At 74.2% G+C, this 56774-nt stretch carries 52 protein-coding genes and 1 tRNA gene (1 of these 53 running past the window's edge); 20 read left to right on the top strand and 33 right to left on the bottom strand.

The annotated features are described in order from the left end of the window. Positions 1-205: the 3' portion of a helix-turn-helix transcriptional regulator gene (locus tag ACI792_RS17985; RefSeq protein WP_456603803.1), read on the top strand. The gene continues 89 nt to the left of window position 1, outside the view; 205 of the gene's 294 nt are visible here — the last part of the coding sequence; the start codon falls outside the window, past its left edge; the stop codon is at positions 203-205. 101 nt (positions 206-306) lie between these two features. Here ACI792_RS17985 and ygiD read toward each other — a convergent pair whose 3' ends face one another. Both ygiD and ACI792_RS17975 read right to left on the bottom strand, forming a co-directional pair. Continuing rightward, positions 307-1158, bottom strand: coding sequence for a 4,5-DOPA-extradiol-dioxygenase (gene ygiD, locus ACI792_RS17980; RefSeq protein ID WP_456580214.1), 852 nt, complete (start codon positions 1156-1158; stop codon positions 307-309). Between the two features lie 86 nt (positions 1159-1244). Beyond that, positions 1245-1940 (bottom strand): (2Fe-2S)-binding protein, encoded by a 696-nt coding sequence (locus ACI792_RS17975; RefSeq protein WP_456603802.1) that lies wholly within the window; start codon positions 1938-1940, stop codon positions 1245-1247. 133 nt (positions 1941-2073) lie between these two features. Between ACI792_RS17975 and acs the strand changes: the two genes are divergently transcribed. The 3 genes from acs (at position 2074) to ACI792_RS17960 (ending at position 5605) form a co-directional block, all read left to right on the top strand. Continuing rightward, positions 2074-4023 carry an acetate--CoA ligase gene (gene acs, locus ACI792_RS17970; RefSeq protein WP_456603801.1) on the top strand — a complete coding sequence of 650 codons (1950 nt, stop codon included), beginning with the start codon at positions 2074-2076 and terminating at the stop codon, positions 4021-4023. Between the two features lie 149 nt (positions 4024-4172). Further along, positions 4173-4673, top strand: a complete 501-nt coding sequence (locus ACI792_RS17965; RefSeq protein WP_456603800.1) for a phage holin family protein — start codon at positions 4173-4175, stop codon at positions 4671-4673. Positions 4674-4678: 5 nt separating this feature from the next. Next, on the top strand, positions 4679-5605 hold the full coding sequence (locus tag ACI792_RS17960; RefSeq protein ID WP_456603799.1) for an alpha/beta fold hydrolase: 927 nt from the start codon (positions 4679-4681) through the stop codon (positions 5603-5605). A 115-nt stretch (positions 5606-5720) separates the two neighbouring features. On the opposite strand, the gene ACI792_RS17955 is transcribed toward ACI792_RS17960, so the two are convergent. The 5 genes from ACI792_RS17955 to nth are packed head-to-tail and all read right to left on the bottom strand — an operon-like array spanning position 5721 to position 9511. Continuing rightward, a complete protein-coding gene (locus tag ACI792_RS17955; RefSeq protein ID WP_456603798.1) occupies positions 5721-6902 on the bottom strand; it encodes a MarP family serine protease in 1182 nt (393 codons plus the stop codon). Positions 6903-6904: 2 nt separating this feature from the next. After that, positions 6905-7393 carry a plastocyanin/azurin family copper-binding protein gene (locus ACI792_RS17950; protein WP_456603797.1) on the bottom strand — a complete coding sequence of 163 codons (489 nt, stop codon included), beginning with the start codon at positions 7391-7393 and terminating at the stop codon, positions 6905-6907. Beyond that, positions 7390-8142 (bottom strand): NUDIX hydrolase, encoded by a 753-nt coding sequence (locus ACI792_RS17945; protein WP_456603796.1) that lies wholly within the window; start codon positions 8140-8142, stop codon positions 7390-7392. Before ACI792_RS17945 ends, ACI792_RS17950 begins: the two co-directional genes overlap by 4 nt. Further along, positions 8139-8711, bottom strand: coding sequence for a TlpA family protein disulfide reductase (locus ACI792_RS17940; protein WP_456603795.1), 573 nt, complete (start codon positions 8709-8711; stop codon positions 8139-8141). Before ACI792_RS17940 ends, ACI792_RS17945 begins: the two co-directional genes overlap by 4 nt. Then, on the bottom strand, positions 8711-9511 hold the full coding sequence (gene nth, locus ACI792_RS17935; RefSeq protein WP_456603794.1) for an endonuclease III: 801 nt from the start codon (positions 9509-9511) through the stop codon (positions 8711-8713). Before nth ends, ACI792_RS17940 begins: the two co-directional genes overlap by 1 nt. 99 nt (positions 9512-9610) lie before the next feature. Between nth and ACI792_RS17930 the strand changes: the two genes are divergently transcribed. Both ACI792_RS17930 and ACI792_RS17925 read left to right on the top strand, forming a co-directional pair. After that, positions 9611-9850, top strand: a complete 240-nt coding sequence (locus ACI792_RS17930; protein WP_456580204.1) for a hypothetical protein — start codon at positions 9611-9613, stop codon at positions 9848-9850. 140 nt (positions 9851-9990) lie between these two features. After that, a complete protein-coding gene (locus tag ACI792_RS17925; RefSeq protein ID WP_456580203.1) occupies positions 9991-10665 on the top strand; it encodes a Crp/Fnr family transcriptional regulator in 675 nt (224 codons plus the stop codon). Positions 10666-10777: 112 nt separating this feature from the next. On the opposite strand, the gene ACI792_RS17920 is transcribed toward ACI792_RS17925, so the two are convergent. From ACI792_RS17920 to ACI792_RS17910, 3 genes are read right to left on the bottom strand one after another with little or no spacing between them, the layout of a single operon-like run. Beyond that, the gene (locus ACI792_RS17920) at positions 10778-11569 is read right to left on the bottom strand and encodes an NUDIX hydrolase (RefSeq protein ID WP_456603793.1); all 792 of its coding nucleotides are present in this window, start codon (positions 11567-11569) and stop codon (positions 10778-10780) included. Further along, complete coding sequence (locus ACI792_RS17915; RefSeq protein WP_456603792.1) at positions 11566-12045, bottom strand: RidA family protein; 480 nt, start codon at positions 12043-12045, stop codon at positions 11566-11568. The genes ACI792_RS17920 and ACI792_RS17915 overlap by 4 nt, the downstream gene beginning before the upstream one ends. After that, a complete protein-coding gene (locus ACI792_RS17910; protein ID WP_091929285.1) occupies positions 12042-12212 on the bottom strand; it encodes a hypothetical protein in 171 nt (56 codons plus the stop codon). Before ACI792_RS17910 ends, ACI792_RS17915 begins: the two co-directional genes overlap by 4 nt. Positions 12213-12321: 109 nt before the next feature. On the opposite strand from ACI792_RS17910, the gene ACI792_RS17905 reads away from it, so the two are divergent. From ACI792_RS17905 to ACI792_RS17895, 3 genes are read left to right on the top strand one after another with little or no spacing between them, the layout of a single operon-like run. After that, positions 12322-13314, top strand: coding sequence for an ArsA-related P-loop ATPase (locus tag ACI792_RS17905; protein WP_456603791.1), 993 nt, complete (start codon positions 12322-12324; stop codon positions 13312-13314). Next, on the top strand, positions 13314-14540 hold the full coding sequence (locus tag ACI792_RS17900; RefSeq protein ID WP_456580199.1) for an ArsA family ATPase: 1227 nt from the start codon (positions 13314-13316) through the stop codon (positions 14538-14540). Before ACI792_RS17905 ends, ACI792_RS17900 begins: the two co-directional genes overlap by 1 nt. Positions 14541-14580: 40 nt before the next feature. Further along, positions 14581-16887, top strand: a complete 2307-nt coding sequence (locus ACI792_RS17895) for a transglycosylase domain-containing protein (RefSeq protein WP_456603790.1) — start codon at positions 14581-14583, stop codon at positions 16885-16887. Positions 16888-16950: 63 nt separating this feature from the next. On the opposite strand, the gene ACI792_RS17890 is transcribed toward ACI792_RS17895, so the two are convergent. Beyond that, positions 16951-17403, bottom strand: coding sequence for a GatB/YqeY domain-containing protein (locus ACI792_RS17890; RefSeq protein ID WP_456603789.1), 453 nt, complete (start codon positions 17401-17403; stop codon positions 16951-16953). 51 nt (positions 17404-17454) lie between these two features. Here ACI792_RS17890 and ACI792_RS17885 point away from each other — a divergent pair, with 51 nt between their 5' ends. The 3 genes from ACI792_RS17885 to ACI792_RS17875 all read left to right on the top strand — a co-directional run bounded on the left by ACI792_RS17885 (position 17455) and on the right by ACI792_RS17875 (position 20364). Further along, positions 17455-18366: a metallophosphoesterase gene (locus ACI792_RS17885; RefSeq protein WP_456603788.1), complete on the top strand. Its 912-nt coding sequence runs from the start codon at positions 17455-17457 to the stop codon at positions 18364-18366. Between the two features lie 60 nt (positions 18367-18426). Next, a tRNA-Pro gene (locus ACI792_RS17880) sits at positions 18427-18500 on the top strand. Positions 18501-18567: 67 nt separating this feature from the next. After that, positions 18568-20364, top strand: a complete 1797-nt coding sequence (locus tag ACI792_RS17875; protein WP_456603787.1) for a prolyl oligopeptidase family serine peptidase — start codon at positions 18568-18570, stop codon at positions 20362-20364. 65 nt (positions 20365-20429) lie between these two features. On the opposite strand, the gene ACI792_RS17870 is transcribed toward ACI792_RS17875, so the two are convergent. Both ACI792_RS17870 and ACI792_RS17865 read right to left on the bottom strand, forming a co-directional pair. Next, a complete protein-coding gene (locus tag ACI792_RS17870) occupies positions 20430-21479 on the bottom strand; it encodes an aspartate-semialdehyde dehydrogenase (protein WP_456603786.1) in 1050 nt (349 codons plus the stop codon). After that, positions 21476-22744, bottom strand: a complete 1269-nt coding sequence (locus ACI792_RS17865) for an aspartate kinase (RefSeq protein WP_456580193.1) — start codon at positions 22742-22744, stop codon at positions 21476-21478. The genes ACI792_RS17870 and ACI792_RS17865 overlap by 4 nt, the downstream gene beginning before the upstream one ends. 74 nt (positions 22745-22818) lie before the next feature. Between ACI792_RS17865 and ACI792_RS17860 the strand changes: the two genes are divergently transcribed. Continuing rightward, positions 22819-24414: a phospholipase D-like domain-containing protein gene (locus ACI792_RS17860; RefSeq protein ID WP_456603785.1), complete on the top strand. Its 1596-nt coding sequence runs from the start codon at positions 22819-22821 to the stop codon at positions 24412-24414. A gap of 56 nt (positions 24415-24470) precedes the next feature. Here the strand turns inward: ACI792_RS17860 and fdhA are convergent, their stop codons facing one another. Then, positions 24471-25685 carry a formaldehyde dehydrogenase, glutathione-independent gene (gene fdhA, locus ACI792_RS17855; RefSeq protein ID WP_456603784.1) on the bottom strand — a complete coding sequence of 405 codons (1215 nt, stop codon included), beginning with the start codon at positions 25683-25685 and terminating at the stop codon, positions 24471-24473. Between the two features lie 781 nt (positions 25686-26466). Here fdhA and leuA point away from each other — a divergent pair. Next, positions 26467-28200 (top strand): 2-isopropylmalate synthase, encoded by a 1734-nt coding sequence (gene leuA, locus ACI792_RS17850; RefSeq protein ID WP_456603783.1) that lies wholly within the window; start codon positions 26467-26469, stop codon positions 28198-28200. A 24-nt stretch (positions 28201-28224) separates the two neighbouring features. Here leuA and mnhG read toward each other — a convergent pair whose 3' ends face one another. The 9 genes from mnhG to ACI792_RS17805 all read right to left on the bottom strand — a co-directional run bounded on the left by mnhG (position 28225) and on the right by ACI792_RS17805 (position 38843). Continuing rightward, on the bottom strand, positions 28225-28674 hold the full coding sequence (gene mnhG, locus ACI792_RS17845; protein ID WP_456603782.1) for a monovalent cation/H(+) antiporter subunit G: 450 nt from the start codon (positions 28672-28674) through the stop codon (positions 28225-28227). After that, a complete protein-coding gene (locus tag ACI792_RS17840) occupies positions 28671-28997 on the bottom strand; it encodes a monovalent cation/H+ antiporter complex subunit F (protein ID WP_456603781.1) in 327 nt (108 codons plus the stop codon). Before ACI792_RS17840 ends, mnhG begins: the two co-directional genes overlap by 4 nt. Then, positions 28994-29596, bottom strand: coding sequence for a Na+/H+ antiporter subunit E (locus ACI792_RS17835; protein WP_456603780.1), 603 nt, complete (start codon positions 29594-29596; stop codon positions 28994-28996). The genes ACI792_RS17840 and ACI792_RS17835 overlap by 4 nt, the downstream gene beginning before the upstream one ends. Further along, positions 29593-31389, bottom strand: a complete 1797-nt coding sequence (locus ACI792_RS17830) for a Na+/H+ antiporter subunit D (protein ID WP_456603779.1) — start codon at positions 31387-31389, stop codon at positions 29593-29595. Before ACI792_RS17830 ends, ACI792_RS17835 begins: the two co-directional genes overlap by 4 nt. Then, complete coding sequence (locus ACI792_RS17825; RefSeq protein WP_456580185.1) at positions 31386-31916, bottom strand: Na(+)/H(+) antiporter subunit C; 531 nt, start codon at positions 31914-31916, stop codon at positions 31386-31388. The genes ACI792_RS17830 and ACI792_RS17825 overlap by 4 nt, the downstream gene beginning before the upstream one ends. Continuing rightward, a complete protein-coding gene (locus ACI792_RS17820) occupies positions 31913-34798 on the bottom strand; it encodes a Na+/H+ antiporter subunit A (protein WP_456603778.1) in 2886 nt (961 codons plus the stop codon). Before ACI792_RS17820 ends, ACI792_RS17825 begins: the two co-directional genes overlap by 4 nt. Positions 34799-35104: 306 nt before the next feature. Continuing rightward, positions 35105-36925: an ABC-F family ATP-binding cassette domain-containing protein gene (locus ACI792_RS17815; protein ID WP_456603777.1), complete on the bottom strand. Its 1821-nt coding sequence runs from the start codon at positions 36923-36925 to the stop codon at positions 35105-35107. Between the two features lie 29 nt (positions 36926-36954). Further along, complete coding sequence (locus ACI792_RS17810; protein ID WP_456603776.1) at positions 36955-38247, bottom strand: MFS transporter; 1293 nt, start codon at positions 38245-38247, stop codon at positions 36955-36957. After that, the gene (locus tag ACI792_RS17805) at positions 38244-38843 is read right to left on the bottom strand and encodes a helix-turn-helix domain-containing protein (RefSeq protein WP_456603775.1); all 600 of its coding nucleotides are present in this window, start codon (positions 38841-38843) and stop codon (positions 38244-38246) included. The genes ACI792_RS17810 and ACI792_RS17805 overlap by 4 nt, the downstream gene beginning before the upstream one ends. 194 nt (positions 38844-39037) lie before the next feature. Here ACI792_RS17805 and ACI792_RS17800 point away from each other — a divergent pair, with 194 nt between their 5' ends. From ACI792_RS17800 to ACI792_RS17790, 3 genes are read left to right on the top strand one after another with little or no spacing between them, the layout of a single operon-like run. Then, positions 39038-40051, top strand: coding sequence for a pirin family protein (locus ACI792_RS17800; protein WP_456603774.1), 1014 nt, complete (start codon positions 39038-39040; stop codon positions 40049-40051). A gap of 10 nt (positions 40052-40061) precedes the next feature. Beyond that, a complete protein-coding gene (locus tag ACI792_RS17795) occupies positions 40062-41030 on the top strand; it encodes a pirin family protein (RefSeq protein WP_456603773.1) in 969 nt (322 codons plus the stop codon). Then, on the top strand, positions 41030-41452 hold the full coding sequence (locus ACI792_RS17790; protein WP_456603772.1) for a PPOX class F420-dependent oxidoreductase: 423 nt from the start codon (positions 41030-41032) through the stop codon (positions 41450-41452). The genes ACI792_RS17795 and ACI792_RS17790 overlap by 1 nt, the downstream gene beginning before the upstream one ends. A 48-nt stretch (positions 41453-41500) precedes the next feature. Here the strand turns inward: ACI792_RS17790 and ACI792_RS17785 are convergent, their stop codons facing one another. Both ACI792_RS17785 and ACI792_RS17780 read right to left on the bottom strand, forming a co-directional pair. After that, the gene (locus tag ACI792_RS17785) at positions 41501-42259 is read right to left on the bottom strand and encodes a VOC family protein (RefSeq protein WP_456603771.1); all 759 of its coding nucleotides are present in this window, start codon (positions 42257-42259) and stop codon (positions 41501-41503) included. Positions 42260-42321: 62 nt separating this feature from the next. Further along, complete coding sequence (locus ACI792_RS17780) at positions 42322-44385, bottom strand: TPM domain-containing protein (RefSeq protein ID WP_456603770.1); 2064 nt, start codon at positions 44383-44385, stop codon at positions 42322-42324. Between the two features lie 120 nt (positions 44386-44505). On the opposite strand from ACI792_RS17780, the gene ACI792_RS17775 reads away from it, so the two are divergent. Further along, positions 44506-44868 (top strand): Rieske (2Fe-2S) protein, encoded by a 363-nt coding sequence (locus ACI792_RS17775; RefSeq protein ID WP_456603769.1) that lies wholly within the window; start codon positions 44506-44508, stop codon positions 44866-44868. Positions 44869-44946: 78 nt separating this feature from the next. Here ACI792_RS17775 and ACI792_RS17770 read toward each other — a convergent pair whose 3' ends face one another. The 8 genes from ACI792_RS17770 to ACI792_RS17735 all read right to left on the bottom strand — a co-directional run bounded on the left by ACI792_RS17770 (position 44947) and on the right by ACI792_RS17735 (position 54764). Further along, positions 44947-46119, bottom strand: a complete 1173-nt coding sequence (locus tag ACI792_RS17770; RefSeq protein ID WP_456603768.1) for an ABC transporter ATP-binding protein — start codon at positions 46117-46119, stop codon at positions 44947-44949. Next, positions 46116-47156: an ABC transporter ATP-binding protein gene (locus tag ACI792_RS17765; protein ID WP_456603767.1), complete on the bottom strand. Its 1041-nt coding sequence runs from the start codon at positions 47154-47156 to the stop codon at positions 46116-46118. Before ACI792_RS17765 ends, ACI792_RS17770 begins: the two co-directional genes overlap by 4 nt. Then, on the bottom strand, positions 47153-48094 hold the full coding sequence (locus ACI792_RS17760) for an ABC transporter permease (protein WP_456603766.1): 942 nt from the start codon (positions 48092-48094) through the stop codon (positions 47153-47155). The genes ACI792_RS17765 and ACI792_RS17760 overlap by 4 nt, the downstream gene beginning before the upstream one ends. Positions 48095-48125: 31 nt before the next feature. Beyond that, the gene (locus ACI792_RS17755) at positions 48126-49130 is read right to left on the bottom strand and encodes an ABC transporter permease (protein WP_456603765.1); all 1005 of its coding nucleotides are present in this window, start codon (positions 49128-49130) and stop codon (positions 48126-48128) included. 103 nt (positions 49131-49233) lie between these two features. Next, a complete protein-coding gene (locus ACI792_RS17750) occupies positions 49234-50943 on the bottom strand; it encodes an ABC transporter substrate-binding protein (protein WP_456603764.1) in 1710 nt (569 codons plus the stop codon). Positions 50944-51256: 313 nt separating this feature from the next. After that, entirely contained in the window at positions 51257-51856 is a 600-nt protein-coding gene (gene recR, locus ACI792_RS17745; RefSeq protein WP_456603763.1) for a recombination mediator RecR, read from the bottom strand. 44 nt (positions 51857-51900) lie between these two features. Further along, positions 51901-52239, bottom strand: a complete 339-nt coding sequence (locus ACI792_RS17740) for a YbaB/EbfC family nucleoid-associated protein (RefSeq protein ID WP_166533398.1) — start codon at positions 52237-52239, stop codon at positions 51901-51903. A 134-nt stretch (positions 52240-52373) separates the two neighbouring features. Continuing rightward, a complete protein-coding gene (locus tag ACI792_RS17735) occupies positions 52374-54764 on the bottom strand; it encodes a DNA polymerase III subunit gamma and tau (RefSeq protein WP_456603762.1) in 2391 nt (796 codons plus the stop codon). A 193-nt stretch (positions 54765-54957) separates the two neighbouring features. Between ACI792_RS17735 and ACI792_RS17730 the strand changes: the two genes are divergently transcribed. Both ACI792_RS17730 and ACI792_RS17725 read left to right on the top strand, forming a co-directional pair. Next, positions 54958-55485: a SigE family RNA polymerase sigma factor gene (locus ACI792_RS17730; protein WP_456603761.1), complete on the top strand. Its 528-nt coding sequence runs from the start codon at positions 54958-54960 to the stop codon at positions 55483-55485. Continuing rightward, entirely contained in the window at positions 55482-56639 is a 1158-nt protein-coding gene (locus tag ACI792_RS17725; protein ID WP_456603760.1) for a hypothetical protein, read from the top strand. Before ACI792_RS17730 ends, ACI792_RS17725 begins: the two co-directional genes overlap by 4 nt. Positions 56640-56774: the final 135 nt, after the last annotated feature.

The following is a 56774-nucleotide window of genomic DNA, read 5'->3' as shown; positions in this document are numbered from 1 at the left end:
GCGGGAGCTCGCCGACGCGCTCGGCGTCCACTACCAGACCGTCGGCTACCTGGAGCGCGGCGAGTACAACCCGAGCCTGCACCTGGCGCTGCGCATCGCCGAGTTCTTCGGCGTGCCGGTCGAAGCGGTGTTCTCGACCCGGCCCTTCCCCCGGATCACCGACCTCCACCGCGCCCCCGCCGAGGAGGGCCCCCGCACCGCCTGAGCCTCACCCGCGGGAATTGACCCCGGTGACGTGCTGGAACGGCCCCCTCGCAGGGACCCGCCCTGAGCCTGCGGAGGGTGGGGGGGCGACGGGGTCCTTCCTCAGATGTTGGCCCCGTCCGGGGGCGGACCCTCGGGCAGCGCCGCGGCGACGCCCGACCCCGACACCTCGGGGGCGTCCATGCCCACGCTGTAGGCGGTCATCGACAGCGAGCCGTAGGCGTACCCGTCGACGAGCACGTCGACCGGCGCGGAGGTGGCACCGGCGACGCCTGCGACGTAGAGCAGCGGGAGGAAGTGGTCCGGCGTCGGGACGGCGAGGTCGAAGTCGCGGTGCCCGTCCAGCCGGCCGAGGTCGGCGGGGTCGGTGAGCATGCGCTCCTTGGCGGCCTCGTCGAACCGCTGCGCCCAGTCGAAGCCGGCATCGGGCAGCGCCCGGCTGACGCCGCCGAGGTTGTGCACGACGTTGCCGCTGCCGATCACCAGCACGCCGTCCTCGCGCAGCGGCGCCAGCGCCGCCCCCAGCTGGAGGTGGTAGTCGAAGGGCTTCAGCGCGTTGATCGACAGCTGCACCACGGGGATGTCGGCGTCGGGGAAGGCGTGCATCAGCACCGACCACGTGCCGTGGTCGATGCCCCAGCTGTCGTGGTCGGCGCCGACCCACGTCGGGTGCACGATGTCGGCCACCTCCTCGTACAGCTCGGGCAGCCCCGGTGGCTCGTACCGCACGTCGAAGAGCTCCCGCGGGAAGCCGAAGAAGTCGTGGATGGTCCGCGGCCTGGGCATCGCCGTGACCGCGGTCGCCTGCACGTACCAGTGCGCGGAGACGACCAGGATGGCCCGGGGCCGGGGCACGGATCGGCCGAAGGCCCGCCAGGCCTCCGTGTAGCGGTTGCTCTCCAGGGCGTTCATCGGATTGCCGTGACCGAAGAACGCGGCAGGCATCACGGGCATCGCTGACCTCCGCTCTCGTGGCGTCGGCCGATCATCTCCCGCGGTGCCTCCCGGTGCGACGTCGCGGCCGCACCCGGAACGACCGCTCAGCGGGGCAGCCGGCGGGCCGCGTCCTCGAGCAGGATCCGCCGCTCGGCCGGCGGGCGGCGGGGGCAGGACAGGCAGGTCGCGCCGTGCGGGAGGCGGTCGACCAGGCAGCAGGACGCCCGCGAGGTGAACAGCACGCCGTCGACGTCGACGTAGCGGGGCGCCGGCAGCGGCGGACCGACCGCCCCTGCCAGCGGGACGGCGAGGGCGGTGACGGCGGCGACGTCCCCGAGGGCCCGCCCGAGGGTCAGCAGCCCGTTGGCCAGCGAGTCGGTGGCGATGGCCCACAGCGGCCGGGGCCGCATCGCCCCGGCCTCGGCCAGCGCGGGGATCACCGCCGACAGCGTCTCGCGGAGCCCGGTGGCCGGGTCCTTCCCGATCGCGGACGACAGCGCGGCCACCGGGAGCCCGCCCGGGCCGAGGAAGACCGTGACGTCCCCGGGCCGCCCCGACAGCGGCCGGCCGGCGGCCAGCCCGGCCAGCACGGGCGCCATGAGCACCGCCGACGCCGAGTACCACCACACCGTGGCCCGCACCCGCAGCTCGCCGGCGCCCCGGGCCGTGAGCAGGCGCCCCAGCAGCACCGGGTCGGCCAACCGCTCCACGGGGACGGCGACCGCCCCCGGCGGGGGGACCAGGCCGAGGGCCGCGGCGCCGGGGATGCGGGCTGCGACCTGCGCCTGCGGACCGCTCACCGGGCCAGTGTGGCCGGTCGTCGCTCCGCGCGTCTCGTGGGGCAGACGACCGGGCGCTACGGCCATACGGTGTGTCGTGGAACACGCTGCACCGCCGCGGGTGGCACGCGGCGCCGGACTCGGGAGGGACCCCATGAGCGAGACGACCCAGGTGGACGGCCGGACCTTCGCGCCGCCGGAGGCACTCGCGGCCCAGGCGAACGTCGGCCCCGACGTCTACGACGAGGCCGCCCGCGACCGGCTGGCGTTCTGGGAGTCCGCGGCGCGCCGGCTGACCTGGGACCGGGAGTGGGATGAGGTGCTCGACTGGAGCAACCCGCCCTTCGCCAAGTGGTTCGTCGGCGGCAAGCTCAACGTGGCCTACAACTGCGTCGACCGGCACGTCGAGGCCGGGCACGGCGAGCAGGTGGCCTACCACTGGGAGGGCGAGCCGGGCGACACCCGCACGATCACCTACGCCCAGCTCAAGGACGAGGTGAGCAAGGCCGCGAACGCGCTCACCGAGCTCGGCGTGAACGCCGGTGACCGGGTGGCGATCTACCTGCCGATGATCCCCGAGGCGATCATCTCGATGCTGGCCTGCGCGCGCATCGGCGCGGTGCACATGGTCGTCTTCGGCGGCTTCTCCGCCGACGCCCTGGCGAGCCGGCTCGACGACGCCGGCGCCGTCCTGGTCATCACCGCCGACGGCGGCTACCGCCGCGGTGCGCCAAGCGCCCTCAAGCCCGCCGTCGACGACGCGGTGGGCCGCAGCCCCGGCGTCCGCAACGTCCTGGTGGTGAAGCGGACCGAGCAGGACGTGGAGTGGACCGAGGGCCGCGACCTGTGGTGGGACGACGTCGTCGGCCGGCAGTCCACCGAGCACGCGTGCGAGTTCTTCGACGCCGAGCACCCGCTCTACATCATGTACACCTCGGGCACGACGGCGAAGCCGAAGGGCATCCTGCACACGTCCGGCGGCTACCTGACCCAGGTCGCCTACACGCACTGGGCGACGTTCGACCTCAAGCCCGACACCGACATCTTCTGGACGGCGGCCGACGTCGGCTGGGTGACCGGCCACAGCTACATCGTCTACGGGCCGCTGGCCAACCGGGCCACCTCGGTCATGTACGAGGGGACGCCGGAGACGCCGCACCGCGGCCGCTGGTTCGAGCTGATCCAGAAGTACGGCGTGACGATCCTCTACACCGCGCCCACGGTGATCCGCACGTTCATGAAGTGGGGCGAGGACGTCCCCGCCGGCTTCGACCTCAGCTCGCTGCGGCTGCTCGGCTCGGTCGGCGAGCCCATCAACCCCGAGGCGTGGCTCTGGTACCACGAGCACATCGGCGGCGGCCGCTGCCCGATCATGGACACCTGGTGGCAGACCGAGACCGGGGCGCACATGCTCACCCCGCTGCCCGGCGTCACCACCCTGACGCCCGGCTCGGCCCAGCACCCCTTCCCCGGCATCTCCGCGAAGGTCGTCGACGACGAGGGCAACGAGCTCACCGACGACTCCACCGGGCTGCTGGTGCTCACCGAGCCCTGGCCGGCGATGCTGCGCACCATCTGGGGCGACGACGACCGCTACGTGGACACCTACTGGTCGCGGTTCGGCACGAACGTCTACTTCGCCGGGGACGGCGCCAAGAAGGACGCCGAGGGCAACATCTGGCTGCTCGGCCGGGTGGACGACGTGATGAACGTGTCCGGCCACCGCATCTCCACGACCGAGGTGGAGTCCTCGCTGGTCGGCCACCCGACGGTCGCGGAGGCCGCCGTCGTCGGCGCCAGCGACCCGACCACGGGCCAGGGGATCGTCGCCTTCGTCATCCTCCGCGGGAACGCCGAGGACTCCGGCGACGAACTGGTGCAGACGCTGCGCAACCACGTGGCCCGCGACATCGGCCCGATCGCCAAGCCCCGCCAGATCATGGTCGTGCAGGAGCTGCCCAAGACCCGCTCCGGGAAGATCATGCGCCGGCTGCTGCGCGACATCGCCGAGAACCGGGAGCTGGGCGACGTCACCACGCTGACCGACTCGTCGGTGATGAACATGATCAAGGAGAAGCTCCCCGCGGCCCCCGCGGAGGGCTGACCCCACGGGCATAGGAAGCTCTCCCTGCGTCTCGACCCACGGGACCGCAGGGAAAGCTTCCTCTGCCTCGCCGAGATCAGGACGCGGTCCCGGTGATCATGGGGCACGATCGTCCTGACCAGCACCGCCCGACCGGAGGAGAGCCACCCGTGGCCCACAGTGTGTCGACCACCCGCACCGACGGCAGCAGTGCGGCGGCCGAGCCCTCCATCGGCACGCTGGTGCAGAGCGCGATGGCCGACGTCTCGACGCTGGTGCGCAACGAGATCGAGCTCGCCAAGGCGGAGATCGGTGCCTCGGCGAAGAAGGGCGGCATCGGGGCCGCCTCGTTCGCCGCGGCCGGCGTGCTCGCCGCCTTCGCCGGCATCTTCTTCTTCATCGCCCTGGCCGAGTTCCTCACCTGGCTCGGCCTCGCGCGGTGGATCTCCTACGCCATCGTCTTCCTCCTGCTGATCACGCTGGCCGGCATCGCGGCCCTCGTCGGGAAGAAGATGATCAAGAAGGTGGAGAAGCCGGAGCGCACGATCGAGTCCCTGCGCGAGCTCCCCGAGGTCATGCACCGCGAGGCCCCCGGCGCCCGGCACCGCGAGGTCCCCGTCGTGAGCGGCGGCAAGGTGGAGCTGCGCGGCAACGGGCCCTACCGGGTCTGAGGCCGATGACCGTCCCGCCGGACGGCCGTCCCGACGCCATCAGCGTCCTGCTCCCGGGTCCGTGGACCCACCGCGACATCTCCGCCAACGGCGTGCGGCTGCACGCGGCGGAGGCCGGGGACGGGCCGCTGGTCCTGCTGCTCCACGGCTTCCCGCAGTTCTGGTGGACCTGGCGCGCCCAGCTCACCGGGCTGGCCGAGGCCGGGTTCCGGGTGGTGGCGCCGGACCTGCGGGGCTACGGGGCGAGCGACAAGCCGCCCCGCGGGTACGACCTGCCCACCCTCTCCTCGGACGTCGCGGCGCTGGTGCGGGCGCTCGGTGAGCGCGACGCCGTCGTCGTGGGGCACGACTGGGGTGGCCTGCTGGGCTGGACGGCGGCCGCGCTGCACCCGCGGGTGGTCCGCCGGCTGGTGGTCGTCTCGACGGCGCACCCCCGGCTGCTGCGGGCCGGCATGACCGACCGCCGGCAGCGCCGGGCGCTGCGGCACACGCTCGGCTTCCAGCTGCCGCGGCTGCCCGAACGGCGGATGACCCGGATCGACGACGACCCCGTCGCCGACCTGATGCAGCGCTGGGCCGGCCAGGAGTGGGCCCGCACGGCCGACTTCGCCGCGGCGGTGGAGCGCTACCGCGCCGCGGCGCGCATCCCGCAGGCCGCCTACGGGGCGATGGAGTACTACCGCTGGGCCGGCCGGTCGCAGCTGCGCCCCGACGGGCTGCGCTACGCCCGCCGGATGGCCGCCCCCATCACCGCTCCGACCCTGCAGCTGCACGGCGCGGACGACCCCTACATCCTCCCGGGGACGGCGCGCGGCTCGGGCCGCTACGTCGCAGGCGCCTACGAGTGGCGCGAGCTCCCCGGCATCGGCCACTTCCCGCAGGAGGAGTCCCCCGGCGAGATCACCCGGGCCATCGCCGCCTGGGCCGCGTAGCGCAGCGGAGCGGCCCGCGGTGAGCGGATGGAACGGCCCCTGGTGAGCGGCTGGAACGGCCCCTTCGCAGGGCCCCGGCCTGAGCTTGCGAAGGCTGGGGGGCGAAGGGGTCCTTCTACTCGCAGGGCCCCGTCGGGACCTCGGTGCGGGCGACGTTGCCCGCCTCGGCGGCCCCGGCGACCTGGGGGCCGGTGAGCGCGTAGCCGGTCTGCGGGTCGTCGATCGCCGAGGCGAAGACCACGCCGAGCACGCTGCCGTCGGGGGCGAACAGCGGCCCGCCGGAGTTGCCGGCGCGCACCTGGCCGAACAGGGCGTAGACGTCGCGGACGACGGTCTGCGTGTTGCGGAAGTCGGGGCCGCTGATCTCGCCGCGGTCCCGGACGCGGGCGGGCCCGACGTACAGCGGCCCGCCGCCGGGGAAGCCCATGATGATCGCGTCGTCGCCGGAGTCGGCCGTGCCGGCGCTGAACCGCAGCGGCACCTGCGGCAGCCCGGGCACGGCGAGCACCGCGACGTCGATCTCCTCGTCGACCACGACCGGCACTGCGTCGTACTCCCGGCCCTCGGCGACCACGACCGGGTCGCTGACGCCGGCGAGCACGTGGGCGTTGGTCATGACGCGTTCCGGCGCGTAGACGAAGCCGGAGCCGTCGATCTGCCGCGAGCAGGACGGCGCCACGCCGCGGATCCGCACCACCGAGCCCTGGACGGACTCGACCACGGTGCTGTTCTGCAGCTCGGGGTCGGGGGCCGGGACCTCGCGCGCCTGCGTGGGGGTCAGCGGGTCGAGGACGTCGGGCAGCCCGCGCCGGTCGATGGCCTCGCGCAGGTCCTCGTAGACGGTGCGCACCTCGTCGGGGACGACCTCGTCCACGGCCTGCACCAGCGCCGACTGACGCACCTGCCCGGCCACCTGGGGGAACGGCGAGCTGGCCAGCGGGGAGGCGACCATCCACGCGACGAGCAGCACCGCGGCCGCCGACACCACCGCTCCGGCGACGGAGTCGACCATCTTGGCCGGCTCCCAGGTGACCCGGGAGCGCAGCGCCCGGCCCGCCGCCCCCGCCAGGATCTGGCCGAGTAGCGCTCCGGCGAGCACGACCACCAGCGCGGCGAAGACCCTGCTCACGCTGGAGCCGTCGATGCGGTCGGCGACCGGCCCGGCCAGCTGCGCGCCGAGGACGGCCCCGCCGAGGAAGCCGAGGATCGAGGTGGCCGAGACGAGCAGGCCCTGCCGGAACCCGGAGAGGGCGAACACGAGGGCGAGCGTGATGAGCAGCAGGTCGACCAGGGACACCGCTACCCGCTGACCGTCATCGTGCCCACCTGCCCGAGCTGGAGGTGGAAGGTGCAGGCGAAGGGGTACTCGCCCGGCGTCGTCACCTCGAACTCGATCGTCTCCTCCTCGCCGGCGGCGAGCAGGGAGATCCCGGCGTCGACGGGCTCGGGCAGCTCGGCGTCGGTGAACTCGAGGTTGTGCGGCATGCCCTCGGCGACGTTCACCAGGGTCAGCCGCACCGTCCCCGGCTCGACGGTGAAGGTGGCGGGGGTGAAGACGTAGTCGTCCTGGGTCTGGAGGGTGACCTCCTGGACGCCGTCCTCGGCGATCGTGACCTCACCGAGCCCCTCGGCGGCCGGCGCCGCGGTCGTCTCCGCCGCCGCGCCGCCACCGCCGCCGCCGCACCCCGTGAGCAGGGCCAGCGCGACCGCGACCGCCAGGGCCTTCTCGCGCGGGCCCGCCGCGAGCCGGCCAGCGGTGGTGGGCAGGGCGGTCCTCCTCGCGCTCATCGGGGCCGAACCGTACGCGCCGCGGCGCCGTCGGGCGCGGGATCGGCCACCGTCGGCGCGGCGGTGTCGCTCGACGGGTCGTCGTCCCCGGAGCCGGGCAGCGTGTACGGGCGGAGCCGCACCGGGTCGATCGGCCGGACGTCGGCGGCGTTCCACGGCCGGGCCAGCCCCGCGGCCTCGAGGATCGCGTCCAGCAACCCGGCGGTGAAGCCCCACACCTCCATGTCGGCGACGCAGAACGCCGGCCCGATGAAGCCGGCCGGGTGCCGCACGCGGTAGCGGTTGGCCGGGTCGACGAGGTCGGCCAGCGGCACCCGCGCCACGCGGGCCACCTCGTCCGGGTCGCCCACCGTGACGTCGCGCGGGTCGTCCCACCAGCCCACGACGGGGACGACCAGCCGGTTCGACGGCGGCACGAAGAGCTCCTGGAGCGTGGCCACGACCCGCACCCCGTCGGGGTCGACGCCCGCCTCCTCGTGCGCCTCGCGCAGCGCGGTGCCCACCGGGAAGTCGTCCCCCGGGTCGACCCCGCCCCCGGGGAACGCGGGCTGACCCGCGTGGCTGCGCAGGTGCGCGGACTTCTCGATCAGCAGCAGGTCGGGCCCGGCCGGCCCCTCGCCGAACAGGATGAGGACGGCGGAGCGGCGCGCGGTCGCGGTGGCCTGCGGCATGCGGTGGCGCAGCGGGAGGTCGTCGGCCCGCTCGACCAGCCGCTGCAGGTACGCGGGCAGCCCGTCGGTGGCGGTCACAGCTGCACCCCCAGGTGCTCGGCGACCAGCCCGCGGAGCTCCTCCACCGAGCTGACCGGACCGGCTTCGGTGTGCACCAGCCCGCCCTCGGCGTCGAGGAAGTAGGTGAACGGCAAGGCGTTCAGGCCCAGCTCCGCCATGAGCTGCCCCTCGCCGTCGTACGCGCTGGGGAAGGTGACGCCCGCGTCCTGCGCGAACGAGGCGGCCTGCGGCAACCCGTCCTTGCTGATCACGCCGACCATCCGGACGCGGTCACCGGCGAGCTCGGAGAACCCCTGGAGCAGCGGCATCTCCTCCCGGCACGGCGGGCACCAGCTGCCCCAGAGGTTGACCACGGTGGGGACGCCGGGGGCGCGGGCCAGGTCGAGGGACCCGCCGCCGGGGCAGTCGAAGGACAGCGGGGGCAGGAGCTCGGCTCCGGCGGCCGCGGCGCCGGGCTGCTCGGGGCAGGCCGTCAGCGCCTCGGCCGGCGGGGACGACGACGGCGCAGCGGCCGCTCCCCCGCCGTCGTCCGAGGTGCAGCCGGCGAGGGCGAGCAGCCCGACCGCGGTGAGGGCGAGGCGGCGCATCACTCGGTGTCCGAAGCGCTCGGGGTCTTCACGAGCGCGAGCGCCAGCTCCGGGTCGACCGGGCCGATGCCGAACGAGGGGCACCACCGGGCCAGGCCGCAGGCGCCGCAGGCGGCCTTCTTCGCGTGGCACACGCGGCGGCCGTGGAAGATCACCCGGTGGCTGAAGTCCGTCCACTCCTTCTTGGGCACCAGCTGCGCGATCTCCGCCTCGACCTTGACCGGGTCCTCCTCCGCCGTCCAGCCGAACCGGCGGACCAGGCGGCCGAAGTGGGTGTCCACGGTCAGCCCCGGGACGCCGAACGCGTTGCCCAGCACGACGTTCGCCGTCTTGCGCCCCACGCCGGGCAGCGTCACCAGGTCGGCCATCCGGGCGGGCACCTCGCCGTCGAAGCGCTCGACGAGGGCCTGGCTCAGCCCCAGCACCGAGTTCGCCTTGGCCCGGAAGAAGCCGGTGGGCTTGAGGATGGTCTCCAGCTCCTCCCGGTCGGCGCCGGCGAGGGCGACCGCGTCGGGGTAGCGGGCGAAGAGCGTCGGCGTCACCTTGTTGACCATCTTGTCGGTGGTCTGCGCCGACAGCACCGTGGCGACCAGCAGCTCGAAGGCGTTGGTGAAGTCGAGCTCGCAGTGCGCGTCGGGGTGGATGACGGCCAGCTCGCGGGCCATGCGGCGGGCCCGGCGGGTGCGGGCCAGCGGGGTCTCCCCCGGGTCGTACGGCGACGCCCCGGTCAGTGCGGCTGGGGTGGGGCGCCGGACCCGGGTGGGGCGCGCGTAGGCCGGTGAGGACGCGGGGGCGGACACGCGGTCGAGGGTATGCGGCCCGGCTGACCGTCTCCCGGCGTGCCATGATCGAGGACGGTCCGCTTCCCCCGTCCCGCCGACGAAGCAGAGGAGATCGGGATGGTCGCCCTCAGTGTCATCCTCTTCCCGCCGCTGCTGATCGCCTTCCTGCTGGTGATGGAGCGGGTCGAGGAACCCCTCCGCCGCCCGGCGTCGCCGCGCGAGGTCAGCGAGTTCCTGGACACGGCCACGCCCGGCGAGGTCGACACCCTGGCCACCTCGGGCATCCGGCGGGCGCTGTTCCGCTGGCGGCGTCGCCGGCACCGCAGCCGGCGTTCCGAGAACCCGCCCCTGGTCTGAGCGGCCCGGCTGTGGCGCCGGTCATCTCGCTCCGAGGAGGGACGACCGGACCACCGAACGGGTGACCGACCGCACAGCCACCTAGACTCACGTCGGGCGCGGGCACCCCTGCGCCCGCAGACAGTGCGAGAGGACGTGCAGTGGACGAGGTGCTGGCCCAGTCGGGGCTCTTCCAGGGGCTCTCCGAGGATGCGGTGGACCCCGTCATCAGCCGTCTCGAGACGATCACCCTCCCCCGGGGTCGGGTGATCTTCAACGAGGGCGAGCCCGGCGACAGCCTCTACATCGTCATGACCGGCAAGATCAAGCTGTCCCGCCGGTCGCCCGACGGCCGGGAGAACGTGCTCGCGGTCATGGGCCCCTCCGACCAGTTCGGCGAGCTGTCGGTCTTCGACCCGGGGCCGCGCACGGCGACGGCCACCGCCGTCACCGACGTCAAGCTGGCCCGGATGCCGCAGTCGGTGCTGCTGCCCTGGATCGAGGCGCACCCGGAGATCGGCGAGCAGCTGCTGCGCGTGCTGGCCCGGCGCCTCCGCCGCACCAACGACTCGGTCGCCGACCTGATCTTCACCGACGTCCCCGGCCGCGTGGCCAAGGCGCTGCTGCAGATGGCCGACCGGTTCGGCAGCCGGGACAACGACGGGCTGCGGGTCAAGCACGACCTGACCCAGGAGGAGCTGGCCCAGCTGGTCGGCGCCTCCCGCGAGACGGTCAACAAGGCGCTCGCCGACTTCGTGCACCGCGGCTGGATCCAGCTCCAGGGCAAGTCCGTCGTCGTCCTCGACGAGGAGCGCCTGCGCCGCCGCGCGCGATGACGGCATCCCACCGCTGAACGCCAGAGGCCCAGAACCGCGACGGTTCTGGGCCTCTCGCGTTCAGTGCTGCGGGCAGGGGTGACGGCACCTGGCCGCGGTGCGACGCGGAGCGTCACGAGGGAAGCGGCACGGCCAGCCGGATGCGGGTGCCGTCGGGCAGCACCGCCCAGCGGCCGTCGGGGGTCTCCTCGAACCGCGGGCTGATCGGGTGCATCGGCTCCGGCGGGGAGCCGGCCAGCGCGGCGGCCACGTCCGGGAACCCTGCGAGCTGGCCCAGCGTGTGGGACGTCGGCGGCAGCATCGGGCGGGTGCCGCCGTGCAGCTCGGCCAGCGCGGCGGCCGGGCTCAGCCAGGCGGCCTCGTCGGCCTCCCCGGAGACGTCCCGCGCCTCCTGGCCGACCGGCAGGGCGGCGGCGAAGAACTTGGTGTCGTAGCGGCGGGGCTCGACGGGCGGGGTGATCCAGTGCGCGAAGGGGCGCAGCAGGTCCGACCGCAGCACCAGCCCCCGGTCGGCGAGCAGCTCGGAGAGCGACAGCTCGCGGCTGAGCAGCCCCTGGCGCTGCCGCTCCCAGTCGTCGCCGGAGACGTCGGGCACGACGCCACCGTCCGGCAGCCCCGCCAGCAGGACCCCGGCCTCCTCGAAGGTCTCGCGCACCGCGGCGCAGACCAGCTCGCGCGCCGTGCGCTCGTCGCAGCCGAAGGCGGTGGCCCACTGCGCCGGGGTGGGGCCGGCCCAGCCGATCTCCGTGTCGCCGTCGCGGGGGTCGACGCCCCCGCCGGGGTAGGCGGTCATCCCGCCGGCGAAGGGCATGCCCTTGGTGCGCCGCAGGAGGTACACCTCCAGCCCCGGCTCGCCGTCGCGCAGCAGCAGGACGGTCGCCGCCTGCTTCGGCTCGGCGCTCACCTCAGCTCGACGGTGAGCTCGACCTCCACGGGCGCGCCCAGCGGCAGCTCGGCCACGCCGACGGCGCTGCGGGCGTGCTGCCCGGCCTCGCCGAAGATGCGGCCCAGCAGCTCGCTGGCGCCGTTGACGACCCGCGGCTGCCCGGTGAAGCCTTCGACGCTCGCGACGTAGCCCACCACGCGCACGATCCGGGCCACGGAGTCCAGCCCCACCAGGTCGTCGACGGCCGCCAGCGCGTTCAGCGCGCACACCTTGGCGTCGGCCGCGGCGGCCTCGACGTCGACCGACCCGCCGACCTTGCCGGTGCGACGCAGCCCGCCGTCGACGAACGGCAGCTGGCCCGAGGTGAACACCAGCGACCCGGCCCGCACGGCCGGCACGTAGGCGGCGACGGGCGCCGCCACCGCCGGCAGCCGGATGCCCAGCTCGGCGAGCCGGGCGTGCCAGCCCTGCGCCGGCGCACCGGGCGCGGTCACACCGGCCGCTTGAGGTAGGCGACCAGCTGCTCGGCGCCACCAGGGCCGGGGAGCACGGTCACCAGCTCCCACCCGTCGACGCCCCAGGAGTCGAGGATCGCCTTGGTGTTGTGGATCAGCAGCGGGATGGTCGCGTACTCCCACTTCTGGCGGGCAGTTTCGCTCATGACCCCGACGCTAGCGCAGCCGGTGACCTGACCGGGCGGCCCCGTGCAGGGCCCCGCTCCGAACCTGCGAGGAGTGGGGGGCACGGGGTCCTTCTCCTAGGCTGGGGCGGTGCCCCCCGAACTGACACCCGCGCGCCTGCACGTGGTCACCGGCAAGGGCGGGACGGGCAAGACCACCGTCGCCGCAGCGCTGGCCCTGGCACTGGCCGCCGACGGGCGCTCGGTGCTCCTCGTGGAGACCGAGGGCCGGCAGGGCATCGCCCAGCTGTTCGACACCCCGCCGCTGCCCTACGAGGAGCGGCGGGTGGCCGTCGCCCGCGGCGGGGGCGAGGTGAAGGCGCTGGCCATCGACGTCGAGGAGGCGCTGCTGGACTACCTCGACATGTTCTACAACCTGCGGCGGGCGGGCCGGGCGCTGCGGAAGATGGGCGCCATCGACTTCGCCACCGCCATCGCCCCGGGGCTCCGCGACGTCCTGATCACCGGGAAGATCAAGGAGGCGGTCACCCGCCGCAAGGACGGCCGGCACGTCTACGACTTCGTCGTCGTCGACGCGCCGCCCACCGGGCGGATCACGCGCTTCCTCGGGGTCACCGGGGAGATGTCGCAGCTGGCACGGTCCGGCCCGATCAAGACCCAGAGCGACGGCGTCATGGCGGTGCTGCGCTCCCCCGAGACGGCGGTGCACGTGGTGACGCTCCTGGAGGACATGCCCGTGCAGGAGACCGCGGACGCCATCACCGAGCTGCAGGCCGCCGGGCTGCCCCTGGGCTCGGTGGTGGTCAACATGGCCGCGGAGCCGGTGCTGCCGCCGGAGGCCCTGTCCCGCGCGGTCGCCGGCGAGCTGACCGCAGCGGAGCTCGCCCCCGCGCTGGGCGCCGCGCACCTGCCCGGCGCCGAGCAGCTGGCCGAGGCACTGGTCTCCCAGGTGGTGGAGCACGCCCGCCGCTGGGCGTCGCAGGACGCGCTGCGCGCCCAGGTCGAGGGGCTCGGCCGCCCGATCGTCGAGATACCGCTGCTGCCGGGCCCGATGGACCTCGGCTGCCTCTTCGAGCTCGCCGGCCGGCTCGAGGACCACCTGGCCGCGGCGGTGACCCGCTGATGGCCGCGGACACGACGGCGGCCCGGGCGGCCGCCGGGTCCCGTGCGCCCCGCGAGGCGCCGGCGATGGACCTGGCCGCGCTGATCGAGGACCGGCAGACCCGCATCGTCGTCTGCTGCGGCGCCGGCGGCGTGGGCAAGACGACGACGTCCGCGGCCCTCGCGCTCGCCGCCGCGGAGGCAGGGCGCACCGTCGTCGTCCTGACGATCGACCCGGCCCGCCGGCTGGCCCAGTCCCTGGGGCTGACCGAGCTGGACAACGAGCCGCGGCAGGTCGACGTCCCCGGGGCGCCGGGCGAGCTGCACGCGATGATGCTGGACATGAAGCGGACGTTCGACGACATCGTCACCGCTCACTCCACGCCCGAGCGCGCCCAGCTGATCCTGGACAACCCCTTCTACCAGGCGCTCTCCTCCTCCTTCGCCGGGACGCAGGAGTACATGGCGATGGAGAAGCTGGGCCAGCTGCGGGCCAGCGACCAGTGGGACCTGATCATCGTGGACACCCCGCCGTCGCGGTCGGCGCTGGACTTCCTCGACGCCCCGAACCGGATGGGCCGCTTCCTCGACGGCACGATGATCCGGCTGCTGATGGCGCCCAGCCGGGCCGGGTTCAAGTTCGCCAGCGCCGGTTTCCTGCTGTTCAGCCGGATCGTCAGCAAGATCCTCGGCGGCCAGCTGCTGCGGGACATCTCCGCGTTCGTCTCCGCGCTGGACACCATGTTCGGCGGGTTCCGGGAGCGCGCCACCGCGACGTTCGAGCTGCTGCGCCGCCCCGGCACGTGGTTCGTCGTCGTCGCCGCCCCCGAGCCGGACGCCCTGCGCGAGGCCTCCTACTTCGTCGACCGCCTCTCCGCCGAGGGGATGCCGCTCGCCGGGCTCGTCGTCAACCGCACCCACCCCCCGGCCACCACGGCACTGTCGGCGACGCGGGCCGAGGGCGCCGCCGAGGAGGTCGCCGAGAGCGGCGACGACGGCGCCGCGCTGGCCGCCGCCGCGCTGCGGGTGCACGCCGAGCGCATGCAGCAGGCCATCCGCGAGCAGCACCTGGCCGACCGCTTCACCAGCGCCCACCCCGACGTCGCGCTGCGGACGGTGCCGGCCGCCGCCGGCGACGTGCACGACCTCGAGGGGCTGCGGGTGATGGCCGAGGCGCTGACCGGGCCGGACGACGACACGCCGACCGGCACGCCCCGCACGCGCGTCCTCCCCGCGCGCCGCGCCTGAGCACGGCTCTCACCCGTCCGGGCGACGTACCCTGACCGCGATGTCGGAGAACGCGCGCGCCACGACCCGTCTGCTCGCCAAGCTCGCCGCGACGATCGTCGTCGCCGGTGCGCTGCTGGCCGGACTCATGCTGCCCTGGATCGGAGGCACCGGCCTGGCGGCACGCAACTCCGTGTCCCTGCTGGACGCCCTGCCGGTGGAGCTCACCGACAAGACCCCTGCGGGCGTCACCCGGGTGCTGGCCTCCGACGGCTCGCTGATCACGAACTTCTACGAGCACAACCGCACCCCGGTGACCTCCGACCAGATCGCCGACGTCATGAAGCAGGCCCTCGTCGACATCGAGGACTCCCGCTTCTACGACCACAACGGCCTCGACGTGCAGGGCACCATGCGCGCGCTGGTGCGCAACGTCGCCGCCGGTTCGGTCCAGGAGGGTGGCTCCACCCTCACCCAGCAGCTGGTGAAGCAGACCCTGCTGCAGACGGCGACGACGGAGGAGGACCGGGAGGCCGCCGACGCCGAGACAGTCGGGCGCAAGCTGCGGGAGGCGCGGCTCGCCCTGGCCCTGGAGGACACCTACTCCAAGGACGAGATCCTCACCCGCTACCTGAACATCGTCTACTTCGGGCAGGGCGCCTACGGCATCCAGGCCGCCGCCCAGCGCTACTTCAGCGTGAACGCCGCGGACCTCACCCTGCCCCAGGCGGCGATGCTCGCCGGGCTGGTGCAGAGCCCGTTCTACGACGAGCCGATCAACAACCCGGAGAACGCCCAGATCCGGCGCAACCAGGTGCTGCAGCGCATGCACGACCTGGGTCACGTCACCGAGCAGGAGCTCGCGGAGATCACCCCGCAGCCGGTGCAGGTGGCGCCGGGCCAGGCACCGCCGAACGGCTGCATCGACGCGACCATCGGCGGCTTCTTCTGCGACTTCACCCGGCAGCACCTGATCCAGGACCTGGGGCTGACCAAGGCGCAGCTGGAGAAGGGCGGGCTGACGATCACCACGACGCTTCGCCCGGACATGCAGATCGCCGGCGACCAGGCCGTGCTGGACACCGTGGCCATGGGGGCGGGGACCGTCGCCGTCTACGACGTGATCGAGCCCGGCACCGGCAAGGTGCTCGCGATGAGCGTCAACCGCCGCTTCGGCTGCGACGCCCCGGACTGCGAGTCGGTCAACTTCGCGACCATCCCGACGAAGGGTTCGGGGTCCACCTTCAAGACCTTCGTCGCGGCCGCCGCGCTGGAGCAGGGGCTGCCGGCCAGCCACACCATCACCACGAACGAGCCCTACCGCTCCACGGTCTACGAGAGCTACAACCCCGAGACCCGGCGGATCGAGCCGTACTCGGTCGGCAACGTGGGCAACAGCTACCCGCGCACGCTGACCATGACCCAGGCGCTGTACATGTCCTCCAACACCTACTTCCTGGCGCTGGAGGACGCGCTCGGCCGCATCGAGCCGGCCGTCCGCATGGCCGAGCGCCTGGGCATGACCTTCGACTACTCGGTCACCCAGACCCCGGCGCAGCAGATCATCGACGAGAACCGGCCCTCCTTCGCCTTCGGTACCGACGGCGTGAGCCCGCTCGACCTGGCCAACGCCTACGCGACGATCGCCGCCGGCGGGGTCAAGTGCACCCCGACCCCGGTGCTGTCGATCACCACGCCGAACGGCGAGCCGCTCCTCGGCGAGGACGGGCAGCCCGTGGTCGGGGAGAACGCCTGCGAGCAGGTGATCGAGCCCGGCCTCGCGAACACGCTGAACCAGATGATGATCAAGGACGTCCAGCCGGGGAACCCGCTGCAGACCGGTGCCCGCGCGCACATCCCCGGCCACCAGATCGCAGGCAAGACGGGAACGGTGAACGAGCGGGATTCCGTGGCCTTCGTGGGGACGACGCCCCGGTTCGCCGCCAGCGTCATGCTGTTCCGCCCGCGGGACACCAACGACGTCGGCAGCTACGGCGGTGGGCTGCCGGCCGGCATCTGGCGCCAGGCGATGGCGCCGATCCTGACCAGCCAGGAGCCTGTGCCGTTCCCGCCGGCCGACCCGCGGTACGCCGGTCGCGGCGTCGACGCCCCGCCGGAGGTCAGCAGCCCGTTCCGGCCCGACGACAACGCGTCCAGCCGTTCGGGCAACCGGTCCGGGAACACCGGCGGCAGCACCACCCCACCGCCGGCGCCTGAGGCACCGCCGCAGCCGGAGCAGCCGGCCGGGACGGAGCAGCCGGCCGAGCCCGCGACGGAGCAGCCGGCGGCCGAGGCCGCGACGGAGCAGCCGGCGGCCGAGGCCGGGATCCCGGCACCGGACACGGACGAGGTCACCGTCACGGACTGACCTGGCCCACGACGAGGGGCCGGACCCACGGGTCCGGCCCCTCGCGCGTCCTCCGGGCGGTGGTCAGCCGAGCTGGCGGCGGACCTCCGCGGCGACCCGGGAGCCCTCGGCGCGGCCGGCCACGACGCCGTTGGCGGCGCCCATGACCTTGCCCATGTCCTTCATGCCGGAGGCGCCGGTGCGGGTGATGACGTCGGCGACGATCGCGGCGAGGTCGGCGTCCTCGAGCTGTGCGGGCAGGTAGCCGGCCAGCACCTCGCCCTCGGCCTGCTCGCGGGCGGCCTGCTCGGTGCGCCCGGCGGAGCCGAAGGCCTCCGCGGCCTCGCGGCGCTTCTTCGCCTCGCGGCGGAGCACGGCCTGCACCTCGTCGTCGCTGAGCTCGCGCGACTCCTTGCCCGACACCTCCTCGGCGCTGACGGCGGCCAGCACCATGCGGAGCGTGGCGGTGCGCAGCTCGTCGCGGGCCTTCATGGCGGTGGTCAGGTCGGTGCGCAGCTGTTCCTTGAGGTCGGACACGGCTCCAGCCTGACACGACGCCGTCCCCGGGTGCGCCCGTAGGCTCGGCGGGTGCGCTGGTACACCGCCCTCCCCACCGCCGCCGTCGCCTCGGGCGCGGCCGTGACCGCCTACGCGAGCCTCTACGAGCGCACCCGCTGGACCCTGCGCCGCTTCGACGTCCCGGTGCTCGCCCCCGGGTCGGCCCCGCTGACGATCCTGCAGCTCTCCGACCTGCACATGACGGCCGGGCAGCGCAGCAAGCAGGAGTGGGTCGCGGGGCTGGCCGCGCTCGAGCCGGATCTGGTGATCAACACCGGCGACAACCTCGCGGGCTTCGACGCCGTGGCGCCCACCCTGAGCGCGATGGACCCCCTCATGGACCGGCCCGGGGCCTTCGTCCTCGCCAGCAACGACTACTTCGCCCCGCGGCCGAAGAACCCGTTGAAGTACTTCAAGCGCGACCACAAGCGCGTGCACGGCGAGGAGCTGCCCTGGCAGGACCTGCGCGACGGCATGCGCGGGCGCGGCTGGCTGGACCTCACCAACGCCGCGGGCGAGCTCACCGTCGGCGGACGGCGGATCGTCTTCGCCGGCGTCGACGACTCGCACCTGCGGCGGGACCGCTACGACCTGGTCGCCGGCCCCGCTGACCCTGCGGCCGACGTCCGGATCGGCCTGGCGCACTCTCCCGAGCCGCGGGTGCTCGACCGGTTCGCCGCCGACGGCTACGACCTGCTGCTGTGCGGCCACACCCACGGCGGCCAGCTGCGGGTGCCGTTCTACGGCGCGCTGGTCACCAACTGCGGCATCGACCGCGACCGCGTGCGCTGGCTGCACCGCTGGGCGGAGCCGACGCCGGAGCACCCGGCCGGCACCTGGCTGCACGTGTCGGCGGGGCTGGGCACCAGCCCCTATGCACCCGTGCGCTTCGCCTGCCCGCCCGAGGCGACGCTGCTGACGCTCACGGCGCGGCCCTCCTGAACCGCCGGTCCCCCGCCGCCGAGCCGCCCCGCGCCTAGCGCTAGACTCGTCGACGCACCTCGGGGTGTGGCGCAGCTTGGTAGCGCGCGTCGTTCGGGACGACGAGGCCGCAGGTTCAAATCCTGTCACCCCGACCCTCAGCTCAGGGGCCGCCGCGAGGCGGCCCCTGAGTCGTTCCCGGGCCGCTGCGAGGATGGACGCGTGACCGCTGAGCAGACCGCATCCGCCGCCCTCCCCCCCGAGGTCACCGCCCGCTGGCAGGCCCGCTTCCGCGCTCCCCGGGTGTCGCTGCCCGACTGGGCCGAGGACGCGCCCCACCGGAACCTGTACAGCTCCGACGTCAGCGGCGTCGTCGAGCAGTACGCCTGGGACCGCGAGACCGGCACCCACCGCCAGGTCACCGACCGGCCCAACGGCACGCTGATCGCGACGCTGGACCGCGACGGGTCGACCATCTGGTGGTTCGCCGACACCGACGGCGACGAGTTCGGCGTCTGGACGACCCAGCCCTTCGAGGGCGGCGAGGACACCGTCGCCGTCCCCGAGGTCGGTCCGGCCTACCCGGCAGGGCTGGAGCTGGGCCGGGAGCTGGTCGCGATCGGCCGCAGCACCGACGACGGCAGCGAGCTGTGGGTGGCGCCCACCGGCGGGACGCCCCGCGTGGTCTACCGGCACCCCGACCCGGCCTCGGTCGACGCGCTGACCCGCGACGACGAGCTGCTGGTCGTCTCGCACTCCGAGCACGGCGACCCGCGCTACCCGGCGCTGCGCGTGCTGCGGACCTCCGACGACGCCGTCGTGGCCGAGAAGTGGGACGGCGAGGGCCGCGGGCTGCACGCCCTGGAGTTCGCGCCGCTGCCCGGTGACCGCCGGCTGCTGGTCGGGCACGAGCGCCGGGGCCGCGAGGAGCTGCTGGTCTGGGACGTCGCCGCCGACTCCGAGACCGAGATCGTGCTCGACCTGCCCGGCGACGTGACCGCCGGCTGGTACCCCGACGGCTCGGCGCTGCTGGTGGGCCACGACCACGCGGCCCGCAGCGAGCTCTACCGCTACGACCTCGCCACCGGTGCGCTGGAGAAGCTGGACACCCCGCCGGGCGTCGTCCGCGGCGCCACCGCCCGCCCCGACGGCACCGTGGAGCTGGCCTGGTCGAACTCCGAGCGCCCGCCGGTCATCCGCCGCGCCGACGGTCCCGTGGTGCTCTCGGTCTCCGACCAGGAGCCGCCCGCGGCCTACCCGGTCGAGGACCGGTGGGTCCCCGGCCCGGGCGGCGAGGTGCACGCGCTGCTGGTGCGCCCGGCGGGCGACGGGCCGCACGCGACGGCGTTCCTGGTGCACGGCGGCCCGGAGGCGGCCGACGACGACTCCTACCGCGCCCGACGGGCGGCCTACGTGGACGCCGGCTACGCGGTCGTGCACGTCAACTACCGGGGCTCGACGGGCTACGGCTCGGCCTGGCGCGACGCGCTGACCGGGCGCCCAGGGCTCACCGAGCTCGAGGACGTCGGCGCGGTCTACGACGCGCTGGTGGCCGAGGGCGTGGTCGACCCGCAGCGGGCGCTCCTCAGCGGCGGCTCGTGGGGCGGGTTCCTCACCCTGCTGGGCCTGGGCACGCAGCCCGAGCGCTGGGCGGCCGGGATCGCCGAGGTCCCGGTGGCCGACTACCTGGCCGCCTACGAGGACGAGATGGAGGGCCTGCGGGCCTACGACCGGGCGCTGTTCGGCGGCTCCCCGGAGGAGGTGCGCGACGTCTACGTGCGCTCCTCCCCCATCACCTACGTCGACGCCGTCGCCGCGCCGGTGCTGGTCGTCGCCGGCGCCAACGACCCGCGCTGCCCGATCCGGCAGATCGACAACTACCTGGGCGAGCTGGAGCGGCTGGGCAAGCCGCACGAGGTCTACCGCTTCGACGCCGGTCACGGCTCGCTGGTGATCGAGGAGACGATCCGCCAGGTCGAGGTGGCGCTCTCCTTCGCGCTACGACACGTGAAGCCATAGATCCCGCGGTGATCATCGTCATCCGGCTGCGCCCACCGGCGTGGCGGGCAGCCGGATGACGATGATCAACGACGGGAGGCGGCGATCAACTCGGCGATCTGGACGGTGTTGAGGGCCGCGCCCTTGCGCAGGTTGTCGTTGCTCACGAAGAGCACGAGCCCGCGGCCGTCGTCCACGCTCTGGTCCTGCCGGATGCGGCCCACGTAGCTGGGGTCGCGACCGGCGGCCTGCAGCGGGTTCGGCACGTCGGAGAGCTCGACCCCGGGCGCCGCCCGCAGCAGCTCGGTGGCCCGCTCGACCGAGAGGGGCCGGGCGAACTCGACGTTCAGCGACAGCGAGTGCCCGGTGAACACCGGCACGCGCACGCAGGTGCCCGCGACCCGGAGGTCGGGGATGCCGAGGATCTTGCGGCTCTCGTTGCGGAGCTTCTGCTCCTCGTCGGTCTCGAAGGAGCCGTCGTCGACGACGGAGCCCGCCATCGGGAGGACGTTGAACGCGATCGGGGCGACGTACTTCACCGGGTCGGGGAAGGCCACGGCCGACCCGTCGTGGGCGAGCGCGTCGGCCTTCTCCACCACGGCCTTCGCCTGGCCGTGCAGCTCCTCGACGCCGGCCACCCCGCTGCCCGAGACCGCCTGGTAGGTGCTGGCGACGATCCGGGTCAGCTGCGCCTCGTCGTGCAGCGGCTTGAGCACCGGCATCGCGGCCATGGTGGTGCAGTTCGGGTTGGCGATGATGCCCTTGCGGATCTCGCCCAGCGCCTGCGGGTTGACCTCGCTGACGACCAGCGGGACGTCGGGGTCGCGCCGGAACGCCGAGCTGTTGTCGATCACGGTCACGCCCGCCTCGGCGAACCGCGGCGCCTGCGCCCGCGAGGTGGTGGCCCCCGCGGAGAAGATCGCGATGTCCAGCCCCGCCGGCTCGGCGGTGGCGGCGTCCTCCACGGTGATCTCGCCGCCGGCCCAGGGCAGGGTGCTGCCGGCCGAGCGGGCGGAGGCGAAGAAGCGCAGCTCGTCGAGGGGGAAGGCGCGCTCCGCGAGGAGGTCGCGCACCACCCGCCCGACCTGCCCGGTCGCGCCGACGATGCCGACGCGCAGCCCACCGTTCGTGCTCATCGTCCGGTCCCTCCGTAGACCACGGCCTGGGCCTCGTCGGTGCCCAGGTCGAAGGCGTCGTGCACCGCGCGGACGGCGATGTCGACGTCGGTGTCGCGGCACACCACGGAGATGCGGATCTCCGAGGTGCTGATCAGCTCCAGGTTGACACCCGCGTCGGCCAGCGCGCCGAAGAACTTCGCCGAGACGCCCGGGTGGGAGCGCATGCCCGCACCCACCAGGCTCACCTTCCCGATGTGCTGGTCGAAGCTGACGTCGGTGTAGCCGACGGTGTGCTTGACCTTCTCGAGGGCGGCCAGCGCGGCGGGGCCGTCGCTCTTGGGCAGCGTGAAGGAGATGTCGGCGAGCTTGGAGGCCTCGGCCGACACGTTCTGCACGATCATGTCGATGTTGACCTCGGCGTCGGCGAGGACGCGGAAGATCTGCGCCGCCTCGCCCGGCCGGTCGGGCACCCCGAACACGGTGATCTTGCCCTCGGAGCGGTCGTGCGCGACGCCGGAGATGATCGCCTGTTCCACGGTGAGGTCCTCCATCGAGCCGGTCACGGTCGTGCCGGGGAGCTGGGAGTAGGAGCTGCGGACGTGCACGGGGATGCCGTAGCGGCGGGCGTACTCGACGCAGCGGAGCATGAGCACCTTGGCCCCCGAGGCGGCGAGCTCCAGCATCTCCTCGTAGGTGATGGTGTCGAGCCGCCGGGCGTTCGGGACGATCCGCGGATCGGCCGTGAAGACACCGTCGACGTCGGTGTAGATCTCGCAGACGTCGGCGTTCAACGCCGCCGCGACGGCGACGGCGGTGGTGTCCGAGCCGCCGCGCCCCAGCGTGGTGATGTCCTTGGTGTCCTGGCTGACGCCCTGGAACCCGGCGACGATGACGACCGACCCCTCGTCGAGCGCCGACTTGAGGCGGCCCGGGGTGACGTCGATGATCCGCGCCTTGCCGTGGCTGGACGTGGTGATGACGCCGGCCTGCGACCCGGTGAAGGAGCGGGCCTCGTAGCCGTGCTCGGAGATCGCGATCGCGAGCAGCGCCATCGAGATCCGCTCGCCGGCGGTGAGCAGCATGTCCAGCTCGCGACCGGGCGGGTCGTCGGTGATCTGGCTCGCCAGGTCCAGCAGCTCGTCGGTGGTGTCGCCCATGGCGGAGACCACGACGACCACGTCGTCGCCGTTGTTCTTGGCCGCGACGATCCGCTCCGCGACGCGCTTCATGTGCTCTGCGGAGGCGACGGACGAGCCGCCGTACTTCTGGACGACGAGGGCCACGGGACATGAGGCTACCGAGGTCGTCCACGGCACGAGCGCTTGCATCCGGCGGGCCCGACCGTTGTGATCATCGCGTGGACGATCCGAGTCGCTGGCTGCTCACCGCGGAGGAGCGCGGCAACCCGGGCACCCCCCTCCCCGCCTGGACCGACGGCAACCTGGTCCGTCCGCTCGTCCACGGTTCGGCGTACTTCCAGCGGCTCGTCGAGGTGGTCGAGCAGCTGGGCGAGGGCGACCGCCTCTGGTTCACCGACTGGCGCGGCGACCCCGACCAGCGACTCCGCCCGGAGGGGCCGACCGTGGACGAGCTGTTCAGCGCGGCCTCGCGCCGCGGCGTCGACGTGCGCGGTCTGGTGTGGCGCTCGCACACCGACGCCCTCTCCTACAGCAAGGAGCAGAACCGGTCGCTGGACCGGGAGATCGAGGAGGACGGCGGGAAGGTCGTGCTCGACCAGCGCGTGCGCCGGGTCGGCAGCCACCACCAGAAGATCGTGGTCATCCGCTGCCCCGCCGACCCCTCGCTCGACGTCGCCTTCGCCGGCGGGATCGACCTGTGCCACAGCCGCCGCGACGACGCCGTGCACGAGGGCGACCCGCAGGCGGTCGACATGGCCTCCGGGTACGGGCCCACCCCGCCGTGGCACGACGTGCAGGCCGAGATCCGGGGGCCGGCGGTGGCCGTCCTGGACACCGCGTTCCGCGAGCGCTGGGACGACCCGACCAGCCCCGTGCAGGGGAACCCGATCGCGTACGTCGTCGACCGGTTCCGCCACGCCCGGCTGGACCACTCCCCGCTGCCCCCCGAACTGCCGCCGCCGCCGCCGTGCGGTCCGCACCTCGTGCAGACCCTGCGCACCTACCCGAAGATCCGCCCGCGCTACGACTTCGCCCCCGAGGGCGAGCGTTCCATCGCCCGGGGGTACACCAAAGCGGTCAAGGAGGCCCGGCGGCTGATCTACCTGGAGGACCAGTACCTCTGGTCCTCGGAGGTCGCGCAGCTGTTCGCCGACGCCCTGACCGACAACCCCGGGCTGCACCTGGTCGTCGTCGTCCCCCGGATCCCCGACCAGGAGGGCGCGTTCAACGCGACGCCGCAGTACGTCGGCCGCCGGCAGGCGATCGACCTGTGCATCCGGGCGGGCGGGGTGGACCGGGTCCACGCCTTCGACGTCGAGAACCACGCCGGGACGCCGGTCTACGTGCACTCCAAGGTCTGCGTGGTGGACGACGTGTGGGCCAGCATCGGCAGCGACAACTTCAACCGCCGTTCGTGGACCCACGACAGCGAGCTCTCCACCGCGGTCCTCGACACCACCCGCGATCCCCGCGAGCCGTTGGACCCGGCCGGGACGGGCGACGGCGCACGCACCTTCGCCCGGGACCTGCGGCTGGAGTTGGCCCGCGAGCACCTCGACCTGGCGGCGGACGGCAGCGAGGACGAGCTGCTGATCGACCCGGAACGCTTCGTCGCGACGCTCGAGCAGCGGGCCGGTGCACTCCAGGAGTGGCACGACGGCGGACGACGGGGAGCCCGGCCACCCGGACGGCTGCGACCGCACCGGCCGGAGAAGCTCGGCCGGCTGACCAGGCTCTGGGCCACGCCGGTCTACCGGATGCTGGTGGACCCCGACGGCCGACCGCTGCGCCTGCGGCTGCGCAAGCAGTTCTGACCGGCTGACGGGGCGACGGCCGGAGGCGCGCCGCCCCGCCAGCGGTCAGGCTCTCGTCAGGCCACCATGCCGTGCGGATCCAGCACGTACTTCTTCGCCGCGCCGCTGTCGAAGTCGGCGTACCCCTGCGGCGCCTGGTCGAGGGGGATGACCGTGGCGTTCACAGCCTTCGCGATCTGCACCTTGTCGTGCAGGATCGCCATCATCAGCTGGCGGTTGTACCGCATGACGGGGCACTGGCCGGTGGTGAAGGACAGGGACTTGGCCCAGCCGGTGCCGAGGCTCAGCGACAGGGAACCGACCTTGGCCGCCTCGTCGATGCCGCCGGGGTCTCCGGTGACGTAGAGGCCCGGGATGCCGATGGCCCCACCGGCGGCCGTCAGCTCCATGAGGGAGTTGAGGACCGTGGCCGGCGCCTCGGTCGCAGCGCCCTCACCGTGCCCGCGGGCCTCGAAGCCCACGGCGTCGACCGCGCAGTCCACCTCGGGGACGCCGAGGATCTGCTCGATCTGGTCCTTGGGATCGCCCTTGGAGATGTCCACCGTCTCGCAGCCGAAGCTGCGCGCCTGCGCGAGCCGTGCCTCCACCAGGTCGGCGACGACGACGACGGCCGCCCCGAGCAGCTGCGCGCCGACGGCGGCGGCCAGGCCGACCGGCCCCGCACCGGCGATGTACACCGTGGAGCCGGGCTTCACCCCGGCCGTGACGCAGCCGTGGAACCCGGTCGGGAAGATGTCCGAGAGCATCGTGAGGTCGCGGATCTTCTCCATCGCCTGGTCCCGGTCGGGGAACTTCAGCAGGTTCCAGTCCGCGTAGGGAACCATCACGTACTCGGCCTGACCGCCGACCCAGCCGCCCATGTCCACGTAGCCGTAGGCGGCGCCGGGGCGGGCGGGGTTGACGTTGAGGCAGATCCCGGTCTTGCCCTCCTTGCAGTTGCGGCACCGGCCGCAGGCGATGTTGAACGGCACCGAGACGAGGTCGCCGACCTCGATGAACTCGACGTCGCGGCCCCGCTCGATCACCTCGCCGGTGATCTCGTGCCCCAGCACGAGGTTCTCGGGAGCGGTGGTGCGGCCCCGCACCATGTGCTGGTCACTGCCGCAGATGTTGCTGGTGACGACCTTGAGGATGACCCCGTGCTCGGTCTTGCGGCCGACGTTCGCGGGATTCACCCCCGGGCCGTCCTGCAGTTCCAGCTTCGGATAGGGGATGTCCTGCACCTCGACCTTGCCGGGGCCGGTGTAGGCGACGCCTCTGTTGCCTGCCATGTGTCCGTTTCCCTCCATGAGCCTGGATGCGCGGCGGGCCGGGCCCGATCCGCGCCGTGCTGCGACGCTCCTGACCGCACTGCCGGGTGCGGTCGCCGACTCACCTCCTCCGGTCGCGCCGGTCCACGTCGTGCGGTCGGCCTGCTGACGGTCGGTCGCGGCAACCGGTGACCCCGCACCGGCGCGCCGACGAGCCGGGCCACCCGGGAGTGCCCACGTCGGTGCAGGGGAGGCGGCGGGCCCCGGTGAGGACGACGGTCACCGAGGGGTCGATGTGCGCCTCGGACGTGGTCCCGGACGGACGGGTGACCAGCGCGTTCACCCGGGGCCTACGTGGTCGGGCTCTCCGCCGCCGACGGTCCGAGCCGCCACGCCGGGCCCCGGACGGGGCACCACCAGCAGTGCCGTCCCGACCAGGTCCGCGGCACGACGCCGGTCGATCGAGCCCGACATGACGCCCCCCTCTGGACGCTCATCCCGCACATGTGTCGCACGTCACACTCTGGCCCCTGGTGACCTGGCGCGCAACGCACGCGGCCCCCGGCGCGACGAGCGCGCGTGCTGCCGATCCCCGCCGTGGACCGCCCGTGCGCTGCGATCAGGGCCGATCCGCTGCTACCGTGGCGCCGTGCGCGGCAGCCTCCTGCTTACCCGCCGCGGCGAGGCCCTCTCCTAGGTCGGCTTCCTCGCCGCGGGGTTCCGGCGTCCCCGGCGTCCGCTGACCGTCCCCGGAGCCGTGCGCACTCCGCGCACGGCAGCCCGTACCAGGAGCCCTCCCCCCATGAGCGAGACCCACCCGCACGCCCGGCACCCCCAGCAGCCGTCCGGCATGCCGATCCACCGCTACGCGCCCTTCGCCCCGGTGGCGCTGCACGACCGCACCTGGCCCGACGTCGTGACGACGCAGGCCCCGCGCTGGTGCGCCGTCGACCTGCGCGACGGCAACCAGGCGCTGATCGACCCGATGACGCCCGACCGCAAGCGGCGGATGTTCGAACTGCTCGTCCGCATGGGCTACAAGGAGATCGAGGTCGGCTTCCCGGCGGCGAGCCAGACCGACTACGACTTCGTCCGCCAGCTGATCGAGGACGACCTGGTCCCGGACGACGTGACGATCCAGGTGCTCACCCAGGCCCGTGACGAGCTGATCGAGCGCACCTTCGAGTCCCTGCGCGGGGCGAACCAGGCGATCGTCCACCTCTACAACTCCACCTCCACGCTGCAGCGGCGGGTCGTCTTCGGCTCCGACCGCGCCGGCATCGTCGACATCGCCGTCCACGGCGCGCAGGTCGTGCGCAAGCTCGCCGAGCAGATGGGCGACACCGACATCCGGTTCGAGTACTCCCCCGAGTCGTTCACCGGCACCGAGCTCGACTTCGCCGTCGAGATCTGCGACGCCGTCACCGACGTCTGGGAGCCCACCCCCGACCGGCCGACGATCCTCAACCTGCCGGCCACGGTCGAGATGGCCGAGCCGACGGTCTACGCCGACCAGGTCGAGTGGATGCACCGCCACCTGGGCCGGCGCGACTCGGTGATCCTGAGCCTGCACCCGCACAACGACCGCGGCACCGCCGTCGCCGCGGCCGAGCTCGGCTACCGGGCCGGCGCCGACCGCATCGAGGGCTGCCTGTTCGGCAACGGCGAGCGCACCGGCAACGTCGACCTGGTCACCCTGGGCCTGAACCTGTTCAGCCAGGGCATCGACCCGCAGATCGACTTCTCCGACATCGACGAGATCCGCCGCACCGTCGAGTACTGCAACCAGCTCGGCGTCCACGAGCGGCACCCCTACGGCGGCGACCTCGTCTACACCGCCTTCTCCGGCTCCCACCAGGACGCCATCAACAAGGGCTTCAAGGCGCTGCAGGCCGACGCGACCGCGGCCGGGGTCCCGGTCGAGCAGCAGACGTGGGCCGTGCCGTACCTGCCGATCGACCCCAAGGACGTCGGTCGCAGCTACGAGGCCGTGATCCGGGTGAACAGCCAGTCCGGCAAGGGCGGCGTCGCCTACATCATGAAGACCGAGAACCACCTGGACCTGCCGCGCCGGCTGCAGATCGAGTTCAGCGCCGTCGTCCAGCGGCACACCGAGGACGAGGGCGGCGAGGTGACCGCCGAGCAGATGTGGACGGCGTTCTCCAACGAGTACCTGCCCGACGCCGACGCCCCGTGGGGGCGCTTCTCGCTCAGCGGCCACCGGCACACCGCGCACGCCGACCAGCTCGACGAGGTGGTCGTGGAGCTCGTCGACTCGGGCGTACCGGTGACGGTGGAGGGCCGCGGCAACGGCCCGATCGCCGCGTTCGTGGACGCGCTGAAGACCGTCGACGTCGACGTCCGCGTGCTGGACTACGCCGAGCACGCCATGTCCGCCGGCGGCGACGCCCGCGCGGCGGCCTACGTCGAGTGCGCCGTCGGCGACCGGGTGCTGTGGGGCGTGGGCATCGACCCGAACATCCTCACCGCCTCCCTGCGCGCCATCGTCTCCGCGGTCAACCGCGCTGAGCGCTGATCCGGCCGGGACGGGGCGCGCCGCTCAGCGCGCCCCGTCCTCCCGCTCCTCGCGGCGGCTCTCCGCCAGCGCCCGCCCCGGGTCCTCCGGCGGGGCGTCGGCCGGCTCGTCCCCGCGGTAGACCCGGTCGGGCCGGCGTTCGGTGTGCAGCTCGTCGACCAGCAGCAGGTCGCGGCGCACGTGCCGGCGCCGGTAGGCGACCCGGCTGATCATGTGCGCGCTCACGGGTGCGGTGAGCATCTGGAAGACCGCGACCAGCAGCAGCATCCACGTCGCCGACCAGCCCTGCAGTCGGATCGCTCCCCCCACCATGATCAGCAGGACCCCGAGCACCTGCGGCTTCGTGCCCGCGTGCATCCGGGCGAGCACGTCGGGGAAGCGGAGCAGCCCCAGCCCCGCGGTGAGGCACAGCACCGAACCCAGCAGCACCAGCGCGACGGCGATCCCGTCGCCCACGGTCTCGACGTCGTTCACCGCGACACCTCCCCGTCGGCCGGCCGGTCGTCGACGTCGATCCCCTGCGTGCCCAGGTTCGAGTGGATGAGCATGCCGCCGATGTAGCGGGCCACCGACACCGAGCCGACGAACGCCAGCAGCGACACCACGACGAGCACGGGCACCACCGTGGGATCCCGCTCCAGCGTCGCGTGGACGGCCAGCCCGGCCGCGATGATCACCAGCAGCGTGTCGGTCGCGACCACCCGGTCGAGCAACGAGGGGCCCAGCGCCAGCCGCACCAGCGCGAGCAGCGCCCCGGTGCCCAGCAGGAGGTAGGCCGCCCAGTAGACGACGGTCACGGTGTCCTCCGCCCCTCGCCGACGGAGTCGGTCGGGGCGCCGGCGCTGACGGCCGCCACCTCGTCGGGCGAGCCGAACGCCCGGACCACGCGCTCCTCCATGGTCAGCACCGACTCCCGCTGGCGCTCCACGTCGCGCGCGTCGGTCACGTGCAGGACGTGCACCGCCAGCCGCCGCTGCTCCCGGTCCATGTCGATGACCATCGACCCGGGCACCAGCGTCAGGGCCTCGGTGATGATCGTCAGCAGCAGGTCGGAGTCCGTGCGCAGCTGGACCATGATGATCGCGCTGCGGCTGATGCCGCTCGGGCGCACCGTCTGCCACGCCACCTGGGCCCCGGAGGTCACCAGGTCCGCCAGGAAGGTGCCGACGAACGCCAGCAGCCGGACCGGGCGCACGGTGACGCCGCCGACCACCGGCGGCAGCGGCAGCAGCAGCGTCACGGCCAGCGCGACCACCGCACCGGACAGCAGGTTGGCCCACGACCACGTGCCCCAGAGCAGGTTCCACACCAGCACCAGCCAGACCAGCAGGGGCAGCTGGTGGCGCAACTGGTGGGCCATGCCGCTGCCTGCGCTCTCGCGCGGCACCCCGCTCACGGGGCGTTCTCCGCGTCGACGACCGCCGTCACGTACGGACGGCGGTCGAGCAGGTCGCCCGCCGCGCGGTCGGCCACCGCGTACAGCGGCCCGGCCAGGACGGTGAGCGACACGGTCACGGTGACCATCGCGGCGGTGGCGGCGAGCATGACCCGCGGCAGCGGCCGGTCCGGCCGGACCTGCTCCGGGTCCTCGCCGAAGCCGTCCGTGGCCGGCGTCGTCGCCGTCGCCACCGCCGTGTGCCGCTCCCAGGCCGCCCGCCGCGCCGCCGAACGGCCGGGACCGGCGGCGTTCGCGGCACCCGGGGCCGTGGCATCCACCGGTACCGGCTCCCTGTCGTCCGTGGGCCCGGGGCCGTCGGCCTGCGGCTCACCGGGCTCGGGCGTGGGCGGCTGGGGCAGCGGCTCGGGGTGGAGCTCGGGCCCCGCGTCCGCCGCCGCTGCCGCGTCGGTGTCCCCGGCCGGCGCATCGGCCGGTGGCCGCCAGAACGCCCGGGTCCACACCCGCGAGACCGCGAGCAGGGTGAGCAGGCTGGTGACCGCGCCACCGGCCACGAGGACCAGGGGCAGCCACCCGCCGTCGGCCACGCCAGCCTCGAGCAGCCCCAGCTTCCCGATGAACCCGGAGAACGGGGGGATGCCGGCCAGGTTCATGGCGGGGACGAAGAAGAGGACGGCGAGCAGCGGCGAGGCCTTGGCCAGGCCGCCCAGCCGGTCGACCGCCGTCGCCCCGCCCTGCCGCTCGACCAGACCCGCGACGAGGAAGAGCGTGGTCTGGATGGCGATGTGGTGGACGACGTAGAAGACGGCGCCGGCCAGCCCCGCCCGGGAGGCGAGCGCGATGCCGAACACCATGTACCCGATGTGGCTGACCAGGGTGAACGACAGGATCCGCCGGATGTCGGCCTGCGCCACGGCGCCGAGGATGCCGATCAGCATGGTGGCCAGGGCTGCCCACATGAGCACCGTGTCCAGCCCGCCACCGGGGAAGAGCAGCGTCTGCGTGCGGATGATCGCGTACACGCCCACCTTGGTCAGCAGCCCGGCGAACACCGCGGTGACCGGAGCGGGTGCGGTCGGGTAGCTGTCGGGCAGCCAGGCCGACAGCGGGAAGACCGCCGCCTTGATCGAGAAGGCGATCAGCAGCAGCGCGTGGATGAGCAGCTGCGTGCCCTCGGGCAGCTCCCCCAGCCGCCCGGCCAGCTGGGCCATGTTGACCGTGCCGGTCGAGGCGTAGACCAGGGCGATCGCGGCGAGGAACAGCAGCGAGCTGAGCAGGCTGACGATGATGTAGGTGACGCCCGCGCGGATCCGGGGTGCCGAGCCGCCGAGGGTCAGCAGCACGTAGCTGGCGGTCAGCAGGATCTCGAAGCCGACGTAGAGGTTGAACAGGTCGCCGGCGAGGAAGGCGTTGGCCACGCCCGCCATGAGCACCAGGAACGTCGGGTGGAAGATCGACACCGGCGCCTCCTCGTCGCCGTCGGCCGCACCCTGGCCAACCGCGAAGACGAGCACGCCCAGGCCCACGGTGAAGGCGACCACGAGCATCAGCGCCGACAGCCGGTCGACGACCAGCACGATGCCCAGCGGCACCTCCCAGCCGCCCAGCGACACCGCCACCGCCCCCTGGGCGTCGGCGAGGAAGAGCAGCGCCACCGACACACCGAGGACCGTGGTCAGCACCAGGATGCTCAGCGTGCGCTGCACCCGCGGGTGCCGGCCACCGACCAGCAGGGCGGCCGCCGCGCCCAGCAGCGGCAGCAGCACCGGGAGCGGGCTGAGGATGCCGGTCACGAGCGCCTCCGCCGGGTGGGCGGCAGGTCGACGTCGTCGGACGGGACGCCGGCGTAGTGCCGCCGCAGCAGCTCCTCGACGTCGTCCCCCTCGCCGTGCAGGCTGTCGGCGTGCCCGGCCGGCCGGTCCTCGGGGGCGAGGTCGTCGGGGTCGATCTCGTCGGCATCGGTGCCCGAGCGGGCAGCCACCCGCCGGTCCTCCTCGTCGATCCCGACGACCTCCTGGCGGACGAGCCGCCAGGAGCGGTAGATCAGGGCCAGCAGGAACGACGCGATGCCGAAGGTGATGACGATCGCCGTGAGGACGAGCGCCTGCGGCAGCGGGTCGCTCATCTCCTCGGGCTCGGCGAAGCCCACGATGGGCGCAAGCCCCGTCGGCCCCCCGGCGGAGAGCAGCAGCAGGTTGGTCGCGTTGCCCAGCAGCAGGAAGCCGAGCAGGACGCGGGTGAGGCTGCGGTCCATGAGCAGGTACACGCCGGCGGCGTAGAGGCCCGCGACGATGACCGGCAGGACGACGGTCGGGGTCATCGGAGCACCACCTCGTCCGCGCCGACCTCGATCGGGTCATTCTCGTCGGCCTGGCGGTCGAGCTCCGCCCCGAGGCTGCGGAGCACGTCGAGGACCAGGCCGATCACGATGAGGTAGACCCCTGCGTCGAAGAAGAGCGAGGTGACGAGCTTGACGTCGCCCAGCACCGGCAGCGTCGTCTCGAGGATCGCCGTCTCCAGCACCTCGGCGCCGAGCACCAGTCCCATGGCGCCGGTCCCGCCGGCGAACAGCAGCCCCGCGCCCAGCAGCAGACCCGGGTCGACCGGCGCCGCCTCGCCGAGCTCGTAGCGGCCGCCGGCCAGGTAGCGGAGCACGAGCGCCAGCCCCGCGACGAGCCCGCCGGCGAAGCCTCCGCCCGGCTGGTTGTGCCCGCTGAACAGCAGGTAGACGGAGAACACGACGATGGTGTGGAACAGGATGCGGGTGATCACCTCGAGCACCACCGAGCGCCGCTCGGGCGAGAGCGCCGCCGTCGCCGAGAGCCACTGCCGCCGGGGCGCCCGGCGCGACCGGCGGGCGGCGCGGGCCGCCCGCACCGGGTCCAGCCGCTCCACCACGCCGGTGCGCCGCCGGAGGAAGACCAGGCTGGCCACGCCCGTGGCCGCGACGACCAGCAGGGAGATCTCACCGAGCGTGTCCCACGCCCGGAGGTCGACCAGCGTCACGTTGACGACGTTGCTGCCACCGCCGATCTCGTACGCCGCCTCGGGGAAGTCGACCGACACCGGCGTCGCCTCGCGGGCGCTGAGTGTCACCGCGCCGACCGCCCCCATGAACAGCCCCACGCCCGCGGCGATCACCCCGCGGACCGCCCGCTCGCCGGGCCGGTGCCGCTCGGAGATGTCCTTGGGCAGCTTGCGCAGGACGAGCACGAAGACGACCAGGGTGAGGGTCTCGACGAGGAACTGGGTGAGCGCGAGGTCGGGGGCGCCCTGCAGGGCGAAGAGGACGGCGAGGCCGTAACCGGTGACGCCGACGACCAGCACCGCCGACAGCCGCTGGCGGATCCGCAGCGCCATGACGGCGGCGAGCAGCACCACCGCCCCGACCAGCGCCTGGATCGGGGTGTCCCACGCCCGCCACTCCCCCGGCCACGGCGCCCGGAACAGCAGGATCGACCCGGGCAGGGCCAGGACGACGACGAGGATGGTGCCCAGGTAGGCCGGCAGCGAGCCGCGCTGGGTGGTGCCGGTGACCAGCACCGCGAGCCGGTCGAGAGCCTGCATGGTGTTCCAGTAGCCCTCGTCGGCCGAGGCGCCGACGGCCCGCCGCTGCTGGAAGCGGAACACCGCCGAGCGCGCGGCGAAGAGCGCCGCGCCGCCGAGCAGGGTGAGCGCCGACAGCGCCAGGGCCGGCTGCCAGCCGTGCCACAGCGCCAGCTTCTCGGCCTCCTCGGCCACGAGCGGCAGCCCGTCGGCGTACCCGGCGACCAGCGGCTCGAGCACCGGGCTGAACGGTCCGGCGAGCAGCCCGGTCAGCGCCAGCGCCGCGGGGGCGGCGAGGAACAGCGCGTGCGGCGGGTGGAGCAGCTCGGCGGGCTCCTCCGGTTCCAGGCCCGGCTTGCGGGCGAAGGCGCCCCACAGGAAGCGCAGCGTGTAGGCGGCGGTGAGCACCGAGCCGAGCACCAGCCCGACGAGGACGACGACGGCCGCCGTCCGGTCGGGCAGCCCGCCGTCCCACAGCGCGGTGAACGCCGCCTCCTTGCCGACGAACCCGAGCAGCGGGGGGACACCGGCCATGCTGAGCGCGGCGAGCGTCCCGATCGCCGCCACCACGGGCAGCCGCCGGCCCAGCCCGGACAGCCGGCGCAGGTCGCGGGTGCCGGTGGCGTGGTCGACGACCCCGACGGTGAGGAAGAGCGTGGACTTGAACAGCCCGTGCGCCAGCGTCATGGCCAGCCCGGCGGCGGCCAGCTCCCGGCTCCCCCCGCCGACGAGCACCATGAGGAAGCCCAGCTGGCTGACCGTGCCGAAGGCCAGCAGCAGCTTGAGGTCGTTCTGGCGCAGCGCGCGGTAGCCGCCGACCAGCATCGTGGCCAGGCCCAGACCGAGCACGACCGGCCGCCAGCCGGGCACGTCGGCGAACCCGGGGGCCAGCCGCGCCACCAGGTAGATGCCGGCCTTCACCATGGCGGCGGCGTGCAGGTAGGCGCTGACCGGGGTGGGCGCCTCCATGGCGGCGGGCAGCCAGAAGTGGAACGGGATCATCGCGGACTTGGTGACCGCGCCGACGACGACCAGCATCGTCCCGGCCACCAGGAGCGGACCGCTGCCCGGGTCGGCGACCACCTCCGACAGCAGGTAGCTGCCGCTGGTCTCGCCGAGCATGATCAGCCCGACGAGCATGGCCAGCCCGCCCGCGGTGGTCAGGATGAGCGCCTGGCTGGCCGCCCGCCGGGCCGCCAGCTTCGCCCCCGAGCCGCCGATGAGCAGGAACGAGAAGACGGTCGTGAGCTCCCAGAAGACGTAGAGCATCAGCAGGTCGTCGGCCAGGACCAGGCCCAGCATGGAGCCGGCGAACGCGGTGAGGTTGCCGGCGAACCGCGGCGTCCCCTCGTCGCCGGGCTCGAAGTAGCGCGCGCAGTAGACCATCACCAGCGCGCCGACCCCGGTGACCAGCAGAGCGAAGGTGAGCGACAGGGCGTCCAGCCGGAGGGCCACCTCGAGGCCGAGGGCCGGCACCCAGGGGACGGTCTCGGTGACCTCGCCGCCGCCGGTCACCGTGGCCAGCCGGGTCAGCACCCACGCGAAGCCCACCGCCGGCACCAGCGCCAGCGCCAGGAAGGCGTTCCGGCCCCACCAGCGCACGAGCAGCGGTGCCACCAGCGCGGCCAGCAGGTGCAGCAGCAGGACAGCGAGCACGGGTCTCCGGGAGTCTCGGTGGGCTCGGGGACGACCACAGACGTCCGGGGACGGCCGGCGGTGGCCTCAGATTACGGCCGGACCCCGACGTCCGCCCGACGTGACCAGCCCGCTCGCGCAGGCGAAGGCCACCGCGCCCGACGCGCCCCGCCGCCCCGCCGCCCCGCCGCCCCGCCGCCCCGCCGCCCCGGCGATGATCAGGTTGCCTGATCATCGAGCGTCCTCCCTCACCGTGCGCCGTGAGGGAGGACGCGCCGCCGTGAGGGAGGACGGCGGCCGGGCCACGCGAGGGAAGACGACGAGCGCTCAGCCCTCGGCGGTCTCCGCCGCGGCCAGCCACTCCTCCTCCACCTGCTCCTTCTCCGCCTGCAGCTCCTTCAGCCGGGCGTCGAGCTCGGCGGCCTTCGCGTAGTCGGTGGCCGCCGCCGCGAGCTGCTCGTGCAGCTTCTTCTCGTCGGCGTCCAGCTTGAGCATCCGCCGCTCCAGCTTGGCGGCCTCCTTCTTCGCCGCCCGCGCCTCGGCCGCCGACACCGCGGGGGCCGACGTCGAGGGCGCGCCCACCGGACGCGGACCGTCGCTCCCGTCCGCCGTGGTCAGCGGGGCGCCGCCGGCCGCTCGGCGCCGCAGGTACTCCTCCACCCCGCCGGGGAGCTCGGCCAGCGTGCCATCGCCGAGCAGCGCGACCACCTTGTCGCACACGCGGTCGACGAAGTACCGGTCGTGGCTGACCACCAGCACCGTGCCGGGGAAGCTGTCGAGCAGGTCCTCCAGCGCCGTGAGGGTGTCGATGTCCAGGTCGTTGGTCGGCTCGTCGAGGATCAGCACGTTGGGCTCGGCCATGAGCAGGCGCAGCAGCTGCAGCCGCCGCCGCTCGCCGCCGGAGAGGTCGCCGACCGGCGTCCACTGCCGGTTGGCGAGGAAGCCGAAGCGCTCGGCCAGCGACGAGGCGGAGATCTCCTGGTTGCCGATGCGGGCGATGCGCGCGACCTCCTGCACCGCCTCCACCACCCGGAGCGCGCGCGGCAGCTCGGTGACGTGCTGCGACAGGTACGCCGGAGACACCGTCTGCCCGACGACGACGGATCCCGAGTCGGGCTGCGTCTCGCCCACGAGCAGCTTGAGCAGCGACGTCTTGCCCGCGCCGTTGACCCCGACGATGCCGATCCGGTCACCGGGGCCGACGTGCCACGTGAGGTCGCGGAACAGCGTCCGGGGGCCCTCGTCGGTGGGCACGGCGTAGTCGACGTCCTCCACGTCGTAGACGGTCCGGCCCAGGCGCCGGGCGGCGAAGCCCTTGAGCGCCATCGAGTCGCGGGCCGGCGGCTCGTCGGCGATCAGCGCCTGCGCGGCCTCGATGCGGAACCGGGGCTTGCTGGTGCGGGCCGGCGGGCCGCGGCGCAGCCAGGCCAGCTCCTTGCGCACCAGGTTCAGCCGCCGCTCCTCGGTGACCGAGGCGATCCGGGCGCGCTCGGCCCGGGCCAGCGTGTACGCCGAGTAACCGCCGTCGTAGGAGTGGACGTCGCCGTCAGCGACCTCCCACGTGGTGGTGCAGACCTCGTCGAGGAACCACCGGTCGTGGGTGACGACGACGAGGCCGCCGCTGCGCTGCTTCACGTACTCGGCGAGCCACGCCACCCCCTCGACGTCGAGGTGGTTGGTGGGCTCGTCGAGCACCAGCAGGTCCAGCGGCCGGATGAGCTGGGCGGCCAGCGCGACGCGGCGACGCTCGCCCCCGGACATCGGCGCCACCGGCGCGTCCAGCCCCAGCCGGTCGAGCTCCAGGCCGGTCAGGACCGAGCGGACGGCGGGGTCGCCGGCCCACTCGTGCTCGGCGGCGAACATCGACGGGGGCAGGACGACGTCGCGCACCGTCGTCCCGGGCGGGAGGGTGCCGGACTGGTCGAGCACGCCCATCGCGAGGTCGCCGCGGCGGGTCACACGGCCCGAGTCCGGGTCGTCGGTGCCGGTGATCAGCGACAGGAGCGTGCTCTTGCCGCCGCCGTTGCGGCCGACGATCCCGATCCGCTCGCCGGCTGCGACGCCGAGCGAGACGTCCTCGAGCACGACGGTCGTGCCGTGGGCCTTGTGCACCCGCTCGAGGTTGACCAGGTTGAGGGGCGCGCTCATCGGCTGCTGCGGGGAGGAGTCATGGGCCCTCAGTATCCGACGGACGCCCCGTCCCGGACCACGGCGGCCCCGGCCGCGGTCGACCGGGGCAGCCGCAGGCAGCCCAGGGCGCCGAGCGCGACGACGCCGGCGACGACGAGGAACCCGGTCCCCGTGCTGGCGGCCGCGGCGAGCGGGGGCACGGTGAGGTTGCCGACGATCCCGCCGACGGCCAGCGACAGGGACATCGCCGAGACCGCTGTCGCCCGGTGCACGGCGTCGACACGGGTGTGCAGGACGGCGCTCAGCAACGGCCAGACCGCGCCGTGCGACAGGTAGTACAGGGCGAAGCCGGTCGCGGCCGGCGCGAGCGCGTCGGGCCCGGCGACCAGGGCGAGCGCCGAGCCCCCGAGGACGAAGAGAACGACGCCGGCCGCCGCGGTGGAGCCGCGCAGCAACCGCCGCAGGTGCGGAGCGAGCACCGCCCCCACCGCCGCCCCGCCGAAGGAGATCGCCAGGACGACGCCGTACACCGCGGCGCCGTCGTCCCGGCCGCCGGTCAGCTCGGCGAACCGCACGGGGCCGAGCAGCTCGCACACGACCAGCCCGACGCCGCCGACGGCGGTCAGCAGCAGGACCAGCCGCATCGGCCCGTCGGTCACCGACAGCCGCACCGCGCCGGCCAGCGTGCGCGGCAGCGCCCGGGCCCCGGCCGCGAGAGCGCCCCCCAGGCTCCCCTCGCGTGTGGCACGGTGCTCGGTCAGCAGTCGCAGCACCGCGGCGACGTACACGACGTCCAGCACCGCCGCGCCGAGGTAGGGCAGCGCGAGCCCCTCGGCCCCGGAGCTCCCGAGCAGCGAGGGCAGGAAGCCGCCGACGACCGCGCCGACCGCGAGGCTGGCGCCGTCGGCGGCCGAGTGCTTCGCCAGGCCCGGGGCGACGTCCGCCTTCGGCTCCAGCCGGTGCACCGTGTCGACGTACCACGCCTCGAGCGGGCCGGAGTCCAGCACGCGCCCCAGCCCGAGCGCGAGGACGCCGACCAGGAAGCCGGTGAACGTCGTCGCCGTCGCGATCAGCAGGCAGGAGGCCAGGTGCAGCAGGGCGCCGGCGACCACGACGGGGCGGCGGCCGAAGACGTCGGCCAGCCCACCGGTGGGGAGCTCCAGTGCGACGACCACCACCCCGTGGACGGTGAACAGCAGGCCGATCTCGGCGAGCGTGAGGCCGCGCGCCTGGGCGAGCAGCACGGTGATCGGCGTGGTCAGCCCGACCGGCAGCCAGCGCAGCGCCGTCAGCCCGACCAGCCGCCGGGTCGCGGAGCGGACGGTGGCCGGGCCGGTCACGACGGCCACTCGGGGACCGGGAGCACGTCGAGCAGGACGCAGACCTGCTCACCGCCCTCGGCGGGCGCGCCGGCCGGGTGGGCCTCGACCCAGCGGGCCAGCGTGGCGGCCAGCTCCTCGCTGAGCGCGCGGGCCTGCTCGGGCGTGAGCCGCAGGGCGTAGTCGTTCAGCGAGGCGGCGTCGGCCCAGGCAGGGTCGAGCCGCTCCCGCTGCGCGTACCAGGCGTCGACCACCGCCGCCTGCCGGTCCACCTGCAGCCGGGTCATCTCCTCCTGCACCTCCGCACCCCCCTCCTGGGCGAGGAGGTCGGCGGCGCGCCAGCTGGTCATCCGGTGACGGGCCCGCCACCAGCGCTCGCGGCCTGTCCCCTGGTCCTCGACCTCCTCGACGAACCCGTGGGCGGCGAGCTGCCGCAGGTGGTAGCTGGTCGACCCACTGCTCTCCCCCACCGCTCGCGCCAGCCCGCTGGCCGTCGCGGGGCCCTGCAGGCGCAGCAGGCCGAGCAGGCGGTTGCGCAGGGGGTGGGCGAGCGCGCGCAGGGCCCGGACGTCGGTCACGCGGACGGCCGGCTCGAGCGGGCTGGTAGGCGGGGTCACGGCTGCAGCGTAGGGATGCAAAGACTCCTTTGCAAAGATCCCTTTGCGTTCGCTCGCCGACGCGTTCTGGACACCGGCCGCATCGGCCGCCGAGGGGCCACTGCGCAGATCTCGTCTGCCGGAAGAGGGGAAGACAACGGGCGCATGCGGGGTTAGGCTCACCACTAGTTGAGCCCTCAATCAAGGAGGCCGGCATGCCCGCCGTGACCGTCGAGGACACCACCACCCTGCCGCGGGTCCCGCTGCCCGCCCCGCGCACGGTGCGCCGCCGCACCCGGTCGGTGACGACGGCGCCGTCGGGCTTCGAAGGGGAGGGCTTCCCCGTGCGCCGGGCCTTCGCCGGGGTCGACCTGAGGGCGCTCGACCCGTTCCTGCACATGGACCAGATGGGCGAGGTCGAGTACGCGCCCGGCGAGCCCAAGGGCACCAGCTGGCACCCGCACCGCGGCTTCGAGACGGTCACCTACCTCATCGACGGGACCTTCGAGCACGCCGACTCCCACGGCGGTGGGGGCACGATCAGCAACGGCGACACCCAGTGGATGACGGCGGGCGGAGGCGTCCTCCACATCGAGCGCCCGCCGGAGCACCTCGTGACCAGCGGCGGCCTCTTCCACGGTCTCCAGCTCTGGGTCAACCTGCCCAAGGCGCAGAAGTGGGTCGAGCCGCGCTACCAGGACCTGCGGGCCAAGGAGTCGGTGCTGCTGGCCAGCGCGGACGCCGGCGCCCTGCTGCGGGTCATCGCCGGCGAGGTCGGCGGCCACACCGGCCCGGGCTCGACGTACACGCCGATGGCGATGGTGCACGCCACGATCGCCCCCGGCGCGACCATGGACCTGCCCTGGCGGCCGGACTTCAACGCCCTCGTCTACGTCCTCTCCGGCGCCGGCTCGGTCGGCATCGACGGCGCCCCGGTGCGGACCGGCCAGCTCGCGGTGCTCGGCCCCGGCGACACCGTCACCGTGCGCGGCGCGGTGCACCAGGAGTCGCGCACCCCGGCGCTGGACGTCGTCGTCCTGGGTGGCCGGCCGATCAACGAGCCGATCGCCATGTACGGGCCGTTCGTCATGAACACGGCGGACGAGGTCAGGGACGCGTTCGCCGACTACTCCGCCGGCCGGCTGGGGTCCATCCCGGCGCAGCGCGTCGAGGGACCGGTTCCCCACGGCGACGTCCGGGGCGAGACTGCAGGCGACGCCGAGCGGTAGGAGCCGCGCCATGAGCAACCTCGAACCGCGCCCACCCGCCCACGGCCTGGGCGGGCTGGCGGGGACCACCGCCGGCCCGGCCCTGGACCTGCTGCCGGGCAGGGAGGTCATGCTCGGCGAGAGCGCCCGCGTGCGCCGGCTGCTGCCGACGCTCGGCCGCCGGATGGTCGGCGCCTGGGTCTTCGTCGACCACTACGGCCCCGACGACGTCACCTCCACGCCGGGCATGCAGGTGCCGCCCCACCCGCACACGGGGCTGCAGACGGTGTCGTGGCTGCTGGACGGCGAGGTGCACCACCGCGACTCGCTCGGCAGCGACGTCCGGTTCCGCCCCGGCGAGCTGGCGCTGATGACGGCGGGGCACGGCATCGCCCACTCCGAGCAGTCGCCGGCCACCCACCCGCGGTTCCTGCACGGTGCGCAGCTGTGGGTGGCGCTGCCCGAGGGGGACCGCGAGGTCGCCCCGCACTTCGAGCACCACGCGGCGCTGCCGGGTTTCAGCTCCGACGGGCTGACCGCGACCGTGCTCATGGGCTCCTTCGGCGGCGTCACCTCGCCGGGGCGCGCGTACACCCCGCTGGTCGGCGTCGACCTGGACCTCATCGCCAGGGCCGACGTCGAGGTCCCGCTGGAGCCGGAGTTCGAGTACGGGCTGCTCACCGCCTCGGGGTCGGTGTCGGTCGACGACGTCCCGCTCGAGCCGGGCGCGATGCTCTACCTCGGCACCGGCCGGCGGAGCCTGCGGGTGCGGGCGGGTGCGGCGTCCCGGTTGCTGCTGCTCGGCGGCGAGCCGTTCGAGGAGCGGCTGGTGATGTGGTGGAACTTCGTCGGCCGGTCGGGCGAGGAGATCGCCGAGTACGCCGAGGAGTGGAACGCGGAGTCCCGGCGCTTCGGCACGGTCGTCGGCTACGACGGCGACCGCCTCGAGGCCCCACCGCTGCCACCGGTCCCGCTGGTCGCGCGCGGACGGGTCCGGTAGTGGCCGCCGACCCGCGGCTGCTGCAGTTCGTCGCCGAGCAGCGCTGGGGCGTGCTCGCGACGATCAAGCGCGACGGCCGGCCGCAGCTCTCCAACGTCGGCTACGCCTGGGACGACGGCCTGATCCGCGTCTCGGTGACCGCCGACCGCGCCAAGACCCGCAACCTGCAGCGCGACCCGCGGGTCACCCTGCACGTGGCGTCGAAGGACTTCTGGACCTGGGTGGCCGTCGAGGGCACCGCCGAGCTCACCGCGGTCGCGCAGGACCCGCACGACGCCGCGGTCGAGGAGCTGATCGCCTACTACCGCGGCATCTCGGGCGAGCACGAGAACTGGGACGAGTACCGGGCGGCGATGGTCGCCGACCGCCGACTGGTCGTCCGGTTCCGCCCGGAGCACGCGTACGGCCAGCTGCCCGGCTGACCCCGGCGTCGCCGGTGCGCCCCGTTCGCACCGGCTACCGGGTGCACATCACCCGGCCGGGACCTCCATCACCGAGAACGGCGCGCCCCACGGGTCGGCGACGACCGCGAAGCGGCCGTACTCGGTGTCCTCGGCCGGCAGCAGGACCTTCCCCCCGGCGGCGGTCACCGCGGCGACCGCGTCGTCGGTGGAGGCCACCGCGAAGCAGCTCGCCCAGCCCTTCGGCGCCCCGGGAACGACGCCGCCCAGCCCGCCGAGCGGATCGCCGTCGGTGGCGAAGGTCGTGTAGCCCTCGGCGGCGGGGACCTCCTCGAACCGGAACCCGAAGACCGCGGTGTAGAACTCCCGAGCCGCAGCCGGGTCGTCCGCCGCCAGCTCGTTCCAGACCAGCGAGCCGGGCTCGTTGTACCGCTGCACGCCGGTGTGCGAACCGGACTGCCAGAGGCCGAACGGGTTCCCCTGCGGGTCGAGCGCGACGACCATCGTGCCCATCGGCCCGACCTCCATCGGCTCCACCAGCACCGTCCCGCCGGCCTCACGGATGCGGGTGACGGCGGCGGCCGCGTCGTCGGTCGAGAAGTAGGTGGTCCAGCGGGGCGGGTCGTCCGGGTCCATCTGCGGGCCGAGCCCGGCCACCTGGAGCCCGTCCTTGTGCGCGTTCAGGTAGCCGCCGAACTCTGGCTCGCCGCCGGTGTACTCCCAGCCGAGCAGGCCGGCGTAGAACGTCTTCGCGGCCTCCAGGTCGGCGGCTCCGTAGTCGATCCAGCAGGGGGTTCCGGGCGGCCAGGGGGTCTCACGGGTGGGCATGGGTGCCTCCTCCTGTTGTGGGGGAGGTCACCATCCCACCGGGCACCGACAGTTCGGCGGGGTCAGAACGTCCCGCCGCCGCTGCGGCCGCCGCCGCCGAACGAGCCGCCGCCGCCGAGGCCCCCGCCGCCGAAACCACCGCCGCCGCCCCGGCCGCCGAAGCCACCACCGAAACCGCCGCCGAAGCCACCCGAGCGGCCGCCGAACCCGCGGCCGCCCCCCAGCAGGATGCCGCCGAGGACCAGGCTGCCGAGGTCGACCCCGCCGCGGCGGTAGCCCCCGCCGTAACCACCGAAGCCGCCCGGGCCGCCGGGCCCGTACCCGGAGCGCCACCGGTCGACGTCGTCCTGCGCGAGGTCCAGCGCGTGCTGGGCGAGCAGCCCGGCCTGGTGCGCCTCGCGGAGCGCGCTCACCGGGTCGGTACGCCCCAGCTCGACGGCGGCCTCCAGGTGCCGCTGCGCCTCGGCCAGCCGGGTGCGCGCCTCCGGCCCCACCGCCCCGCGCCGGGTGTCGACGAAGTCGGCGGCGGCGCCCACGGCCGAGCGGGCGGTGAGCAGCGCCTGGTCCAGCGCGGCCGCGGCCCGGCGCGCCTGGGTCTGGGCGTCACGGGCCGCCGACAGCGCCTCCTCCAGCGCGGCGTCGGCGTCCTCCAGCTGGCGCAGCGCGGCCAGCGGGTCGCCCGGGGAGCCGTCGGCCGGCCGCAGCGCGGCGTCCGCCGCCGCCAGCGCGGCCTCGGCGCGGGCGATCTGCGGTGGCAGGCCGCTGCGGTCGCCCCCGGCCACCAGCGACCGGGCCTCGGCGAGGTCCTTCTCCGTCTCCGCGCGCGCCGCACCCACCCGGTCGGCGGCCGCGGCGAGGTCGGCGGCCAGCCGGCCGACGGCGTCCAGCAGCGTGCCGGTCTGCGCCACCGCGTCCTCCGCGGCGCGGATGTCGCCCACCGCCTCCCCGCTGCGGCCGGCGGCGAGCGCCTCCCGGGCCTCCCGCACCTCCTCGTCGGCGGCGTCGAGCCGCGCGGCGGCCTCGGCCACGTTGTCGGCGACGGCGGTCACGGCCCCGCCGGAGTACCGCTGCCGGAGCCCCGCCAGCCGCTGCTCCTCCTGCGGCAGGCGCGCCCGCAGCGCCGCGATGCGCGGCTCGAGCCCGGCGAGCACCTCCGGGGCCGTGCGCTCCAGGTCGCGCAGCTCCTGGAACGCCGCGCTCTGCTCGTCGAGGCGGCCGCCGGCGGCGCCGGTGAGCGCCAGGATCTCGGCCAGCATGCGGCGCCTCGTCGGCTCGTCCTCGGCGACGTCGTCGTCCAGCTCCTGCCGCAGCGCGAAGGCGCGGCCGAGGTCGGCCTTCGACCGCGCCAGCGCCGCGTCGAAACCGGCGACCGCCTCCTCGCCGTACTGCGACCGCGCGAAGTCCAGGTCGAGCTGCGAGGTCTTCATCGCCTCGTCGAGCGAGAGCAGCGACTCGCTGGCGCGGCCCTGCAGCTCGTCGGTGGGCACGCCCTCGTACGGGTCGGGCTCGGCCCGCCGGCGGCGCGGCGGCAGCGCTCCGCCACCGCTGCGGCGGGACCGGGCGAGCAGGTAGACGCCACCCCCGACCACCGCGATGCCGCCGAGCACCAGCAGCGCGCCCCCGCCACCGGAGCCGTCGTCGGCGGCCACCGCCGGCTCCTCGCTCGCCGCCGTCCCGCCGTCGCGAAGCAGGTCGGCGAAGGCGGCCACGCCGCCGGCCCAGTCCCCCTCGGCGAGCTCCGGGGCGACCTGCTCGTCGGTCAGCTCGTCGAAGGCGTCGCCGGTGACCGGGAAGTCTGCCGGCCGCACGGTGCCGTACCGCTCGTCGTCCACCGCGACGGCGAGGAGCGCATCCTGCTCGCCGAGCTGGCTGAGCTCGGCCGTGGCCTGGGCCCACTCCCCCTGGTCGGCGCCGTCGAAGCTGGACACGAAGACCACGTACAGCTCCGTGCCGGTGTCCGCGCGGAGGTCGTCGAGCACGTCCTGGACCTGCGCGGCGCCGCCGCCGAGCGCACCGACCTGGTCGGTCACCTGGTCCGTGAGCCGGAACGGGGGGACCGCCCACGCGGGGCCGCCGCCGAGCACGAGGACGGCGAGCACCGCCAGGACCACGCACAGCCGGCGCACGGGTACCTCCTGGAGCGGCGGACGTCGGTCGGCAGAACCCTACCGACGGCGGAGGGGTCCGGCCCGGCCGCGGTGGGTAGGGCGGTCGCGCCGCCGAACGCCGTCCGCGAGGAGACCCGCGTGCCCGAGCCCGACTCGATCCCCGCCGCCGACCTGCCGCCGCGGGCGGTCCGCCCCGTCGGCGGCTGGGCCGTGGGCAACCGGGGGGACGACCGGTACTTCGCCGTCTCCCGCCGGTGCCGCCACCAGCTGGCCGACCTCGCCGACGGCAGCGTGGACGCCGACGGGTGCCTGGTCTGCCCGTGGCACCAGAGCCGGTACGACGTGCGCACCGGGGAGATGGTCGACGGGCCCCGCGGGTTCCTGGGCTACCACGGGCCGACGCCCGGCTACAGCGGCCTGGTCCGGCTGCTGGGCAGCATCGCCCGGCTACGCGTCCGCCGGGCGGTCCGCCGCGGCGACGACGTCGTCCTGACCGACTGAGGCATAGGAGGCTCTACCTGCGTTCCCGGGCCCGGAGACGCATGCACAGCTTCCTGCGCCCCGGAAGGGGCGAGGCGGTCAGCCCTGCTCCTGCCGCGGCAGGGGCTCGTCGCGACCGAGGAACGGGGTCGGGTCGTCGTCCCCGGTGCGCCCGCCCGTGTCCGGCCCGGTGGCCGCACCCGCGTGCAGCACCTCCTCGGGGGGCCGCGGCCGCAGCACGCCGTCGCGGATCTCCTCGGCCCAGTGGCAGCTGACCAGCCGCCCCGGGCCCAGCTCCCGGAGCACCGGCACCTCGTCGTCGCAGCGCGTCTCCTGCCGCCAGGGGCAGCGGGTGTGGAACCGGCAGCCGCTCGGCGGGTCGGCCGGCGAGGGCAGGTCGCCGGCCAGCAGGATCCGCTCCCGCTGCTCCTCGATCTCCGGGTCGGGCACGGGGACGGCGCTCATCAACGCCCGGGTGTAGGGGTGCAACGGCTGCTCGTAGAGGTCGTCGGCCGGCGCCTGCTCCACCAGCGAGCCCAGGTACATGACGCCGACGACGTCGCTGATGTGCCGGACGACGGCGAGGTCGTGCGCGATGACCAGGTAGGTGAGCCCCAGCCGCTCCTGCAGCTCCTCGAGCAGGTTGAGCACCTGGGCCTGCACCGAGACGTCCAGCGCGGAGACCGGCTCGTCGGCGATCAGCAGGTCCGGCTCCAGGGCGACGGCGCGGGCGATGCCGATGCGCTGCCGCTGGCCGCCGGAGAACTCGTGCGGGTACCGGCGCAGCGCCGCCGAGGGCAGCCCGACGGCGTCCAGCAGGCCGCGGATCTTCTCCGCGATCCCGGCCTTGCCCCCGGCGAGCCCGTGGGCGTGGAGCGGCTCGGAGAGCAGCGACTCCACGTTCTGCCGCGGGTCCAGGCTGCCGAGCGGGTCCTGGAACACCATCTGCATCCGCTGGCGCATCCGGCGGAGCGGCTCGCCCGTGAGCGCGGCGACGTCGGTGCCGTCGAACAGCACCCGGCCGGAGGTCGGCTCCTCCAGCCGCAGGATGGCGCGGCCCAGCGTCGACTTGCCGCAGCCGGACTCCCCCACCAGCCCGTAGGTGGCGCCGCGCTGCACGGTGAGCGAGACGCCGTCCACGGCCTGGACGTGGCCGACCGTGCGGTCGAAGAAGAGCCCCTTCCGGATCGGGAAGTGGACCTTGAGGTCCTCCACCCGGAGGAGGTCCTCCTGGCCGGTGGCCGGGGTGCCGGCGGTCGGGGCGGCGGTCATCGGGCGGCTCCGGAGGCGGTGGCGCCCGACGGCGCGGACGGGTGCTCGATCGGGTGGCGGCAGCGCAGCTCCCGGCCAGGGCCGTCCGGCACCAGCGGCACCGTACTGCCCGACACCTCGGTGAGGCAGTCGTCCTGGGCGTTGTCGCAGCGCGGCGCGAAGGCGCACCCCTCCGACCACGGGATGGCGTCGCGGGCCGAGCCGCGGATGGGCGTGAGCGGCGCGCCGCGGGCGGAGTCCAGCCGGGGAACCGACGCCAGCAGCCCGCCGGTGTAGGGCTGGCGGGGGCGGGCGAACAGGTCCCGCCGGTCCGCGGTCTCGATGATCTTCCCGGCGTACATGACGTGCACCCGGTCGCAGAGCCCGGCGACGACGCCGAGGTCGTGCGTGATCATCACCAGCGCCGTCCCCGAGTCGACGACGAGCTCGCGCAGCAGTTCGAGGATCTGCGCCTGGATGGTGACGTCGAGCGCCGTCGTCGGCTCGTCGGCGATGAGCAGCCGCGGCGCGCAGGCCAGCGCCATCGCGATCAGCGCCCGCTGCCGCATCCCGCCGGAGAGCTGGTGGGGGTACTCCTTGAGCCGGCGTCCGGGGTCGGGGATGCCGACCCGGTCGAGCAGCCGGACCGCCTCGTCCCTGGCCTCGGCCTTGCTCATGTCGCGGTGCTCCAGCAGCACCTCGGTGACCTGCGTGCCGATCGGCACGGTCGGGTTCAGCGAGGAGAGCGGGTCCTGGAAGACCATGCCCATGTCGGCGCCGCGCAGCCCGCGCAGCACGTGGTCGGGGGCGTCGACGAGGTCGTTCCCGTCGAAGCGGACCGAGCCGGTCACCTCGACCCCGCGCCGGGGCAGCAGTCCCATGATCGCCAGGGAGGTGACCGACTTGCCGCAGCCGGACTCCCCCACCAGGCCGATCGTCTCCCCGGGCGCCACCGAGAAGCTGACGCCGTCGACGGCGAGGGTCGGCTGCTCGCCGCGGCGGGTGAACCGGACGGCGAGGTCCTCCACCTCGAGCACCGGTGCCTGCAGGGGGCTCACCTCCGGAACTTCGGGTCGAGGGCCTCGCGCAGCCGCTCCCCGAGCAGCGTGAAGCCGAGCGCGACGACGATGATGCACAGCGCCGGCCAGACCGCGAGCGCCGGGCGGATGGACAGGAAGTCCTGGGCGTTGGCCAGCATGGCGCCCCACTCGGGGCGGGCGATGTCGGGATCACCCAGGCCGAGGTAGGACAGCGCCGCGGCCTCGATGATCGCCGTCGCCAGGGACAGGGTCGCCTGGACGATGACGGGCGAGAGGGAGTTGGGCAGCACGTGCCCGAACACGATCCGGCTCTTCTTCACACCCAGTGCCCGCGCCGCGAGGGCGTAGTCGCTGCCGCGCTGGGCGAGCATCGAGCCGCGCAGCAGCCGGGCGAAGATCGGCACCTGGACGACCGCGATCGCGATCATCAGCGCGTACTGGTTCTGCCCCAGCAGCACCGAGATGGTGATCGCCATGAGCAGGCCCGGGATGGACAGGAGGATGTCGACGAAGCGCATGACCGCGGTGTCGACCCAGCCACCGAAGGCGCCGGCCAGCACGCCCAGGGCCATCCCGGCCACCAGGCCGAGCACGGTGGACACCACACCGATCATCAGCGACTGCCGCGAGCCGTAGATCAGGCGGGAGAGCAGGTCGCGGCCGAGGTTGTCCACGCCGAGGGGGAAGCCCTCCTGCGACCCGGGGATGGTGCCGGGTCGGATCTCCGACAGCAGGTACTGGGTGACCGGGTCCTTCGGCGCCAGCAGCGGCGCGAACGCCGCCACGACCAGGAAGACCAGCACGATGACCGCGCCGGTGATCGCCACCGGGTCCCGGCGCAGCCGGCGGAAGGCGCTGCGGGTCAGCGACAGCCCGGCATCGCCCTCGGGCAGCTGGCCGGCCCGGGCCGCGAGGGCGTCGATGCGCTGGCGCTTGTAGTCCCCGAGCGCCGTCACCGCTCCGCCCCCCGGTCCGGATCCGCGAGCGTCATCGGACCCTCACCCTCGGGTCGAGCAGGCCGTAGGAGATGTCGACCAGCAGGTTCACCAGCACGTACACGATCGCCAGCATGAGGATGAAGCCCTGCAGCACGGCGAAGTCCCGGAGCCTGATCGCGTCGTACAGCGTCGAGCCGACCCCGCCGAACGCGAAGACCGTCTCGGTGAGCACGGCCCCGGACAGCAGCAGGCCCGTCTGCAGGCCGATGGTCGTCGAGACGGGCAGCAGCGCGTTGCGGACGATGTGCCGGCGGCGCACCGTCGCCATCGCCAGCCCCTTGGCGTTCGCCGTCCGCACGTAGTCCTCGTTGACCACGTCGAGCACCGAGGCCCGGGTGATCCGGACGATGATCGCCAGCGGGATCGTGCCCAGGGCGATGGCCGGCAGCACCAGGTGCATCAGGGCGTCCCAGGCGGCGTCCCACTCGCGGGTGAGCAGGCCGTCCAGGACGTAGAAGTTGGTGATCCGCGTGGCGTCGATGCGCACGTCCTGGCGCCCCGACCCGGGCAGCCAGCCCAGCTCGACGGCGAACAGCAGCCGGAGCAGGTAGGCGAGGAAGAAGACCGGGATCGCGACGCCGATGAGCGACCCCACCACGGAGGCGGAGTCGAGGAACGTGCCGTGCCGGCGCGCGGCCAGGTAGCCCAGCGGGATGCCGACGCCGATGGCGAAGACCATCGCCAGGAGGGTCAGCTCGATGGTGCCGGGGAAGCGCTCGAGGAAGACGTCGGTGACCGGCCGCCCGTACTGGGTGGAGTTGCCGAAGTCGAGCTGGACGGCGCGGCCCAGGAAGCGGAAGTACTGGACGTAGAGCGGCTCGTCCAGGCCGAACAGCTCGTTGTACTGGGCGATGGCCTCGGGCGTGGCGCGTTCACCGAGGGCCGCCTGGGCGGGCCCTCCCGGCAGCGCGCGCAGCCAGGCGAAGAGCAGGACGGAGAGCCCCAGCAGGATCGGGATCAGCTGGAGGAGCCGCCGGACGATGAAGCGGAGCACGTGCTCGGACCAGCCTTTCCGGAGAGCGCTGTCCTGTACCGGACCGTCGACCGCGCCGGCGGTGGCGTCGCTGCCACCGCCGGCGCGGTCGAGGTGGGACGGGCTACTCCTCCAGGGAGACCGTCGAGAAGTCCTCGGCGGTCAGCGGGCTCGGCTCCAGCCCCTGGACGTTGTCGGCCACGACGAGCGCCGGCGGGGAGTGCGAGATCGGGACCGCCGGGAGGTACTCCTTGATCAGGCGGTTGGCCTCCTGGTACAGCTCGGTCCGGTTCGCCGGGTCGGGCTCGGCGTCGGCCTCGGCCAGCGCCTGGAAGATCTCCGGGGCGCTGAACGCGCCGAACTCCGCGGACGCCTGGTTGTTCTGGTCCTCGGCGAAGAAGGTGCCGATGAAGTTGTAGGCGTCGTTGTAGTCACCGGTCCAGCCGAGCAGGTGGATGTCGGCCTGCCCCGCCTGCACCGCCTGCAGGTAGTCCGGGTTCCACTGCAGCGCGACCGGCTCGATGTTCAGGCCGACCTCGCGCAGGTCCTCGGCGATCACCTGGAACATCGCGGCCGGGTCCGGCAGGTACGGCCGGCTGACGTCGGTCGGGTAGTAGAACCGCAGGGTGGTGCCGGTGGCGCCGGCCTCCTCCAGCAGCTGGCGGGCCCGCTCCGGGTCGTACTCGTAGGTCGGCACGTCCTCGGCCCAGCCGTCGACCGTCGGCGGCATGAAGTTCGTCGCCACCTCGGCGCCCTCGGGGAGCAGCGAGTTCACGATGGTCTCGCGGTCGATCGCGTGCGCGATGGCCTGCCGGACGCGCGGGTCCTGCAGCGCGGGGTTGGCCTGCGTGCCCTCGACGTTCCCGCCGTTGAAGCCCAGGTACAGGATGTTGAACGGGTCGCGGACGAGGACCTGGAAGCCCTCGCTCTCGAGGGTGTCGTAGTCGGCGGGCGAGACGAAGTCGTAGCCGTCGATCGTGCCGGCCTGCAGCTCCTGCCGGCGGGTGTTCCCCTCGGGGATGGTGCGGAAGATGATCTCGTCGAGCAGGGCCGGCTCGCCCCAGTAGTCCTCGTTGCGGACGATGGTGACCTCACCGTTGCCGCGGTCCCAGCTGTCGAACTTGAAGGGGCCCGTGCCGGTCGGGTGCTCGAGGGCGTACTCGGTGTAGGTGATCGCGTCCTCGGAGCCCGACAGGTTGTCGGCGTCGTACTCCTGCAGGGCCGTCGGGCTCTGGATGGAGAACGCCGGCAGCGACAGCGCGGCGGGGATCTTGCTGGTCACCTGGTTGAACGTGATGACCGCGGTGTTCTCGTCGACGGCCTCGCAGCCCTCGTAGATCCCGGGGTTGTCGCTGTTGGCGAAGCCGCCGAACACGGCCTGGTAGTAGTACGAGGCGCTCGGGCTCTGGGCCAGGCCCTCGAAGTTGTGCCAGCGGTCGAAGTTGAAGCACACCGCCTCGGCGTTGAAGTCCGTGCCGTCGTGGAACTGCACGCCCTCACGCAGGTTGAAGGTGTACTCCAGGCCGTCCTCGCTGACCTCCCAGTCCTCGGCCAGGGCCGGGACCAGCTCGGTCGTGCCCGGCTCGTTCGTGAGCAGCCCCTCGTGGATCTGGCGGGCGATCCGGAACGTCTCGCCGTCGCTGGCGAACGCCGGGTCGAACATGGCGGGGTCGCCGGCGGCGCCGAAGACCAGCGTGCCGCCGGACTGCGCTTCGCCCCCCTCGCCGCCGCCCTCGCCGGAGTCCCGGTCGCTGGAGGCGCAGGCCGAGAGTGTGACTGCGGTGAGCGCCGCCGCGGATGCGGCGAGCGCTCGGCTGGTACGACGACGTGTCATCGCGGAAGACCTGCCTCCTCGGCCACGGCGGGCCGGACGAGTTCCGGACGTGGAGCCTGCGGACGCGAAGGCGTCCACGGGCGCCTGTGGACCCTAGGCGGCGCCCGTCGCTCCACGGCAGGCCCGATCGTCCATCGAAACCAAGCCGTGACCTCAGCCACCGGCGGGGAGGCCGACGCGGTCACGCCGTGACGCCGCGGGACTCCGGCCCGTCGTCAGGCGGGCATCGAGCACCTTGGTGAGGTGCTGGAACGGCCCCGCTGCAGGGGCCCGCCGCGAGCTTGCGAGCGATGGGGGGCAGCGGGGTCCTTTGTCAGGCGTCGATGCGGCGGCGGCCCTCGAAGGCCCTGCCGAGGGTGACCTCGTCGGCGTACTCGAGGTCGCCACCCACCGGCAGACCGCTGGCCAGCCGGGACACGGCCAGCCCCATGGGCCCGACCAGGCGCGCGAGGTAGGCAGCCGTCGCCTCCCCCTCGAGGTTGGGGTCGGTGGCGATGATCAGCTCCTTGACCGCGCCGTCCATCAGCCGGGTCATGAGCTCCTTGACCCGCAGGTCGTCCGGGCCCACCCCGTCGATCGGGCTGATCGCGCCGCCGAGCACGTGGTAGCGGCCGCGGAACTCCCGGGTGCGCTCGATGGCGACGACGTCCTTGGGCTCCTCGACGACGCAGAGCACGTCCTCGGCCCGGCGCGGGTCGCGGCAGATGCGGCACTGCTCGGCCTCGGCGACGTTGTAGCAGGTCACGCAGAAGCGGACCGACTCCTGGACGCGCGTCAGCGCCGCCACCAGGCGGCTGACGTCGGCGGACTCGGACGACAGCAGGTGGAACGCGATGCGCTGGGCGCTCTTGGGCCCCACGCCGGGCAGGCGACCGAGCTCGTCGATCAGGTCCTGGACGGCACCCTCGTACACGGTGCTCCTCGGGTGTGCGAAGTGGATCGGGCGGGTGCGCCCGATCAGAGGCCGGGCAGCCCCAGGCCGCCGCCCAGGCCACCGGCGAGCGGCCCCATCCGGCTGGCGGTCAGCTCGTCCGCCGCGCGCTTGGCGTCCCGGACGGCGGCGACGACGAGGTCCTGCAGGGTCTCCAGGTCGTCGGGGTCGACGGCGTCCGGCGCGATGGTGAGCGCGGTGAGGTCGCCGTCGCCGGTCATCGTCGCCGAGACCAGCCCGCCACCGGCGGTGCCCGTGACCTCGGTGGCCGCCAGCTCCTGCTGGGCGGCGGCGAGCTGCTGCTGCATCTGCTGCGCCTGCTTCATGAGCTGCGACAGGTCGGGCTGCTGGCCTCCGGGGAACATGCCACGAGAGTAGGCCGCGGGTGCGACAGGTGAGGGCGCGCCGCCCCGGGTGCTGCCTGCGTCGAGTTGCCGGCCCCGCCCCCTGCAGGGATCCGACGCGGGCCTGCGAGCGGCGGGGAGCAGGGGGGCCTTCGTCAGCTGTCGACCGGGCGGGCGCCCAGCTGCGCCCGCAGCAGCTGCAGCGCCGCCTGCTCCTGGTCGACGGCGGGTGCGGCCTCCCGGCCGTCCCCGTCCGCCCCCTCCGTGGCGCGCTCGGCCATGAGCTCGCGCGCCTCGGCCGCCTCCGCCGCCCGGGCCGCCTCGCGGGCGGCCTCCGGTGCGGCGTTCCGGGCGCCGGGGGTGGCGGGCCCGGCACCGTCGACGACGGCGTCGATGCGCCAGCGGACCCCGAGCAGCTCGTTGAGCGCCTCGCGGAGGACGTCCTTGTTCAGGTCGTCCCCCAGCCGGCGGGCCAGCGCCGGGGACGAGGTCGACAGCGTGAGCACGCCCGCCGAGAGCTGGTGGACCTGGGCGTTCTTCAGCAGGGCCTCGGTGGTGCGCTTGTGCTTCTTGACGATCGCGAGCAGCTCGGGCCACACCCGGCGGACGTCGGTCGTGGTCAGCTCGCCGTCACCGGCCGGCTCCGGGTTGGCCGACACCACGGGCGTCGGCTCGCCGCCGCGCGGGGCGGGCGAGGACTCGGCGGCGGCGCGGGGCGGGGACGCCGGAGGCCGTGGCTGCTCCACCCGTGCGGCGGCGGCCCGGGCGGCGGCCGGCTGCGCGGGGTGCGGCCAGTCCTCGTCGTCGGTGGGCTCGGGCGGCAGCGGGATGTCCGGCTCCTCCGCCGTCACCCGGGGACGAGGGGTGGGCGGGTCGGCGGCGGGCGGTGCTGCCGGCGCGGGCGGTGCTGCCGGCCGGGGGCGGCTGCCCGGCTCGGCGGTCTCGGGCCAGTCGGCGGTCGCCGCGGGACGCGGTGCCCCGCCGCCTGGGCGCGCGGTCTCGGGCCAGCCGTCGGCCGCCGGCGCCGGGGTCGACGGCGCGGGGGTCGCCGGCGCGGGGGCCGACGGCGCCGGGGTCGAGGACGCGGCGCCGGCCGGCAGCGGTGCCGGAGCCGATCGTGCGGGGGCTGCCGGTGCCGGCGCGGCGGCTGCGGGGGACGCGGGCGCGGACGTGGGGGGCGCGGCGGCGGCCGGCGGTCGGGTGTCCGGGCGCGCGACCGCCTGCTCCGCCTGCGACCGGCGGACGAACTCCCGCTTGGGACCCGACGGCGTGGGCTGGCCCGCGTCGGGGCCCGCGGCCGGGGTGGCGTCGGCCGGGGCGGCGTCGACCCGGACGGTCTCGCGGTGGCCGATCTCCTCCCGCGGCCGGCCGGCGTGCTCGCCGGCGATCGACATCCGGCGCTCGAGCCGCTCCAGGCGTTGCAGGGTCGCGGCCGCCGACCCGTCGGTGGCCGGCAGCAGCATCCGGGCGCAGACGAGCTCGAGCAGCAGCCGGGGCGCCGTCGTCCCCCGCATCTCGGTGAGCCCCTCGTGCACGGTGTCGGCCATCCGCGAGAGCGTCGCCGAGCCCAGCGCCTGCGCCTGCTGGTTCATCAGGTCCAGCCGGTCGGGCGGGCAGTCGAGCAGGCCGTTGCCCCCCGCGTCGGGGACGGCGTCGAGCACGATCAGGTCGCGCAGCCGGTCGAGCAGGTCGGTGGCGAAGCGGCGGGGGTCGTGCCCGGCCTCCACCACGCGGTCGACGGCGCGGAAGACGCCCGGCGCGTCGTGCGCGGCCAGCGCGTCGATGGTCTCGTCGAGCAGGGCGTCGTCGGTGACGCCGAGCAGCCCGACGGCGGTCCTGTAGGTGACGCCCTCCGGCCCGGCGCCGGCCAGCAGCTGGTCCAGGATCGACAGCGAGTCGCGGACGGAGCCACCGCCGGCCCGCACGACCAGGGGGAAGACCGTCGGCTCGACCTGCACGCCCTCGGCGGCGCAGGTCTTCTCCAGCAGGGTGCGCAGCGTCGTGGGCGGCACCAGCCGGAACGGGTAGTGGTGGGTGCGCGACCGGATGGTGGGCAGCACCTTCTCCGGCTCCGTCGTCGCGAAGACGAAGACCAGGAACTCCGGCGGCTCCTCGACCACCTTGAGCAGGGCGTTGAAGCCCTGCGTCGTCACCATGTGCGCCTCGTCGACGATGTAGACCTTGTAGCGACTGCTCACCGGCGCGAAGAACGCCCGCTCGCGCAGGTCGCGCGCGTCGTCGACGCCACCGTGGCTGGCCGCGTCGATCTCGATGACGTCGAGCGAGCCCGGCCCGTCGGGGGCGAGCGCCACGCAGGAGCCGCAGACGCCGCACGGCGTGGACGTCGGCCCCTGCTCGCAGTTCAGCGAGCGGGCCAGGATCCGCGCCGAGGACGTCTTGCCGCAGCCGCGCGGACCGCTGAAGAGGTAGGCGTGGTTGATCCGGCCGCCGTCGACCGCGTTCACCAGCGGCGCGGTGACGTGCTCCTGCCCGACCACCTCGGCGAAGGTCGCCGGGCGGTACTTCCGGTAGAGCGCCAGTGCCACGGACGCAGGTTACGCGGCGGGACCGACACCACCGACGAAGCGCCGGGCGGGCCCCCGCGCGGCCGGGCGGACGTCCCCGGCCCGCTGCGGTCGGCGGTGCCGACCGGCTGTTATGAGACCGATACATACCGGTATGGGGCGGGACCGGTTCCTCGGGGCGTCCTCCTGACGAGACCTACCTCCGGAGGAGCGAGTGACCGAACACAGGGACGCGGAGTTCACCGACTTCGTGGCCGACCACGGCGGGCCGCTGCTGCGCACGGCCTGCCTCGTCACCGGGGACGCCCACCTCGGTGAGGACCTGCTCCAGACCGCTCTGGCCAAGGCCTACGGGTCCTGGGACAAGGTCCGCCAGGCCGACCACCGGGTCGCCTACGTGCGCCGGCTGATGATCAACGCGCATCTGAGCTGGCTGCGCCGCCTGACCAACACCGAGCGGGTCCTCGAGACCTTCCCCGACGTCGGCGGCGGCGACCCGCAGAGCGCGCACGCCGAGACCGACGAGATGCGCCAGGCGCTCCTCCGCCTGTCGCCACGGGTCCGCACCGCCGTCGTCCTCCGGTACTTCGAGGACCTCACGGAGGCGGAGACCGCACAGCTCATGGGCTGCTCGCGCAGCACCGTCAACAACCACGTCGCCAAGGGACTGAGCACGCTGCGCGGTCTGCTCGATCCCCGCACGGACGACGACCTCACGCCCGCGTCGGGGAGGCACCAGTGAACGACCACGAGACCACCGTCCTCCGTTCCCGCTTGACCGCGCTGGCCGACGACATGACGCCACCGCTCGACGTCGTGGGTCTCGTGCGGGACGCGAGCCTCCGGCACCGGCGGAAGCGCCGCGGCCGCCTGGCCCTCCTCGCCGTCACCACCGCGACCGCCGCGGTGGCGGCCGGAACCGTGGTCGCGGTCGACGCGCTGACCGCGGACCGCGGGCAGGAGGTGGCGCGACCGACGCCGGTCCGGACGTCCACCCCGCCCCCGCCGGTCTCCGCCACTCCCGCGGCGGAGCCGACCGCGCCGGTCACGGGCTGGGAGATCCGCACGTTCGAGGGCGTCACCTTCGAGGTCCCGCCCGGCGCGCGTGCGGCCGACACCATCGACCCGGGACCCGCCCCCTCCTTGTTCGACGGCCCGTCCCTGACCTGGAACGGCCCACGCCTGGGCGGTGACGTGTACGCCGAGGTGCAGATCACGCAGATCGAGACCTACGAGGGTGGCCTGTACCCCGCCGATGGTGGCGACTGGTTCACGGTCGCGGGCGCCGACGCCGCCTACGGCGGTGTCGACGCAGCCAGCCGGAGCGACGGCGCCGGCGCCGAGGTCGCGACGACGTCGGTCTGGCTGTACCTCCTGGACGGGGACCGGCAGTTCCGGGTCTCCGCCCTCCTCCCCGGCGGGGACACCGGTGTGCAGATGGCCGAGCGCGTCGTCGCCTCGCTCGCCGTCACCCCGGCCGCCGTGGAGGAGGACCCGGGCGGCGCCCACCAGCCCTCGACGGCGTGGGAGAGCCGCACCGTCCAGGACATCACCTTCTCGGTCCCGCCGGGGTCCAGTGCCCCCGAACACCGGACCGACTCGACGCTCATCTGGTACGGCCCGCAGGTGGACGGCCAGGCGACGTTCCTCACGCTGGACGTGACCCCTCTGCTCCCGGGCCAGTCGGTGGGCGACGGGTACGCCCGGACGACGGTCCCCGGCACGCAGGAGGCCTGGGTGATGACCGACCTCGGCACCATGAACCCCGGCATCGCGACGTTCACGGTCTGGATGCACGACGGCCGTCGGAGCATCAGTCTCGGGGGGACCCTCCCCCTCGGTCCCGGCAGCGAGGAGACGATGCGACGGGTCGTGGAGTCGGTCGTCGTGGGCTGATCGCCGAGGCTCCCGGTCGTGGGGGGGGGGGGGGGGGGGGGGGGGGGGGGGGGGGGGGGGGGGGGGGGGGGGGGGGGGGGGGGGGGGGGGGGGGGGGGGGGGGGGGGGGGGGGGGGGGGGGGGGGGGGGGGGGGG

The organism is Blastococcus sp. SYSU DS0669 (genome assembly GCF_054050895.1).
The sequence above is the reverse complement of the archived record's forward strand: the minus strand, read 5'-3'. Positions and strand labels throughout refer to the sequence as shown.

Excerpts from the sequence above, each read along its gene's own strand:
- ygiD (WP_456580214.1), bottom strand. The coding sequence starts at position 1,158 with ATGCCCGTGATGCCTGCCGCGTTCTTCGGTCACGGCAATCCGATGAAC.
- acs (WP_456603801.1), top strand. The coding sequence starts at position 2,074 with ATGAGCGAGACGACCCAGGTGGACGGCCGGACCTTCGCGCCGCCGGAG.
- ACI792_RS17960 (WP_456603799.1), top strand. The coding sequence starts at position 4,679 with ATGACCGTCCCGCCGGACGGCCGTCCCGACGCCATCAGCGTCCTGCTC.
- ACI792_RS17950 (WP_456603797.1), bottom strand. The coding sequence starts at position 7,393 with ATGAGCGCGAGGAGGACCGCCCTGCCCACCACCGCTGGCCGGCTCGCG.
- ACI792_RS17940 (WP_456603795.1), bottom strand. The coding sequence starts at position 8,711 with ATGCGCCGCCTCGCCCTCACCGCGGTCGGGCTGCTCGCCCTCGCCGGC.
- ACI792_RS17930 (WP_456580204.1), top strand. The coding sequence starts at position 9,611 with ATGGTCGCCCTCAGTGTCATCCTCTTCCCGCCGCTGCTGATCGCCTTC.
- ACI792_RS17910 (WP_091929285.1), bottom strand. The coding sequence starts at position 12,212 with ATGAGCGAAACTGCCCGCCAGAAGTGGGAGTACGCGACCATCCCGCTG.
- ACI792_RS17900 (WP_456580199.1), top strand. The coding sequence starts at position 13,314 with ATGGCCGCGGACACGACGGCGGCCCGGGCGGCCGCCGGGTCCCGTGCG.
- ACI792_RS17895 (WP_456603790.1), top strand. The coding sequence starts at position 14,581 with ATGTCGGAGAACGCGCGCGCCACGACCCGTCTGCTCGCCAAGCTCGCC.
- ACI792_RS17870 (WP_456603786.1), bottom strand. The coding sequence starts at position 21,479 with ATGAGCACGAACGGTGGGCTGCGCGTCGGCATCGTCGGCGCGACCGGG.
- fdhA (WP_456603784.1), bottom strand. The coding sequence starts at position 25,685 with ATGGCAGGCAACAGAGGCGTCGCCTACACCGGCCCCGGCAAGGTCGAG.
- leuA (WP_456603783.1), top strand. The coding sequence starts at position 26,467 with ATGAGCGAGACCCACCCGCACGCCCGGCACCCCCAGCAGCCGTCCGGC.
- ACI792_RS17825 (WP_456580185.1), bottom strand. The coding sequence starts at position 31,916 with ATGACCCCGACCGTCGTCCTGCCGGTCATCGTCGCGGGCCTCTACGCC.
- ACI792_RS17815 (WP_456603777.1), bottom strand. The coding sequence starts at position 36,925 with ATGAGCGCGCCCCTCAACCTGGTCAACCTCGAGCGGGTGCACAAGGCC.
- ACI792_RS17800 (WP_456603774.1), top strand. The coding sequence starts at position 39,038 with ATGCCCGCCGTGACCGTCGAGGACACCACCACCCTGCCGCGGGTCCCG.
- ACI792_RS17795 (WP_456603773.1), top strand. The coding sequence starts at position 40,062 with ATGAGCAACCTCGAACCGCGCCCACCCGCCCACGGCCTGGGCGGGCTG.
- ACI792_RS17785 (WP_456603771.1), bottom strand. The coding sequence starts at position 42,259 with ATGCCCACCCGTGAGACCCCCTGGCCGCCCGGAACCCCCTGCTGGATC.
- ACI792_RS17770 (WP_456603768.1), bottom strand. The coding sequence starts at position 46,119 with ATGACCGCCGCCCCGACCGCCGGCACCCCGGCCACCGGCCAGGAGGAC.
- ACI792_RS17750 (WP_456603764.1), bottom strand. The coding sequence starts at position 50,943 with ATGACACGTCGTCGTACCAGCCGAGCGCTCGCCGCATCCGCGGCGGCG.
- ACI792_RS17740 (WP_166533398.1), bottom strand. The coding sequence starts at position 52,239 with ATGTTCCCCGGAGGCCAGCAGCCCGACCTGTCGCAGCTCATGAAGCAG.